This window comes from Photobacterium sp. DNB23_23_1 (assembly GCF_052873815.1).
Genome location: NZ_JBNNXT010000012.1, coordinates 57,672 through 115,342, shown reverse-complemented (window position 1 = coordinate 115,342; position 57,671 = coordinate 57,672). Strand labels below are relative to the sequence as shown.

The 57,671-nt window shown below is 45.4% G+C and carries 45 protein-coding genes and 1 pseudogene (2 of these 46 cut by a window edge); 25 read left to right on the top strand and 21 right to left on the bottom strand.

Going from position 1 to position 57,671, the window contains the following annotated elements; genetic code table 11:
• The 3 genes in view from ACVA53_RS10205 to ACVA53_RS10195 are tightly spaced (at most 13 nt apart) and all read left to right on the top strand, a layout consistent with a single transcriptional unit that may run on beyond the window.
• On the top strand, positions 1-1,020 hold the 3' portion of the coding sequence (locus tag ACVA53_RS10205; RefSeq protein ID WP_446505025.1) for a TRAP transporter large permease. 249 nt of this gene lie to the left of the window's left edge; only the last 1,020 of its 1,269 coding nucleotides appear in the window; the start codon falls outside the window, past its left edge; it ends in the stop codon at positions 1,018-1,020.
• Positions 1,021-1,033: 13 nt separating this feature from the next.
• On the top strand, positions 1,034-1,858 hold the full coding sequence (locus ACVA53_RS10200; protein WP_446505024.1) for an SDR family oxidoreductase: 825 nt from the start codon (positions 1,034-1,036) through the stop codon (positions 1,856-1,858).
• A gap of 9 nt (positions 1,859-1,867) precedes the next feature.
• Positions 1,868-2,749, top strand: coding sequence for an N-acetylneuraminate lyase (locus ACVA53_RS10195; protein WP_446505023.1), 882 nt, complete (start codon positions 1,868-1,870; stop codon positions 2,747-2,749).
• A 76-nt stretch (positions 2,750-2,825) separates the two neighbouring features.
• On the opposite strand, the gene ACVA53_RS10190 is transcribed toward ACVA53_RS10195, so the two are convergent.
• Positions 2,826-3,755 carry a LysR family transcriptional regulator gene (locus tag ACVA53_RS10190; RefSeq protein WP_446505022.1) on the bottom strand — a complete coding sequence of 310 codons (930 nt, stop codon included), beginning with the start codon at positions 3,753-3,755 and terminating at the stop codon, positions 2,826-2,828.
• Between the two features lie 118 nt (positions 3,756-3,873).
• Between ACVA53_RS10190 and ACVA53_RS10185 the strand changes: the two genes are divergently transcribed.
• Positions 3,874-4,809 (top strand): universal stress protein, encoded by a 936-nt coding sequence (locus ACVA53_RS10185; RefSeq protein ID WP_446505021.1) that lies wholly within the window; start codon positions 3,874-3,876, stop codon positions 4,807-4,809.
• A 24-nt stretch (positions 4,810-4,833) separates the two neighbouring features.
• Positions 4,834-5,277 (top strand): phosphate-starvation-inducible PsiE family protein, encoded by a 444-nt coding sequence (locus ACVA53_RS10180; RefSeq protein WP_446505020.1) that lies wholly within the window; start codon positions 4,834-4,836, stop codon positions 5,275-5,277.
• A 79-nt stretch (positions 5,278-5,356) separates the two neighbouring features.
• Here the strand turns inward: ACVA53_RS10180 and dcuC are convergent, their stop codons facing one another.
• On the bottom strand, positions 5,357-6,724 hold the full coding sequence (gene dcuC / locus ACVA53_RS10175) for an anaerobic C4-dicarboxylate transporter DcuC (RefSeq protein WP_446505019.1): 1,368 nt from the start codon (positions 6,722-6,724) through the stop codon (positions 5,357-5,359).
• A 318-nt stretch (positions 6,725-7,042) separates the two neighbouring features.
• Positions 7,043-7,918, bottom strand: a complete 876-nt coding sequence (locus ACVA53_RS10170; protein ID WP_446505018.1) for a LysR family transcriptional regulator — start codon at positions 7,916-7,918, stop codon at positions 7,043-7,045.
• 100 nt (positions 7,919-8,018) lie between these two features.
• Here ACVA53_RS10170 and ACVA53_RS10165 point away from each other — a divergent pair, with 100 nt between their 5' ends.
• Positions 8,019-9,230, top strand: coding sequence for an MFS transporter (locus ACVA53_RS10165; RefSeq protein WP_446505017.1), 1,212 nt, complete (start codon positions 8,019-8,021; stop codon positions 9,228-9,230).
• A gap of 195 nt (positions 9,231-9,425) precedes the next feature.
• Here ACVA53_RS10165 and glpC read toward each other — a convergent pair whose 3' ends face one another.
• From glpC to ACVA53_RS10145, 4 genes are all read right to left on the bottom strand, one after another.
• On the bottom strand, positions 9,426-10,637 hold the full coding sequence (gene glpC / locus ACVA53_RS10160; protein WP_446505016.1) for an anaerobic glycerol-3-phosphate dehydrogenase subunit GlpC: 1,212 nt from the start codon (positions 10,635-10,637) through the stop codon (positions 9,426-9,428).
• Positions 10,634-11,977 carry a glycerol-3-phosphate dehydrogenase subunit GlpB gene (glpB, locus tag ACVA53_RS10155; RefSeq protein WP_446505015.1) on the bottom strand — a complete coding sequence of 448 codons (1,344 nt, stop codon included), beginning with the start codon at positions 11,975-11,977 and terminating at the stop codon, positions 10,634-10,636. Before glpB ends, glpC begins: the two co-directional genes overlap by 4 nt.
• A complete protein-coding gene (gene glpA / locus ACVA53_RS10150; RefSeq protein ID WP_446505014.1) occupies positions 11,974-13,677 on the bottom strand; it encodes an anaerobic glycerol-3-phosphate dehydrogenase subunit A in 1,704 nt (567 codons plus the stop codon). Before glpA ends, glpB begins: the two co-directional genes overlap by 4 nt.
• Before the next feature lie 276 nt (positions 13,678-13,953).
• Positions 13,954-14,088 carry a hypothetical protein gene (locus ACVA53_RS10145; protein WP_446505013.1) on the bottom strand — a complete coding sequence of 45 codons (135 nt, stop codon included), beginning with the start codon at positions 14,086-14,088 and terminating at the stop codon, positions 13,954-13,956.
• A 35-nt stretch (positions 14,089-14,123) separates the two neighbouring features.
• Here ACVA53_RS10145 and ACVA53_RS10140 point away from each other — a divergent pair, with 35 nt between their 5' ends.
• Complete coding sequence (locus ACVA53_RS10140; protein WP_446505012.1) at positions 14,124-14,792, top strand: hypothetical protein; 669 nt, start codon at positions 14,124-14,126, stop codon at positions 14,790-14,792.
• Between the two features lie 119 nt (positions 14,793-14,911).
• Positions 14,912-15,100, top strand: coding sequence for a DUF4250 domain-containing protein (locus ACVA53_RS10135; RefSeq protein WP_446505011.1), 189 nt, complete (start codon positions 14,912-14,914; stop codon positions 15,098-15,100).
• A 52-nt stretch (positions 15,101-15,152) separates the two neighbouring features.
• On the opposite strand, the gene metR is transcribed toward ACVA53_RS10135, so the two are convergent.
• A complete protein-coding gene (gene metR, locus ACVA53_RS10130; protein ID WP_446505010.1) occupies positions 15,153-16,064 on the bottom strand; it encodes an HTH-type transcriptional regulator MetR in 912 nt (303 codons plus the stop codon).
• Positions 16,065-16,289: 225 nt separating this feature from the next.
• Here metR and metE point away from each other — a divergent pair, with 225 nt between their 5' ends.
• Positions 16,290-18,584: a 5-methyltetrahydropteroyltriglutamate--homocysteine S-methyltransferase gene (metE, locus tag ACVA53_RS10125; protein ID WP_446505009.1), complete on the top strand. Its 2,295-nt coding sequence runs from the start codon at positions 16,290-16,292 to the stop codon at positions 18,582-18,584.
• Positions 18,585-18,643: 59 nt separating this feature from the next.
• Here the strand turns inward: metE and ACVA53_RS10120 are convergent, their stop codons facing one another.
• The 8 genes from ACVA53_RS10120 to ACVA53_RS10085 form a co-directional block, all read right to left on the bottom strand.
• Positions 18,644-18,892, bottom strand: a complete 249-nt coding sequence (locus tag ACVA53_RS10120; protein ID WP_446505008.1) for a hypothetical protein — start codon at positions 18,890-18,892, stop codon at positions 18,644-18,646.
• 375 nt (positions 18,893-19,267) lie between these two features.
• Complete coding sequence (locus ACVA53_RS10115) at positions 19,268-19,714, bottom strand: META domain-containing protein (protein ID WP_446505007.1); 447 nt, start codon at positions 19,712-19,714, stop codon at positions 19,268-19,270.
• Between the two features lie 239 nt (positions 19,715-19,953).
• Positions 19,954-21,594, bottom strand: coding sequence for a mechanosensitive ion channel family protein (locus tag ACVA53_RS10110; RefSeq protein WP_446505006.1), 1,641 nt, complete (start codon positions 21,592-21,594; stop codon positions 19,954-19,956).
• Positions 21,595-21,754: 160 nt separating this feature from the next.
• On the bottom strand, positions 21,755-22,186 hold the full coding sequence (locus tag ACVA53_RS10105; RefSeq protein ID WP_446505005.1) for a hypothetical protein: 432 nt from the start codon (positions 22,184-22,186) through the stop codon (positions 21,755-21,757).
• 244 nt (positions 22,187-22,430) lie between these two features.
• Positions 22,431-23,180 carry a phosphate ABC transporter ATP-binding protein PstB gene (pstB, locus tag ACVA53_RS10100; RefSeq protein WP_446505004.1) on the bottom strand — a complete coding sequence of 250 codons (750 nt, stop codon included), beginning with the start codon at positions 23,178-23,180 and terminating at the stop codon, positions 22,431-22,433.
• A 17-nt stretch (positions 23,181-23,197) separates the two neighbouring features.
• A complete protein-coding gene (pstA, locus tag ACVA53_RS10095) occupies positions 23,198-24,064 on the bottom strand; it encodes a phosphate ABC transporter permease PstA (RefSeq protein ID WP_446505003.1) in 867 nt (288 codons plus the stop codon).
• A 5-nt stretch (positions 24,065-24,069) separates the two neighbouring features.
• Positions 24,070-24,981, bottom strand: coding sequence for a phosphate ABC transporter permease subunit PstC (gene pstC, locus ACVA53_RS10090; RefSeq protein ID WP_446505002.1), 912 nt, complete (start codon positions 24,979-24,981; stop codon positions 24,070-24,072).
• A 106-nt stretch (positions 24,982-25,087) separates the two neighbouring features.
• Positions 25,088-25,906 carry a phosphate ABC transporter substrate-binding protein gene (locus ACVA53_RS10085; protein WP_446505001.1) on the bottom strand — a complete coding sequence of 273 codons (819 nt, stop codon included), beginning with the start codon at positions 25,904-25,906 and terminating at the stop codon, positions 25,088-25,090.
• Between the two features lie 515 nt (positions 25,907-26,421).
• Between ACVA53_RS10085 and ACVA53_RS10080 the strand changes: the two genes are divergently transcribed.
• Entirely contained in the window at positions 26,422-26,580 is a 159-nt protein-coding gene (locus tag ACVA53_RS10080; RefSeq protein ID WP_446505000.1) for a hypothetical protein, read from the top strand.
• Between the two features lie 283 nt (positions 26,581-26,863).
• On the top strand, positions 26,864-27,139 hold the full coding sequence (locus ACVA53_RS10075) for a hypothetical protein (protein ID WP_446504999.1): 276 nt from the start codon (positions 26,864-26,866) through the stop codon (positions 27,137-27,139).
• A gap of 35 nt (positions 27,140-27,174) precedes the next feature.
• Here the strand turns inward: ACVA53_RS10075 and ACVA53_RS10070 are convergent, their stop codons facing one another.
• On the bottom strand, positions 27,175-27,969 hold the full coding sequence (locus ACVA53_RS10070) for a family 16 glycosylhydrolase (RefSeq protein WP_446504998.1): 795 nt from the start codon (positions 27,967-27,969) through the stop codon (positions 27,175-27,177).
• 174 nt (positions 27,970-28,143) lie between these two features.
• Entirely contained in the window at positions 28,144-29,493 is a 1,350-nt protein-coding gene (locus ACVA53_RS10065) for a DUF3131 domain-containing protein (RefSeq protein WP_446505037.1), read from the bottom strand.
• Between the two features lie 276 nt (positions 29,494-29,769).
• On the opposite strand from ACVA53_RS10065, the gene ACVA53_RS10060 reads away from it, so the two are divergent.
• From ACVA53_RS10060 to ACVA53_RS10045, 4 genes are all read left to right on the top strand, one after another.
• Positions 29,770-31,497: a type I secretion system permease/ATPase gene (locus tag ACVA53_RS10060; protein WP_446504997.1), complete on the top strand. Its 1,728-nt coding sequence runs from the start codon at positions 29,770-29,772 to the stop codon at positions 31,495-31,497.
• Positions 31,490-32,788: an HlyD family type I secretion periplasmic adaptor subunit gene (locus tag ACVA53_RS10055; RefSeq protein WP_446504996.1), complete on the top strand. Its 1,299-nt coding sequence runs from the start codon at positions 31,490-31,492 to the stop codon at positions 32,786-32,788. The genes ACVA53_RS10060 and ACVA53_RS10055 overlap by 8 nt, the downstream gene beginning before the upstream one ends.
• Before the next feature lie 285 nt (positions 32,789-33,073).
• Positions 33,074-33,994 (top strand): hypothetical protein, encoded by a 921-nt coding sequence (locus ACVA53_RS10050; RefSeq protein WP_446504995.1) that lies wholly within the window; start codon positions 33,074-33,076, stop codon positions 33,992-33,994.
• A 291-nt stretch (positions 33,995-34,285) separates the two neighbouring features.
• Positions 34,286-37,333: a response regulator gene (locus ACVA53_RS10045; RefSeq protein WP_446504994.1), complete on the top strand. Its 3,048-nt coding sequence runs from the start codon at positions 34,286-34,288 to the stop codon at positions 37,331-37,333.
• A gap of 95 nt (positions 37,334-37,428) precedes the next feature.
• Here ACVA53_RS10045 and ACVA53_RS10040 read toward each other — a convergent pair.
• The 3 genes and pseudogenes from ACVA53_RS10040 to ACVA53_RS10030 form a co-directional block, all read right to left on the bottom strand.
• A pseudogene (locus tag ACVA53_RS10040) lies at positions 37,429-37,974 on the bottom strand (multidrug transporter); the annotation flags it as partial.
• A gap of 79 nt (positions 37,975-38,053) precedes the next feature.
• A complete protein-coding gene (locus tag ACVA53_RS10035) occupies positions 38,054-43,180 on the bottom strand; it encodes a beta strand repeat-containing protein (RefSeq protein ID WP_255041442.1) in 5,127 nt (1,708 codons plus the stop codon).
• 258 nt (positions 43,181-43,438) lie between these two features.
• On the bottom strand, positions 43,439-44,368 hold the full coding sequence (locus tag ACVA53_RS10030; RefSeq protein WP_255041443.1) for a hypothetical protein: 930 nt from the start codon (positions 44,366-44,368) through the stop codon (positions 43,439-43,441).
• Between the two features lie 311 nt (positions 44,369-44,679).
• Here ACVA53_RS10030 and ACVA53_RS10025 point away from each other — a divergent pair, with 311 nt between their 5' ends.
• The 10 genes in view from ACVA53_RS10025 to ACVA53_RS09980 are tightly spaced (at most 26 nt apart) and all read left to right on the top strand, a layout consistent with a single transcriptional unit that may run on beyond the window.
• Entirely contained in the window at positions 44,680-45,939 is a 1,260-nt protein-coding gene (locus ACVA53_RS10025) for a PP2C family protein-serine/threonine phosphatase (protein WP_255041444.1), read from the top strand.
• Entirely contained in the window at positions 45,891-46,223 is a 333-nt protein-coding gene (locus tag ACVA53_RS10020) for an STAS domain-containing protein (protein ID WP_255041446.1), read from the top strand. Before ACVA53_RS10025 ends, ACVA53_RS10020 begins: the two co-directional genes overlap by 49 nt.
• 11 nt (positions 46,224-46,234) lie before the next feature.
• A complete protein-coding gene (locus ACVA53_RS10015; protein WP_446504993.1) occupies positions 46,235-47,416 on the top strand; it encodes a sugar phosphate nucleotidyltransferase in 1,182 nt (393 codons plus the stop codon).
• Between the two features lie 18 nt (positions 47,417-47,434).
• The gene (locus ACVA53_RS10010) at positions 47,435-47,884 is read left to right on the top strand and encodes an ATP-binding protein (RefSeq protein WP_255041449.1); all 450 of its coding nucleotides are present in this window, start codon (positions 47,435-47,437) and stop codon (positions 47,882-47,884) included.
• A 19-nt stretch (positions 47,885-47,903) separates the two neighbouring features.
• Positions 47,904-50,054 (top strand): glycoside hydrolase family 2 protein, encoded by a 2,151-nt coding sequence (locus ACVA53_RS10005; RefSeq protein WP_446504992.1) that lies wholly within the window; start codon positions 47,904-47,906, stop codon positions 50,052-50,054.
• Positions 50,055-50,057: 3 nt separating this feature from the next.
• Complete coding sequence (locus ACVA53_RS10000; RefSeq protein ID WP_446504991.1) at positions 50,058-51,725, top strand: glycoside hydrolase family 9 protein; 1,668 nt, start codon at positions 50,058-50,060, stop codon at positions 51,723-51,725.
• Positions 51,726-51,740: 15 nt separating this feature from the next.
• The gene (locus ACVA53_RS09995) at positions 51,741-53,606 is read left to right on the top strand and encodes a glycosyltransferase family 2 protein (RefSeq protein ID WP_446504990.1); all 1,866 of its coding nucleotides are present in this window, start codon (positions 51,741-51,743) and stop codon (positions 53,604-53,606) included.
• Positions 53,596-54,918, top strand: coding sequence for a DUF3131 domain-containing protein (locus ACVA53_RS09990; RefSeq protein ID WP_255041454.1), 1,323 nt, complete (start codon positions 53,596-53,598; stop codon positions 54,916-54,918). The genes ACVA53_RS09995 and ACVA53_RS09990 overlap by 11 nt, the downstream gene beginning before the upstream one ends.
• A 26-nt stretch (positions 54,919-54,944) precedes the next feature.
• On the top strand, positions 54,945-56,348 hold the full coding sequence (locus ACVA53_RS09985) for a DUF3131 domain-containing protein (protein ID WP_255041455.1): 1,404 nt from the start codon (positions 54,945-54,947) through the stop codon (positions 56,346-56,348).
• A gap of 20 nt (positions 56,349-56,368) precedes the next feature.
• Positions 56,369-57,671, top strand: partial view of a DUF3131 domain-containing protein gene (locus ACVA53_RS09980; protein ID WP_446504989.1) — the 5' portion only. Its footprint extends 80 nt past the window's final position; the window shows 1,303 of its 1,383 coding nt (coding positions 1-1,303); its start codon is at positions 56,369-56,371; its stop codon lies beyond the right edge, outside the window.

The following is a 57,671-nucleotide window of genomic DNA, read 5'->3' as shown; positions in this document are numbered from 1 at the left end:
GGTTGGATACATGGGGGGATGGCGCATTCAAATGTAGTGGCGAGTGTTATTTTTGCGGGTATGTCTGGATCTGCGATTGCTGATGCCGGTGGGTTAGGTACGGTAGAAATGAAAGCAATGCGTGAGGCTGGTTATGATGATGACTTTTCAGCAGCAGTGACCGCAGCGAGTTCGACTATTGGACCGATTTTCCCTCCGAGCATTCCTTTTGTCATCTACGGCGGTATTGCGAGCGTATCTGTTGGAAAGTTGTTTTTGGGAGGCATTGTACCTGGATTGATTATGATGGTAGCTTTAATGATTTTAATATTCATTAAATCTATCAAGAACAACTACCCACGCTCACAATTCTCACTGTCTGTATTAATAACTGTAGGTATCAGTGCCTTTTTGCCTCTGATGACACCTGTTATTATTCTTAGTGGTTTTGTAACTGGCTTCTTTACACCGACAGAAGCGTCCGCTATCGCTGTTTTTTATGCGTTACTGGTTGGTGGATTACTGTATAAGGAAATTACGTTAGATAAATTGTTTATAGCGGTAAAAAACACGGTACTGACTTCAGCAAATGTTGTTTTCATTATTGGTACTGCAACGTTGTTTTCATTCTTACTGACTAGCGAAGGGTTTACGGGAATAATTTCAGATTTTCTCTTTGGTATATCTGATAACCCACTAGTTATTTTATTGATGATCAATATCGTCTTGTTGTTACTAGGTATGATCATGGAGCCTGGTGCGATTTTGATCATGCTACTGCCTATTCTATTGCCCATCGTGGAGACGCTAGGCTTAGATTATGTCCACTTTGGGGTCATGATGATTTTGAACTTAATGATAGGGCAAGCGACTCCGCCATTTGGTATGAGCCTGTTCACTATTAGCCAGGTGGGCGGTGTGCCTATCGAGCGTATGTCAAGGTCCGTTATTCCCTTTATTCTCCCACTTGTTATTGTGTTGTTTTTGACAATGTTATTCCCGCCAATTGTTACTTGGCTACCGAATTTACTTATGAAATAAGGAAATGTGAATCATGAGAGATAATTTATTTTGTGTTGAAAACGAAGTTGCTGTAGTAACCGGCGGGACGGGGCAAATTGGATTTGCTTTTTGCTGTGAGTTGCTAGATAGGGGAGCTAAGGTTGCCATTTATACTCGCTCGGTGACACCAGAAGTTAAAGCTAAGTTTCCACAAGAATATTTTGATCGTGAGCAACTGATGTTCTTTTCAGTCGACATAACCCAAAAGGCTCAGCTTGAGGCGGCAACAGAAAAGGTTATGGAACGGTGGGGAGCCCCTTCCGTTTTGATCAACAACGCCGGTATAGATACTCAGCCGAGTGCACCTCCATCAGTTTCGGGCCCTTTCGAGGAGTTTCCGGAAGACGTATTTCGTGAAGTCGTCGAGACAAATTTGACTGGTACTTTTTTATGCAGTCAGGTGGTGGGGAGCAAAATGGCAGCCGCAGGTCGTGGTTCTATCATAAATGTTGGTTCAATTTATGGCATGGTGTCACCTGTCCAGGATATCTATCGCTATAAGGAAGAGCAAACAGGAATCCCATTTATTAAGCCTGTTGCTTACTCAGCTTCGAAATCTGGTGTCTATAACCTCACAAGGTATATGGCGACATACTGGGCGCGAAGTGGTGTACGGGTAAACGTATTGACACCATCTGGTGTCCGCCGCGATAACCAAGATGCTCAGTTCCAAGAAAATTACTGTAATCGTATGCCGATTGGACGCATGGCGGAAGCTGATGAATTCAATGGAGCAATGATTTTCTTAGCATCGAATGCGTCGAAATATATGACAGGGTCCAACCTCGTTATTGATGGTGGATGGACAGCATGGTAGGAGGAGTCAATGATGGAAGAGCTTAAAGGAATATTTTCGGCATTGATTACGCCAATGGATCAATTTGAAGAACTAAACCTGCAGTCATTGAGGGAAGTTGTTCGTTGGCAGTTAGAGCGCGGCGTGGAAGGGTTCTATGTTTGTGGTTCATCTGGAGAAGGGTTATTACTGTCAAAGGATGAACGCAAGCAAGTGCTTGAAACTGTGATTGACGAAGTTGACGGTCGAGTCCCTGTGCTTTGTCATACAGGGACTTTAGCAACTAGAGATGTTATTGAACTTACACGGCATGCGAAAGCTTGTGGAGCTGTGGCTGCTTCAATGATTCCTCCTTACTACTATAAGTTCACTACCGAGGAGATCGCCTCTTATTACCTAGAGGTAACTCGTAATGTCGATTTGCCGATTATTATTTATAATATCCCAGCCTTTACTGGTGTTAATTTATCGTTTAAAGATATTGCAAAGTTGCTTGAAAACGAGAGTGTAATAGGTGTTAAGCATACATCTATGAATATGTATGATCTTGAACGGTGTCATAGCATAAGTAATGACAGTATCTTTTTTAACGGTTATGATGAAGTATTTCTTTCAGGGCTTAGTGCGGGAGCTAATGCTGCTATAGGGACGACCATAAATTTATTTCCAGATATATTCATCGATATCAAGCGTAATTTTTATAATGGTAAAATTGATGAGGCTAAAATTTTACAGAATAAAATAAATATAGTCATTGAAGCATTTGTTGATGTCGGAATATTTAATGCAATTAAATATTCGTATACCTTGCTGGGAATTGATTGTGGTAGTTGTAGAAAACCATTTAATCCTTTAACGGATGAGCAGAAGAAAAAAGTTGAGAGTATTCTGTATAAAATGGAGTTGCTGTAGCTAAGTAATTAAGTGTTGATTCCACCTAACTAATATTTCAGTTAGGTGGGTCGATTTTTCACCTAATTTTTAGCCATTATTCTTTCAATTGGCTTTCACCGAGTGTCGCTTTTTCTGTTGCATGGTGGATGAAGGCTTCACTAAGTGGTGTCTGGTGTTTTAAGGGGGCTTTTACTATGTGCCAATTGGTGACAATAGGGAAGTCAGCAATCGCTAGCCTGACTAGCTGTGAACTGGGTTCGTCCTCCAAAGCATATTCAGACAATATAGCTACCCCCATGCCCGCTATTACACAGTGTTTAATTGCTTCATTGCTCTCAATGACCAATTTTGGTTTGAATGGCAGGTTTCGTTTTGCGAAATGGGCATCGATGGCATAGCGTGTACCTGAGCCTGGCTCTCTTGACAGTAGAGAGTATTGGAGTAGTTCTTCTGGTGTAATGAAGGGTTGATTTGTTAAAGGATGTTCCTTAGGTGCGACGGGATAGAGGCGGTTTGGGAGAAACTTAATGGCATAGGGCTTCATTTGTGGTTCTAAGTGACTGAAGAGGTATATGTCATCCAGCCCCTGATGGTAACGTGACAGGATATTTTCTCGATTGCCAACCTTCAATACGATGTCAACCAGTGGGTATGTACGGCAAAAGCTACCGAGCAAGTGTGGAATGAAATATTTCGCTGAGGTCACGACAGCGACTTTTAATGTCCCGGCTTTTATTTCACTGATATCAGCCAAATCGATTTCCAATCTTTCTATAGTATCAAACAGTTCATTACAATATTTCGCTGTTATATCAGCCGCCTGGGTGAAAACTATCTTTTTACCAATGACATGATAAAGAGGCATTCCAATTAGTTCGGTAAGTTGACGCAGTTGAATAGACACCGTCGGCTGGGTCAAATTCAATGACTGAGCAGCGATGGTGATCGAGCCTAGTTCGTACACGGCTAAAAAAACACGTAAGTTTCTAATACTGTTAATTCGAGACCGTAAGTGTTGTGTCATGTATAGATAAAAACCTATGATAGCCATGTTTATTATTAATTATACTTTATATATTTAATCCTGCATATTTGTCTCCAAGCAAGAGTACAGTCTTTGTTCCTGTTGTTTTGGAGGCAATATGATTTTAAATCAGCTACTTATCCCTATCGCACCTGAACAAGAAATTGATGCGTCATTTCACCAAGCATTTAAGTTTGCTAATAACATATCGGCACAAGTGACTCTTCTTACTGTGATAGAAGACTTAGCTGAATTAAAGGAGATTTCTCGATACTCATGTACAACCTTGGATGTTCTTGATAAAGCAACAAAAATATACCATGGGTTGCTTAAAGAGTGGGTTCAATCGCTGAAGCAAGAGTATTCAAATATTAAGTTCAAAACGAAAATCCGAATTGGAATTCCATTTATTGAGATCATTAAAGAAGCTAAAGATAGTCATGCAACCATGGTGATCCTCGATACACATAGAGAGGAGAAACAAAAGGTTTGTCAGCGAGGTAGTACAACCTTACATATTATGCGTAAGTCTGAGATACCAATTTGGTCGATGAGTACTGATGTTCGACCAATTAGAAATATTGTTGCCGCATTAGACATCTCAAACCAAGATTATCATGACTTTAATGAGCAGATCCTTGCCTTGGCAGTGGAGGTTTGTTCTGTCACAGGCGCATCGCTAACGGTTTGCCATGCATGGCGCCTTGACTCTGAAGGGTTTTTAAGAAAATGGAGCGCTTATGATGATCTGGATATTGCGCTACTGTCTAAAAAGATGCGAGAGGAGAGAGTAGATAGATTGAGATCGTTGCTCATGCCCTATGAAAACACGCCAATTGGGACTTCAATTAAAGTACTCGAAGGGGAGACCCGACAAATACTGCCTAAATTTGTAAATAAAGAAGGCATTGATTTGGTTGTGTTGGGGTCATTATCTCGTACGGGGGTTGCTGGTTTTTTTATGGGTAACACCGCAGAGTCACTACTTAACGACATAAATTGTTCAGTTATTACACTCAAACCTGATGATTTTAAATCGCCAGTGTTGGAGTGATAAATGATGAACTAGGAGATAGTGATGAAAATTGATAGCAATGACACTCTATCGGCAAAGTTACAAGTCGTCATTCATTGGTCTGTTAGAACTCTTTCCCTGATTATGGTTTTCGTCATTGTCATGGGAGTATTAGATGTTGCCTGGATATTGTACCAGCGGCTTGTTAGCCCACCTAAGTATATTCTAACTATCTCTGACATGTTGGCTACATTTGGCGCTTTTATGGCCGTATTAATTGCAATAGAAATATTCATTAATATCACTATTTATCTCCGAGAGAATGTCATCCATGTAAAAATTGTCATGGCAACAGCTTTAATGGCAATTGCAAGGAAGGTGATTATTATTGATGTTGAAGAAATGGAAGTCGCTTACCTATATGGCATTGCTGCTGTTGTACTGAGTATGAGTGTCGGATATTGGTTAATTCATCAATTACCGAGAAAGAGTCATTTGGAGGAGTAGTTGGAGAGTCATTCCATGAAAATCCCGGCATGACGTTCGCCATACCGGGGCTTTATTTGATTATATTCAGTGTTCTACATTAGCTGTACATTGGCACCAACACAACGGTACCAATAATAACAGTCAGCAGGCCAAATAGGACAGGCACTGAAGTGCGTTTAACGACCTCGAAAGGACTCACGTTACCCATACCTGATGTTGCAACGATTACGCCTGAAACCGGAGAAATCGTACGGCCTAGGTTAGACGCTTGTAGCATCGGGATGATAAGGAACGCAGGGCTTAGGCCCATTTTACCTGCTAGCGTTGGTGCGAGTTCAACAAACGCGTAGAACGGTGCGTTACCAGAACCTGTTGCAATAGCAGCTGCAACGGTTAAGCCTGTCAGTAGCAACATCAGCGCGAAGCCTCCGGCACCTGCCGATTCTGCGAGGCCAATAAGGTTGTCGATAGCGCCAATAGACATCAGGCCTTGTGCGAACACACCCGCCGCAACCAATAGCATGACAACGCCTTTGAAGGCGTCAGCCATACCTTGATAACACGCTTCTAGATCTTCCAGTGTTTCCTTACCTTTGAAGCGTTTAGTGACGAAATCAACGATAGCACCGATAAAGATAGACATGACTACGATGGTGTAGATATCCAGTGTTAAGCCTGGAATGGTTTCACCGTTGAAAGCAAATACGCCGATGATTGGTAGGAATGGCAAGATAGCGTAGTAGGCTGGTGCTTTGACTTCGATTTCAGAAATATCGACTTTTTCCATGACGATATTTTCTTTTTTGTCCAAGTACTTGTTCCAGAAGAACGCCGCTGCTGCCATGACGATAATGGCGCAGATAGATACTGGAAGTACTGTTTCAACCGCGAATACGTGCAGTGGTAGGCCTGATTTTTCTGCTGCAACAATTACGTCACCCGATGTTGGCGACAGAATGATCGCCGCTGGCGATGCACAGATAGCAACCGCTGCAGGGCGGGAAATACCCATGGCGGTCATCATTGGGAATAGGGTGGCCATCAAAAGTACACCCAAACCTGTTGCTGAACTTACAGCCAGTGACATCAGACATGCAACGATGTATGCCGCTACCAGTAAAACATAAGGTGATTTGATGACTGAAAGTGGTTTAGAGAATTGTTTTACCACCACGTTGTTGGCACCAATGTGCGTCATGTAGGACGCAAAACCACAAAGTAGCATGATCTGCATACCTAGACCGCCACCACGATACTGAAGCATGTATTTTACATACTCTAATGAATCGGTGACGAAGTTACCGGTAGCCTGAATACTCTCAGGCAGTACGTTATAACCCAGAACGCCGGTAATGAGCAGTAACAATAGACCTGCTGTTAATAGAACGCCCGCAGGTTTGTATCCTTTAATAATGAAATAGCCAACAGCAACTGTGACTGCCAAGCCAATCAATAGCTCCAACATGGAAAAAATCCTCTTAAACCACAAAATTAAGAAATAGTGTGTCAACCGATAAAGTTTCTTACACATTATTTGCGATGAATTTACCTAAAAAGTGGTGGGAGGACGACAATAATCGGACTGGTTTATGATCTGCAACAGAATTTTGAGTAATGTGTTAAAATTGCGCTACAGGCATGAAAAAGCACGCGGCATCAATTGTTTGGTTGTCGTTAATGATTATGTTCTGTTGGATTTTTGAGCGTTGTTGGTTAAGAACAGTAAATACATTGCTTACCCTCGTTGATGACTGATTTACAGTGTTACTAAATGTAAATTCAGTTACATTTGGCGATTGTTTTTTACATACTCCATGAAGGCTTTATCAGCGACAGATAAGTAACCATCTTTTCGCCATGCAATGGCAATATTTAGTATTACTGGTTGTTGGAAAGGGATAGGGATTAAACCCTGTTCGTTTTCGGTCACCATGTCCAGCAGTGCTGTGACCGCAAAATCATTGCGAACAATTTTCAAGATCATTGGCAGTAAGTTCGTTTCAAAGGCGATGTTGGGCTGGAAATTATTTTCCTGGCAAATCCTGTCGATGTATTCGCGGTGAAAATAGCCCGGTTTGAACATCACCAAGTCTTGCTTGAAGAATGTCTTGAAGTCGATTTCATCGAGAGTGGCTAAGTCATTTTCTGGGTGTACGGCAGCAACCATCTGAGTGGTGAGTAGGTGCTCTGTAGCGAGCCTGTCGGGTATGTGATCGCAGTGAATAATGCCCAAGTCGAGTTCTTTTTCCAGCAGCATCTGGCGGATAGTCTCAGTACCGGCTTCGACAATGGTCAATTTGAGTTCAGGGTATTGGCTTTTAAAGCCCATTAAAATATCAGGTAAATAGTACGATCCCAGCGAGCTTGGCACCCCGAGTTTAACTTCCCCTTTGGTGAGCCCTTTCAGTTCTTCCATTGCAACCGTGGCGTCGTGGACACTTTGTAAGATCAAACGGGCATGGCGAAGTAATACTTCGCCTTCTGGCGTGAGGGAGACACGGCGTTCGTTGCGATCGAACAGGACGATACCGAGTTGCTCTTCAAACTTTTTAATGGCAATACTCAATGCTGGTTGGGCGATATGAAGCTTGGCCGCTGCTCGGGTAAAATTGGCCGTTTCGGCCAACGTAACAAAGTAATTGAGTTGGCGAATATCCATTTGCTATATATATCCTTTATTGTTTCTATAGTTTTAATATATTTTCACTATTCCTATCGAATTGCTACGGTTGGATCAGACTTCTTTGCTGATAACCGACATGATAGACATTCATACAACCGAGTATCGAAGAGCCAGTTTTGCCTTGTGCTTAGGTTCCTTTTTGATTTTCTGCAATTTGTACTTATTCCAGCCAATGTTGCCCTTGATGGCGGAGAACTTCGCTGTTACAGCAACAAAAATTAATTGGCTGGTGGCAGCGGCAACTTTGGCTCTGGCTGTCACGCTTGTCCCTTGGGCTGTGTGGTCTGAACGTATTGGTCGACGATCGGTGATGTTAATCAGCCTGACTTTATTGCCAATCATTGGTTTTCTGATGCTGACTGCAGAGAGCTTGCTGATGCTCAGCGTGATCCGGGCGTTGATGGGGGCGGCGTTGGCTGGGTTTGCTGCCGTTGCCGTGGCTTATATGGCCGAAGAATTTACATCGAGGGCATTAATGCTGGCAGTGGGCGGCTATATTAGTGCCAATTCGCTGGGCGGTATTGCTGGGAGGATATCAGGCGGCTTTCTATCCGAACGTTATGGCTGGCAAGGGGCTGTTATTTGCATGGCGATTTTTAGCCTCGTTGTTGCCATCGCTATCTACTTTCTTTTACCTGAACAACGTAATTTCAAGCCAGTAAAAGGGCAGTTACGGCAGCAAACCTATAGCGTATTGGTTCACCTGCGTACACCTGAGTTGTGGCAAGCGATGATGATTGGTGGTGTTAACTTTGCGCTGTTCGTTAATTTGTATTCTGTCATGGGCTTCCGTTTAGTTGCTGAACCGTATTCTGTGCCGGTCAGTTGGGCGTCAATGATATTCCTGTGCTATCTCAGCGGTACGGTATCGGCAAAATTGAGTGGGCGCTGGACCCAGTATTTTTCGGCTGTCCCCGGTATGGTTCTAGGCACATGTATCAGTGCGATGGGGATGTGGGTCGCATGGTATGAGTCTGTTTATGCCATGGTACTAGGGCTGCTATTGATCAGTTCTGGTTCTTTCTTTACGCATTCCTTGGCCTATGGCTGGGTCAGCCAAAGGGCAAAAACGGCGAAGGCGACAGCAACGGCTTTGTATTTGGTGCACTACTATGCTGGCGGTAGCTTAGGTGGTTTCTATCTGATTGGTTGCTGGCAGTATTTTGGCTGGACCGGGGTTATAGCGGGGGGCTCAGTGCTATATGTATTGATGGGGGCGCTATGCTATCGTCTATACGCCAGAACGTTAGGGCGCTCAGACAGCGCTTTACCATCTGAACCCCACTAACTGAGGCAGCACTATATAGGATGCAAACACAACACTTATATTTGAATTGACCGGCCACAATGCCTAGTCGGTCAGCCGTATTGGCAACGTCTTGGTTGCTGGTAGTTCACGGTCAGAAATGAAAGAATCCCGAAATTTACGTTAACTGTGGGGGAACAGGCAAATTTCGGGACCAAGGGGGATGTTGACGATTTTTTATGCTAAAGCCATGGCCAGTAGTGATACCGGGTGAATGGTTTCTAGGTTGGTATTTTCTTCAATCTGCCATTTACAGGTTTCACAGTCCGTAATCGCAAAGTCGGCTTTCGAACGTTTGATTTGATTGAACAAATTACTGCCTATGGCCATAGATGTGTCATAGTTTTCGGTCTTAAAACCATAGGTTCCAGCGAGACCACAGCACTGACTGTCAAGCACCTCAACTTCGAGGCCGGGGATCATTTTCAGCAACTCGATGGTGTACAAACTGCCCCCGGTTTTTTCTAGGTGGCATGGGGTGTGGTATACCACCTTCTTATTGATCGGTTTCATCTTCGGAGCATGTCCGTTCATAAACTCTTTTAGCAAGAAGCGGGTAACGTACTCAATCTTGCTCGCCACCTTGCTATTGTCGACCTTCAATACGTTTGGATACTCTTCTTTCAGCGTGAAAGAGCAAGTTGATGACGTGGAAAGGATCGGAGCATTATGCTTTTCGACCGCCGCTGAAAAGTTTTGGATATTCAGCTTGGCATTCTTCTTCGCTTTGTCGAAAAATCCATTGGCGATCAGAGGCACACCGCAGCACTTTTCCTTGTCCATCAGCTGTACGCCGATGCTCATTGCATTCATTACGCTAACAAAGTCTTTACCCAGTTGCGGGTGGTTGTAATTGACAAAGCAACCGTGGAAATAATGTATTTGTTTAGGGTATAGAGCCTGGCTGGTGCAATTTTGTTTATACCAGCGGCGGAACGTGCCGTGAGAATATTTTGGCAAGCTCTTGTGATCGTGCACCCCAATCGTTTTGTGCATGATCTTCTTAACTGGTTTTAGCCCAGTAATGGTATTAACTATCGGTGCAAATGGCGTGGCGGCCGAGCCCATTAAGTCGGTATGGCTGAGTACAAAGTCACGGATGGTTTTGATATTCATCGGCAACTTGGCGTGCTCATCACGGGCAACGGCAATCATATCGCCGATTTTAACGCCTGAAGGGCAGGCTGTTTCGCAACGCTTACAGTTGGTACATAGCTTTAGTGTTTCATCATAGAAGTCAGGACTTTTGAGCCGTAGGCGCTCACCATCAGGGCCGCATTGCTTAGGGCCAGGATATTCTGGGTTGGCTTTGGCTACCGGGCAGTAAACAGTACACACGGTGCATTTGATGCATTGGTCGAAGCTGGTGTCTTTTTGAAGAAGGCTCATGCGGTAGTCCTTTCTTGTTTTGGCTGTGTATCTGTTGAGTGTTGTTCCTGGTGCTGATGCGCGTTAATCATCTGCTGGGCAACATAGTAGCCAGTTGAAATGGCCACGCCTGATCCCGAGCCTTCTTGTACCGGATCATAATGGGCTAAAATGGCGCCGGCGCAGTACAGGTTGTTGATCACTTGATTGTTGATTGACGGATTCAGTTGTTTATTACAGACAACGCCCATTTTCATGAACGGATGGCTCTGCGGGGTAAAAAATTGTGGCTGATACCAATGGTCACGATGGGTACTATCGGCCATGTCTAAGCCAAAAATCGGCTCGCTGACTTTATGGCGCTGCGCAGATAAGCCTTTGCTGAAAAAACTGCCGCTTGCAAGCAGGTAATGATCTGCAATCAATGGGATATCTTCATGGTTGCGGGTAAATATCTTCATCAAGCGTTGATTGTCGACTTCTCCGCTGAGTACTTCATCGCCTGCTAATATCAATCCACCCAAATGTTTGTAGTGGGACTTCATTGCCTCTTCAAGGCGGATCCCCAGCAGTGACGGCGGCATGGTTGGCAGTTCACAAATGTTGAAACCAGTGAGGCCTTCAAGCAGTTTTATGGTTGCCGCACCGTCGCCATTGCCAAAGACCGCCGGCAGTACGACGAGGTCGGCTTTGCCTACCTGCTGTATCATGGATTTGGCAAAAGCGTGCAGTTTGGTTTCGTCACGCAGAACCCGTGAAATATCGATTGAGCGGAACTCACATGGGTTGCGCTGCATGTTGTCGAAATCAGGCAGCTCGACGGCCGCTGTTTTGATCTTTACCCCTTCAAAAGCACTTAGCTTAGACAAGTTATCCGCAGCCAGTTGAGGCTGGAAATCACGGAAGCCATCAACGGTGACCAAGGCGACCTCCGTGAACCCTTCAGCTAACCTGCCTTGCGGGAATTGGTGCACGGTTTGCTGCGACAACCATGTTGAGCGGAAGGTCCCCATAGGGGTGACACGGTAATGGTTTTTTTCATCGGCTTGTGCCGTTAAATAGACACCGCAGCGTGCCATGACATCCTGATACCAATTAATGGCTTCACGGCATTGCAGTTCACCCAGCTTGCTGTATGGGTGGGAAGGGGATTGGGTTTTCAGTTCGCCGAACGATGCGAAGGGTGCACTGACCTGCTTACCATTGGGTAAGCGGCTTAGAACATCCACCGAGCCTGACGAGAAGTGCAGGGCACTTTGCCCAGCAGCAATCACTGCCGTTTTCATTCCTGCTTCGGCGCAGCGAATCGCGCAGCTCAGGCCTGCGACACCGCCGCCGATGATAATGCTATCAAATTTCATTGTGTTACCTCGTCAGCAGGCTTGTGTTGAGTCGTTGCTGGAATTGCTTGTTCGCTTGTTTGCGGTGAGAGTTCGATGCTATTTGCGTGTTGCTCAGGGAGATCGCTAACGCCGAATAGTCCTTCGTAGATCCAATAGGTGAATTCGCCTTCACGTAACGCATCGCCCCAGAAAACGGGCTTGATCCCTTTCCAGCGCTCTTCAAGAAACTCTTCCAGTAAATGGCTCGCTTCCGTGCCTGAGGTTTTACCGAACTCAGAGAAAAGGCCTGCAGCACGGTAGGAGCAGAGTTCACCTTGACAAGGGCCCATACCAATACGGGTACGGCGACGAAGATCAACGAGGTTATGAACGTCCAAATCTTTAATGGCATATTCCACTTCGCCACAGGTCACCATTTCACACTCACAGATCACCGCTTGGCTTTTCTTATCGTTACCAAGGAATTTCTCTGCGCGTTCGCCATGGCGATAGAAGGCCGATTGGTAAACGGGCTTGGCGAGACTGGCCGTCGCCTGTTTTTTCGGTTTAGTCTGCTCGGAACCCGGTAATGGTTTTTCGTGGGTTATACACGGTGCGGTATTGCCGAGTTTTTTCGCGACTAGGTCAGTCGTCCACTCGGCCATCATGCGGTAGGTCATCAGCTTGCCGCCGGTAATAGTGACAAAGCCGTCTAGGCCGTCACGCTCAGCGTGATCAAGTAATACGATACCGCGGCTGATATTTCGACCGCTGGTATCACCATCGACCGCCACCAAGGGTCTGACACCGGCGTAGGCTCGTAATACTCGTGTATTGGCCATGATAGGCGCCAGCTTGGTACCTTCTTCCAGCAAGATGTCGATTTCCTTGCTGCTAACATGAAGATCATCAATTTTGTCGTAATCGATCCGCTCGGATGTGGTGCCGATCAGTGAAATGGTATCGCCGGGTACAAGAATATCGGCATCGGAAGGCTTCCTGCAGCGGTTGATCACCAAGTTGTTGATGCGGTAATCGAGGATCAGCAGCGATCCTTTAGCTGGGAACATCTTGATGGATAGATCGCCATATTCACAAATTTGCTGGCCCCAAATCCCTGCGGCATTGATCACTTGCTTAGCGTGGATTTCGAATGACTGTCCGGTCTTCATATCCAAGCAGTAAACCCCACGAACTGTCGCTCCGTCTCTGATCAATCCGGTCACATGGGTGTGATTAAATAAACGGGCACCATGCTCGACAGCGTCCAAGACATTTGAAGCCGATAAGCGAAATGGATCCAAGGTGCCATCTGGGACTTTCACCGCCCCAATTAATGAAGGGTTACAGTTTGGCTCAAGCCGAAGCGCATCTTTTGGAGAGAGTTGTTCAACATCGATATCGGCCGTCTGACAAGATGAAATAAAGGTTTTTTGAAAGTCGAGATCATCATCTGGCAGGGAAATAAACAGCCCTTGGGTGTCTTCAACACAGTGGCGAGCGATGTTTTTCAGGATACGGTTTTCCTGGATACACTCTTTGGCCGATTCCTGATCGGTCACGGCATACCTTGCTCCGGAGTGGAGGAGGCCATGGTTTCTTCCTGTTGTCCCTGATGCAAGATCATCTTTTTCAACGAGGATGCATGGGATTCCGCGCAAGGCACAGTCACGCATAATACCGGTACCGGTTGCGCCGCCGCCAATGATCACAACATCTGTTTCAAACCAACTATTCATGTTCGTTTTCGCTTATTGTTTTGGTCCGTGGATCAGGAAATAGGAAATTCCTTCTACTTTATACCCTGTAATATGCCACCTTTTGTGAGGGGAATATTTGATCAGTCACACATTTGTGAGCGTTCGCGCATTCGAATTCGCTCAAATGTATTTCTTTTGATTGAAAAAGGAACAATTTCAGCCAAAAGAAATCACTTTAAATCGTGGATAGGCCGTAAATATGTGGTGATGTAGAAAAACGAAAGCAGCAATATACCCGTTATTTAGCGATATCAGCTAACTAGGCAATGGCTTTTCGCCTTTTGCTGAGGTTGGAAGGTCGTCGATAGGATGGAAGCGAAAGCTGTCATGGCCAGCTTCAACTGAGTAAGGTTTTTCATTGTTGGTATCGAACCGGGTAATTGCTATCATCTCCGCACTTTGTTTTGCCTTATCAAGATGATCCTATGAACACAGCTTTAATTTTTCTGATCCCAGCTTTGCTCGGCGCCCAGCTGGTGTTAACACTGGTACTCACCAAGGGAGATATTTGTCCGGGTCAGCGAGGAAGGGTACATAAAACCCTACCGGTATTGCTTGTAGGATGGCTGGTGGTTGCACTGTTCCAGCCATATGCGTTTTTACCGCTAGCGGCCTTGGGGTATTTCACCCTTAAGGTCAAGACGGGCAAAACACGTGATGCAGGGCCCCTAAACGTTTTCTATGTGGCTAATGTAGTGGCCTTCTTCGTATGGTTTTCAATGCTACTTACATTAACATTGCCCGTGGCAGTGATGAGCTTGGTAAGTGTCGCGCTGTTTGGTTCATTGCTCGCCCACCTTCTCTTGACCCAAGCAAGGACGCGTCTTCAGGCTTTCCACCGTTTGTTGCCTTTTGCTGGTTTTGTTAGCGCGATGATGAGCGTACTTTGTTTGTTATGGCTTGCTTACCAGTTCGATGAAAGCCAGTTGGCCTTGCTAACAACGAACATTGTGTCATCACTGGTGTTGCTTGTCGCAGGCCTACTGGTGTGGTCAATGCACTTATTGACAGGGAAAACCGTCAATCGTTGGCAGTTGGTGATTGCGGCGGGGATTTTAGTGTTGTCGGCTAACATGCAGGTGGCATTGATATAACACCAAATTCAGTAGTACTGCAGCGATACGATCATCGAAATGTGAGGCGGCGCTTTTTCTTTCCGCCTCATTCTGTCTATGCTTACTCATGAGTGAATACTTACCGAGGGGTAGACAGTATGGAGATTAATAATCTTTTGAACATGGATGGCAACATCGTTCTCGGTATCGTGAATGAGCGATTACGCCTTGAGTGTTCAACGGTTGAAGAGTTGGTCAGCCGTTATGAGCTCGACTTCAATGAGCTGAACCAAAAAATGGAATCGTTAGGTTATCACTACGATCCTATCAATAATCAATTTAAGTAATAATAATCCCTTCTGAATATCACACCGGCTGCATTTTTGGCTGAAATGCCTTTTATGCAGCCTTTATACCTTCTAAGTGCGTTTGGCATTGTTGTTTCGCTGTGGCAAAAAATGCTGATAAATAATGCCTTTCACGCTCTTGAGCCCTTATTGCGGCAAATAAACGTCGCCACAGGCCATCACCTAATGGTTTGCTGACAATAAGCCCTTGTCGAGCAAAGTCAAATACCGCCCAGTTAGGCAGTGCTGCAACACCTAAGCCCGCTGACACCATCTGGATCAGCATGAGAGTATTGTCTGCTTGCTTCCAGTTGGCAGGCTCTATACCAGCAGGTTGCATGAAATGCTTCACGACATCCAGCCTGTTTCGTTGAACGGGGTAGCTGAGCATGGTTTCATGGGCCAAATCTTCTGGAGAGATGATGTCTTTTGATGCCAGTGGAGATTGCGGGGCAACAATCAAGCGCATTTCAAAATCAAACAGTGGCTCGAAATGAACGTCACTGCGGGCTTGGATGTCCGAAGTAATGACGAGATCCAGTTCACCGGCACCGAGCGCAGGTATAGGCTCGAAGCCAAAGCCGGATGAAAAGTCTAATGTCACATTCGGCCAGTGATGTTGGTATTCCTTCAATGCTGGCATTAGCCATTGGAAGCATGAGTGACACTCGATAGCCATATGGAGTCGGCCATTGGTATCCTCTTTGAGGCTGGCAAGTTCATGCTCAGCCTGGGCTAGGCGAGGGAAGAGGTCATCAGCTAGCCGTAGTAATATATCACCCTCTGCAGTGAATTTTACCGGGCGGGTTTTACGCAGGAAAAGCTGGCTGCCCAACCGTTGCTCCAAATCTTTCAGTTGGTGAGACAGGGCTGATTGCGTTAGGCACAACGTATTGGCTGTGGCTGTCAGTGAACCGGTATCTCGTAATACCGTTAGCGTTTTTAAGTGCTTAATCTCAATCAAATCTTTTCCTCTACCTATCGTGGCGATGCATTCCTTAACTCGCGGAGTTAACTGTATCTGTAAAACACGGCAGTGTAAACATCTAGACGTCTAAATAAGGGCTTAAGCATAACTTGTCATATGAATTTTATTCAAGATAAGCATTAGTGATAAGAAATTGCTCATGCTCAGCGGCTAGGTCATTGTGATGACAACAATGACAAAGAATGCAGGGACGGAACAACAATGACAGTAAAAACAACAACACATATTTTGGGCTACCCGCGTATTGGCAGCCAGCGTGAGCTGAAGTTTGCCCAAGAAAAATACTGGCGAGGTGAAATTTCGCAATCTGAACTGAAGGAAGTGGGAAGCTTGCTGCGCCACCGCCATTGGGGGGAGCAATCTGGAGCGGGATTGGATGTCGTCACTGTTGGTGATTTTGCTTGGTACGATCATGTCTTGGGCACCAGTATGCTGCTGGGTCATTTACCCAAGCGTCACCGCAGCGGTTTTCCAGAGCTCGATACTTTGTTTCGTGTGGCCAGGGGGAAAGCACCAACAGGTTGTGCGTGTGCAGCATCCGATATGACCAAGTGGTTCAACACCAACTATCACTATATTGTGCCGGAATTTAGCGCCGATGATGAATTTACGGTGAGCTGGCCGCAGTTGTTTGAAGAAATTTCCGAAGCAAAAAAAGCGGGTCACAAAGTGAAACCGGTGTTATTGGGGCCCATTACTTACCTATGGCTTGGTAAGGAAAAAGAAGCCGATTTCGACAGGCTCTCCTTATTACCAAGACTGTTGGCAGCTTACCAGCAGATCCTCAATAAGTTAGCGAATTTAGGCGTAGAGTGGGTACAAATTGATGAACCGTCATTGGCATTAGAGTTACCTAAAGAGTGGGCTGAGGCATTCAAGATCGCTTATCAAGTGCTGCATGGTGCACCAAAGCTGTTATTAACGACGTACTTTGACAATGTTACTCATCAACTGGATGTTATTACTAAGCTTAAAATCGATGGCTTACATGTGGATGTTTCAGCGGCGCCTGAACAGTTGGATGAAGTGGTAGAGCGCTTGCCTGAGCATTGGGTATTATCAGCAGGTGTTGTCAACGGTCGCAATGTATGGCGTGCTGATCTAAGCGCTCTGTTGGAACGTCTTAACCCGGTCAAAAAGAAATTAGGGGGGCGTTTATGGTTGGCCTCCTCTTGTTCGCTTCTTCACAGCCCTATGGATTTGGACTCAGAAACAGATTTGGCTCCAGAAGTGCGGCAATGGTTGGCTTTCGCCAAGCAAAAGTGCCGTGAACTGACGTTGTTGGCGCAAGCCATTGATGGTAACGAAATCGCGATTGAAGAGTGTGCTCACTACAGTGCACCGATCAAAGCCCGCGCAACGAGCTCGTTAGTGAACAACGAACGGGTGCGTCAACGCAGTGCAGCAATCACTGATGCATTGGCCGAGCGAAAGCAGCCTTATGAAGAGCGAGCCCGTCAGCAACGCCAATCTTTGGGGTTACCTTTGCTGCCGACAACAACCATAGGTTCATTCCCGCAAACCAATGAAATCCGTACCCAGCGACGAGATTTCAAAGCAGGCCGCCTCAATGAACGAGACTATAATGCAGCAATGAAGGGCCACATTCGTGATGCGATTGGGCGTCAAAACAAGTTAGATCTTGACGTATTGGTGCATGGCGAAGCTGAGCGTAATGACATGGTGGAGTATTTTGCAGAATTGCTTGAAGGCTTTGCCGCGACCCGTTTTGGTTGGGTACAAAGTTATGGCTCACGCTGTGTGAAACCTGCCGTTATTGTCTCAGATATTTATCGCTCGGTACCAATGACGGTTTCGTGGGCGCAATATGCCCAGTCGTTAACGGACAAGCCAGTAAAGGGGATGCTTACTGGACCTGTGACTATTTTGGGGTGGACGTTCCCGCGTGAGGATCTTAGCCGCGAAGCGATAGCCAATCAAATAGCATTGGCATTGCGGGATGAAGTGGCGGATCTGCAAGATATAGGGGTTAAGATCATTCAGATCGATGAACCTGCTATTAGAGAAGGGATGCCGATCAAAGCCAGCCAATGGCAAGCGTATTTGGCTTGGGCAGTGAAAGCGTTCAAGATATCCGCGGCCAGTGCTGAGCCACAAACGCAGATCCACACCCATATGTGTTATAGCGAGTTCAACGATATGATTGAATCTGTGGCCGCATTGGATGCTGATGTGATCACCATTGAGACATCTCGTTCTGATATGGAGTTGCTCAAAGCGTTTGAAGAATTTGACTATCCGAATGAGATCGGCCCAGGTGTATATGATATCCACTCACCGAACATTCCAACGATTGAGCAAGTCATTGAATTGATCGAAAAGGCGGAAGCACAAATTCCTGCAGAGAGGTTATGGATCAATCCTGATTGTGGGTTAAAAACGCGAAGCTGGGAAGAAACTGAAGCAGCACTATCGAACATGGTCGACGCTGCAAAAGTGTTGCGAGAGCAGTACCGGTCAAAAGCGGTGTCGTGAGCAATCGCTGTTACTAGCCAAAGCCCTCGGAGTTACTGAACCCGGGGGCTTTGATTTATTTAAGAGCGCCCTTTGATATCGTCGAAGCTAGGCTTGTATTCTGACGTAGTATATTTGGTTTTTAGCTTAGGGAAATGCGTTCTATCGTTTTGCCCCTGTAGTTCATTACTCGTTGGGACAAAATTGGATGGTTGATATATTACTTTCTGTGGCGAGACTTCACTGTTGTCATTGCGGCCTTGGAGCTCGTAAGCGACAGCCGAATTGGCAACAAATAGCCCAACAATAATTAATGCGATATTTTTCATGGCAGCCTACCTTAGCAAAAGTGAAATGTTTACCGAGTTGTATGTGCCCAAGTGACTTGGACATAGTAAGCTTAGATGATAAAAAAACGCGAATGGTATGATTTTCAAAACTTTAAATTAAAAACCTATCAATAAGTGCTGATAGTTAACATATTATCGTTTTTCAAGGCTTAGTATAAAACAGAACTAACCGATTGAAAAAAAACTGAAAAGTGTCGGATTGATCACAACCATGAAGGGGGAAATATGGGTTAGATACAACATATCTGACAGAATATGAAAGTTTTGTGAATTAATGATATTGATATATCCAAGCTTCCGGGGGGATCAAAATACTCCCGCAAAAAGCAGGAGTATTTTGTTAAATAAGCGTGCTTATTCAGCTTTTGTACGAGTGAAAGTCAGAGTATGCTCAGTACCAGCTAGAGTAAGCTGATTGCCTGCTACAGTGGCAGAACTCCAATCCATTAGGGTCGCACTCATTACGCGCTCAAGTTCCATCGCTGGCTCTGGACATGCCATCATGGTCATCCCCATTTTTTCAATACGTAGTTTACCTTCGTTAAGCTCAGCTTGACCGAAGTAACGGTTACAACCAGCATGGCCATTGGCGGCTAAATCCGCGGAAAGCTGGAGGTTCGGTGCTTGGAATGGTTCCACGATCTTAAGGTCGTTACCATCCACTTTGTTCAGTACCCAGTTGTAAGAAGCAAGGTCAGTATTTGTGAGCATAGCGATTGTTGGCTCGCTTTCGGTGTTAGATGCACAAGCGGCTAGAATGAAAGGCACGGCCAATGCAGCAAGAATACGTTTCTTCATCATTATAAATTCCCAGAAGTCGTGATAATCACTCAACCAAGTACTATTCCCCTTAATACTTACGGATGAGTAATTAATTGTACGTTGTTTTTTTATGTTGTTTGCAATATATATCAGATTTTGGTGTGAGGGAATATCTAAAACACACTTAACACTGCAATATTCAGGAACAGTTTGGTTTTACCCAAAACAAAGAGTAGTTTAAACGAGACGAAAAGAAAAAATGTTAAGCTTACGTCATTTTATTTCTCTTCTTTTTTTATCATATGGAGGTGGACATCCTGTTGTGGGAATGGGATAGAAATACCTTCTCGATCGAAGCGTATTTTTACTTCGCGGGTGACATCCCAATACACATCCCAATAATCCTCGGTTTTGACCCAGGGACGAACAATAAAATCAACGGAGGATGAATTGAGGACATGAAGCTTGATGGTTGGTTCTGGTGAGCGGAGCACCATAGGATGATCGGCTAGGATGGCCTCCAGTACTGTTTCGGTTTTTTCAATGTCATCGCCATAGCCAATGCCGAACACCATATCGACCCGGCGCACCTTCTCATGGGTGATGTTCTTGATGGTATCACCCCAAATTTTGCTATTAGGTACAATTAATATTTGGTTATCAAAGGTCTTGATGGTGGTGCTAACTAAGCTCATGTGACTGACTTTACCTGAGGTGCCACCGGCTTCGACATAGTCATCGACATCAAATGGGCGGTAGATCAGCAGCATCATACCGGAGGCAAAGTTAGACAGCGTATCCTGCAAGGCAAAGCCGATGATCACACCCGCGACACCGAAACCGGTCAGTACCGGTGCTAAGTTCAGCCCTATTTGCGATAGAGCAATCAAGATACCAATACACAGTACGGTGTTACCCGTGATTGATATAAAGAAGTCCTTCATCAACTGTGACATACGCAACGTGGGTGATGAAACCGCTCGGGTTACTATCGTACGGGTGATACTTTTAAAAATTTTGAAGATAAATATGATGACGAGGAAGATGGATAATTTAAATAAGGCCGCTGGAGTATTCTGGGCGAGCCAGTCTCTGAAATCTTTCAGGCCATCGGAGAGCAATGACCAGAGTACTTTGATATTGAGGATCTCATTGGTCAGGTCGCCCGATACAACGAACAGTTGCTTGGTATAATCAGTGGTGTCGATCCCCATTTTGCTGGCAAGGTCGACGATAAACTGCAGCCCTTCGATATCACTGACAACTTGTCGTTGGGCAAGGATATATTGTAGCTGCAAGGAGGCTTTTTCCTCCTCGGTAGCTGACTTGATTTGGCCTGCCAGCATGCTTTCTTGCTGATTATCGAATGACAGCTTAGCAGAAAGGAAGTCCAGCCTTTGATCGACATCTCTGATCAAACTGTCCTTTTTCTCATCATCTGGTTTGCCGAGCAACTCCAACCAGCCCATATTGACCCATTGTTCTTTGAGAATCGTGTGATAGAAAGCGGTCGTTTCATGGAGCGTTTTTTGGATGATCAGTTTTTGTTCTGCATCGGCTTTGTCCAAATCACTTTGTAGTTTGGTTACCTGATCGGCCAAAAAATCAATGGCTAGGGTGAGATATTTAATTTGATCGTGCACAAACCCAATGACTCTTGGGGTGTTCTCCTCGGTACGCTTGCTGATCAGTTTCTGTAGCTCGGCACGGATATCTTCGTTTTTCTTCAGCATTTGCATATCGATGATATTTTTGGCCGTACCGGTTTTTCCTTGTGATTCTTTATAGAGCTCCGCCATTTCCACTTCCATTCGCTCTATTTGGGCAAATTCGTCTGGCGTGGGTTCAGGCGTTTGTTCGGTTTCCTCGGCAAAGGACAATAGTGAGAAGAAAAGAGAAATGATGACTAGCCAACGCATAGAGGACAAACTCCGAGATATACCTGCCTAGCAATAAACATAGAGATCATTTGGGAGGAAGGTGGCTTAAATATTGGAAGAAAAGGGACATACCCAATACTTCGATAGGGTTCGACGTTGAATGGTCAGGTACAAGTATTAGCAAGGCGCAGGAGCCAAATCAATCCTTTGCTCCTTCGCCATTAATGATCACTTCCAACCGGTATTGAGCGACTTCGTTGCGGCGGGCAGCTGAGCGCATCATATAGACTCGAATTTTGTAGTCACCGCTTGAGGGGAGGGTGCCTTCAAATTGATTTTCATTGATAGAGCCGTTGAACATGGCTGTTTCATTTTCGCCGGGCGCGAGAATATTAAAGTAGGTGGCAGTATGTTTCGTGGCGAGGCTGACATTCATTGTTTGGCCACTCTGAGCCCCTAACAGGTAATCGACTGTCTCGTAGCCTGTGATAGAAGATTCTATCGTCGCATTATTGGTGCCTGATTGGAACTGTACCCGTTCGGAACGGATATCGTCTCTGGCGATCCCCCCCATGGCTGCAAATAGCAAAATCAGGTAAGTGTGTACTCTAATTGCTACCGTGCTCTTCATGTTGAGGCTCCTGTTAAGGACAATCAATCGAGATATGGACGAATTTAAATACCCAGAGTACCGAATGGGCGGGTGAGACCACTAGTACACCAAAATATTATTGAACAGTTTAGTTTAACTCGGCAATATTTGTTATGTGAAAGCCAGGCAAAAAAAGGCCCCCTAAAGAGGGGGCAATATTTACCATCGCTATTATTATTCGTCAAAATTTTTCATGCGATTTGAGGAAGCGATTAAGAAAGAATTAACCAAAGTCACCGTTTACGTAACCGCGGGTACGGTCATCAGCTGGCTGGCTGAATAGCACGTCAGTTGAATCGTGCTCAACCAGTTCACCCATCAAGAAGAAGGCAGTACGGTCAGAGATACGACGTGCCTGCTGCATTGAGTGGGTAACGATAACGATGGTGAAGTTTTTCTTCAGAGACTCCATCAAATCTTCAATTTTCTTGGTGGCAATTGGGTCAAGAGCTGATGTTGGTTCGTCCATCAGGATCACTTCTGGCTCCATTGCGATAGTACGGGCGATACATAGGCGCTGTTGCTGACCACCCGATAGACCGAAGGCGTGTGATTTCAAACGGTCTTTCACTTCATCCCAAAGTGCTGCACCACGCAGTGACTTTTCAACCACTTCATCTAAAATTTTCTTATCTTTAACACCTTGAGCACGAAGACCGTAAGCAATGTTCTCGTAGATGCTCATTGGGAACGGGTTTGGCTTTTGGAATACCATGCCAACTTTGATGCGAAGCTGAGCAACGTCGATGTTGCCGTAAACATCTTCACCGTCCATCGAAAGGTGGCCTTCGATTTTTACGCCTTCAATCAGGTCATTCATACGGTTCAAGCAGCGCAGTAGTGTTGATTTACCACAGCCTGACGGACCGATAAGTGCGGTGACCTGACGATTTGGAATTGGTAGGTTGATTTGCTTAAGTGCCTGGTTTTGACCGTAGTATAGGTCAAGGTTTTCAATGTTAAATTTATTCATGGTTCTCTTCCTCAAGATTAGTAAGTCGCAGTATTGAATCGGCTAGCGATAAGTTTCGTTAGCAAGTTAATAACAAGAACAATAATGATCAAAATGGTGGCTGTTGCGTATGCCTGGTTCCATTCGTGAATCGTGTATAGCTCCTGCGTTAGTTTGTACAGGTGAACGGTTAACGTACGGCCAGAGTCGAACATGCTCTCTGGGATACGGGCAACCATACCTGCAGTCATGAAGACCGGTGCTGATTCACCGATAACACGACCTACACTGAGGATGATGGAGGTAACAATACCTGGCATTGCGCTCGGTAGAATCAGTCTCCAGATGGTGTAAATCTTAGATGCACCCAGACCATATGAACCTTCACGGTAAGTCTGAGGAACAGCCATTAATGCTTCTTCAGTTGTACGGATAATAACCGGTAGGATGAGGATACTCAGGGTCAGTGCACCTGACAGAATAGAGTAGCCAAAGCCCATTACAACAACGAAGAAAGTCATACCAAATAGACCGTAGATAATCGACGGAATACCGGCCAGTGATTCTGTACAGAAGCGAATCACTTTTACTAGCTTACTACCAACCTTTGCGTATTCAGTTAGGTAGATAGCGGTCATGATACCCAGTGGTGCTGCCACACCGATAGAAGCGGCAACCATATACAGGGTGGAAACAATCATTGGCCAGATACCTGATTCTTGGCCGATGGTGGTGTAGTTGCTGGAAATGAACGTCCAATCAACATGTGAAAGGCCGTTGCTCAGAATGTACCAAACAACCCAGAGTAGAAAGCCGACAGTGATAGAAGCGGCTGACCAGATAAGCACCAGTGAAATTTTATCTTTCATCTGCTGCTTTTGTGTATTTGTACCTTGTAAAGCCATCGTAATTACCTCGCACGCTCACGGTTCAAGTAAAGAAGCGCGCCGTTTAGTACCATAATGAACACCAAAAGAACGATACCCGTTGCGTATAGTGCACTTGCGTGGAGGCCAGTTGCATATGACATCTCAATCGCAATGTTTGCCGTTAGCGTACGGGCTGAGTCCAAGATACCTCGTGGCATGGCCGGTGAGTTACCCATGACCATAATAATCGCCATGGTTTCACCAAGCGCACGGGCAACACCCAAGATAACGCCGGTCATGATGCCTGAGCGTGCTGCAGGTACAAGCAGCTTAAAGATTGTGAACATTTGCGATGCACCCAGTGCGTAAGAACCTTCTTTGTAAGTACGCGGTACAGCACGAATGGATGTTTCTGATACCGTAATAACGGTTGGCAGAATCATTACTGAAAGTACGATGATACCTGCCAAGATGGTGTTACCTGCTGGTACAGAGAATACATCTTGAATTAGAGGTACGATGATAACCAAGCCGAAGAAACCGTAAACAACAGACGGAATACCAGCGAGTAGTTCGATCATCGGACGAATGATATCTGCAAGGCGTTTCGGTGCAACTTCAGAAATGAAAATTGCAGTTAGTACGCCGATTGGTACACCGATAACAACGGCGCCAGCGGTAGATACCACGGATGCCACAATCATTGGGGCAATACCGTATAGCGCGGGTGGTAGCCAGTTTGTGCCTAGTACAATACCGCCAACACCAGCTTCGGCAAAGGCTGCATAACCTTCACGGAAGATAAAGTAGCCAATCAAAATTAGCGAAAGAATGCCAAGTACGGCACTTGATAAAAATAAATACTTAAAAAATAGTTCACGCCAGTCGACTTTATCTTTCGCTTTTAGCGATGAGCCTTTTGCGGAACTTTGAATGTTATTTGCGATGGTCATATTCTTACTCCAGATATTGGTTAAACAAGGTTTACCCGAATACCAAGGAATCAACAAAAACCCGGTCATCATCAAATGATGATGACCGGTAAATTAAATTTATAACTTACTTAACAGCGATGAAGCCGTTGTCAGCAACAATCTTTTGGCCTTCAGGACCTTTTACCCACTTAATGAAGTCTAGAGCGGCAGTTGAAGGGCGGCCATCTTTGTATACAACAATGAATGGACGCTGTACGCCGTAATCACCAGCCTGGATAGCTTCAACAGATGGCTGATGGTTGTCGATAGATAGAGGCTTAACAGACTCGTCTACAGAACCTAGAGAGATGTAACCGATAGCGAATGGGTTGTTAGCTACGATAGTTTTTAGCTGACCGTTACCGCTTGCAACTTGTGCACGCTGAGAGATAGCAGAAACAGACTGGCCGTTTACTTCCATTTTAAGGTCCATGATGTCTTCGAAAGCACCACGAGTACCTGAAGCTGTATCACGAGTCGCAACTACGATTGGCTTGTCTTCGCCACCAACTTGGTTCCAGTTAGTGATTTCGCCTTTATAGATTTTAGAAACTTCTTCGATAGATAGGTCATCAACTGTATTGTCGTTGTGAACAACTACTGCGATACCGTCACGAGCGATAACGATTTCTTGGATGTTGTCAGCTTTCTCTGAATCTTTAAGATCACGAGAGCTCATACCAAGGTCAGAAGAACCATCGTGTGCGGCACGAACACCCGCAGAAGAGCCAGGGCCCTGAACTTCGACTGTCACACTATTTGACTGTGCGTAGGTCTCACCGAGAACTTCCATGATTGGTGATACGGAGCTAGAACCTACAACTGAAATAGTTTCATTTGCTACTGCAGTGTTGAATACCATTGAACCTGCTAGGGCTAGAGCACCAATAACCTTTGTTTTCATTTTCCTAATCCTTAAAAAGTTGGCCTGATTGCCAATAGGTTTTGAATGAACGAGGCAAAGATTAGGGAAGAAGTATGACAGTAATGTTTCAGTAGTTTGAACACTCTATGACGCTAGTCATAAATGTTTAATAAGTGTCCAATTTGATCTTGATTCCACTTCTTGATTTTGTGCGTATAGCTATAGCCTGACAATCCCCAAAGGAATCACATATATAGCGAATGGGTATATAGTGTGTTTCTCACTTAATGCATCGATGTGCGTACATCTCTTGCTATTGGTAGTGAAAAGGTCGCTTGAAGGTGTGAATGAAGAGGTTTTGTAGTGCTTGGTGCTTAATGTATATTTAATTTTGGTGTAATTATCTGTTGTTGTGTTTCTGTTTGATTTGGTATGCGGAAATGCTGGTGCATGACGGTAATGTTACAAGGTTGCAATCCTTGATAAACGTTGCAGTTTTTAATCATCAAAAAACTTATCGCTGTTTTTTTCTTAATTATTTTCAAGAGCAGTGCTTGATTGCTTTATTTGCTGCTTTTGTCACCATGGTGTTCAATGCGCTGACCCATCAGCGCAGTTTTACCAAAGCAACACAGCGGTTTGATATTTCACGTACCCAAGTCAGTAAGCTGGTTCAGCAGTTACATCAACGGCGGCCTAGCGCATGTCGGTGATTGGACCGGTATTGATGACCTAAGCCTGGAGTTTATCTTCGGTTACCTTTTTGCCCCTGTGGCATAGCTGATTGGTGGTTTGGCTGGGGTCTTCTTGTCTTTTTAATGGTTAAAAGATAAATGACGAGCAAAAACAGAGTGCAATGCACTCTGTTTTTGCATGTAGTAATCGTGTATTCACACTAGGATCACTTGTACTGCGATATAAGACCTAAGGACCGTTTGAGTATATGTGGCCAATCCGGTAGTGTCTGTCTCACAAGTGATATATATAGGCGATGAGATGAAATCTGACGTTGATAAGTTGCTCAATCAACATAACAAGCTTGTTCATTCTGAAGATAAGAAGGTTACATCACATACCCAACGTGAGGCAGGAGATTGGATTATGCACTCCATAATGCTCGAAGGCTACGATGTCCCATTTAAATTCAAGCGCAAGAAAAAGTATCAATCGCTGGCAGGAGCGAAGGTTAATCTCACTTATTATCCAGCCACGGAGGTTGTGGCTGGATTGAGTTTTGAAGTGATGAAAGTTGTTCGTATTAAACGCGCTTAGCGAAGAAAATACGTTGAATGGCGGACAAGATAAAGCTAGTTTGTTAATGAGCATTTCCGGCCAGGAATATAGCGGAAATTTTTGTATTCGGCGGTGGCAGAGGTCGTTGGGTCGTTGCTAAATTCGCCAGCCCAATTGGAGATCTTCTCGTCCGTTGCCCATACATTGGCCATGATCCGAAGGCGACTGTCAGCGACTGACGGGATTGGATCAATGCGGCTGTTTTTCACTTTATAAACAAGCTTGCCATCGATATACCATTTGATTGCGCCTTTGGTCCATTTGATGCCATAACGGTGAAAATCTTGTGATGCATCGAAATTTAAATAAATAAGCTGTTCATGACTGCGGGCATAGCGATCATCATTGGTCCAAAAATTAACCTGCATGACATTGGTGTTGTGACCCAGAAATTCGACATCAATTTCGTTGTGCATGCCATTGCCATCTTCTGGCTTGTCATAAGGGCCAGCAAATAAGAAGAATGAACTGATGACGCCGGGTTCGGCAGCAGGCTTCATGTCCACTTCATAACAACCATAGCCGTAGTATTGATGGCTTCTCAATTCGCCAGATTGAAATTCAAAATCGTCCGTGCCATTGGGCGCATGGCTTAAGGTTATCGTCATGCCGTCAGTAGAATGGGTAATCGCTTCGCCTTCCCAGCGGTTGAAGAAAGGAAAGCCGTTACTCCAGCCGTCGGATTTCCACCAAAGTTCAGAATTGAGTTCGGTAAAGGGGTCTTCTATTGAGGTATCGGCAAGCACGAGAGGGGTAAACGATAGCATGGTGATAAAGCCTGCCGTTTGGGTGAGTGATCGTAACAACATAAATACAGATCCTTAGGAAAATAGAGCCAGCACAATGCCCATATAACATGAAGTCATTTGGGTATTATTAAATTAGCAGGATTTTTTTGTCCTAGAGCTGTAAAGCTGTATTGGTTCTGAGACGTATAATTAAATTATGCGACGCAGTTTGAAATGTTGTGTCTAGAATGAGAATCAACCAGGGCTAATAAGTGGGATAAAGTTCCGTTTCTTGTACCATAGTGCACTTAAAATGAGTGAGTTTGTGTTGATGTTGTAAGCACTGTTCGGGCCTCCGTTTAAATAAATACCGGTAGGGATAGAGCGGTGTGTGAGGCTGTTATTTATTACTTTGTCAGCAAGCTGATGGCTGAAATCATCATCGTTAAATAAAACACTCAAGCCAAAAGCGACTTTATTGCTAAAAATTTGAGGATTCTCCACCGGCTTGCCGCCAGGCGCGATACTTAGCCAAGCGCTTCCATAAATGAAAATATTGTTGTAGGAAAACCACGGGGAGCGGCTCATGGCATCTTCAGCAAAAATCCATGGGATTTTTTGCTGCGAGGATTTGTTCTTTTGTAACTGGTATAGGGCGTCCAGTTGGTTCCACCATTGACCTTCAGCTCCAATTTCAATACCAGCAAGAACATAGGGATCCGTCGTAAAATACGGTAAGTTGCGCTGATCGACTAACAGTGGGATCCCATCCACTAAGACTTTTTCTATATCTTGTTGTTCATAGGCAGTAGAAACATTAAATCCGGCAAGACTGAAGCCGTAGGCAGCATATTGTAAATATCCTAACCGGCCTTCTTGGCGATAATGTTTCTTATTGGATGTTTTGAGCTCGCCGTACAATGTGCCTTGGTACACGGATTTATCCAATTTCCAATGCTCTAAGATACGTATAACAGAAGCTTCGAATTTTGGTTTGTTCCGTTGGGTGATTTCTAGCCAAATTAATAGTCGGCCAATATCTAAAGCAGACCAGCCATTACCATTCGAACTACTAGAACTGTACTGGCCTGAGGGTTTAGCGGTATGGGTATTGTACTCGCGGTTTGGCAGGGCGTCACGATAGAGAGGTAAACCCAGTAGGGTATCGAGTGTTTTTTGCAGTTTGCTGTCGGCTTCTTCGGATGAAATCAGTTCAAGGCCCTCAGCGGCGAGAATCGCTGCTATTCCACTGGCAACATCCCACATCGTACTGTGATGATAGCCTTGCACTGAGTTAATGAGGCCAGTTTCATGGTTCCAATTTTGCTCAAAATAGTAATAAGCTTTTTTGGCTAACAACTTTTCGTTGCGGCTGAGTTCAACAGGAGACGCCGCCATGATTGACGAGTCAGCTTTAATCTTAGAGAGAGCCTCTTCGAGTTCAGTTTCTTTTATTATGATAGGGGGAGCAATTGTACGGCGCTGAAACTGTATGTCACTCGCTGCTACATCCGTATTGTTATGAGTCACACTGCGACCACCATAAAAGCTGGGCTCTGCTTCTTCGGTGTTGGTGTTGAAAGCAGCAAACACAAACACTGGCATCAGTAATGCGGTCAATACTGGTGATATTTTTAGCATAATTTTGTGTTGTAGCGTGGCTTTCAACATTACCCCTGCTTTCCTTTTTGTGACAACTTACTAAGTTATATCGGTTTAATCCATGAGTTGGGATAGTTTGCTATAGATGCGGAGTAAAACTGTGACGCTGCTCTCTTTGGTAACTGTCTGATGTTTAATTAATTAACTGCAAATTCTTTATTGTAATTTTTTTGCTTGCTCTATAATTAATATACTACCAGTGGCGTATGGGGAAGGACTTTGCTCAAGGAAACGTTAGCAACTGCGTTGACAGCGTGTAAGAAGGATTTGTTTTTTGTCGCTTTGTTTAGTCTGGCGATTAACTTTCTGGTATTGACGCTGCCTGTATATAGCTTGCAATTATTCGACCGGGTGCTTAGCAGTGCAAGTTTAGATACTCTTATGGCCTTGATGGTGGTCGCCGTTGGTTTGCTGACTGCTCAGGCGGTGATTGAGCATGTCAGAACACTGCTGTTACAGCGTTCCGGTTTAAAACTGGATGTCTCCCTTAGTTCATCACTGCTGGCTGATAGTATTCGTCGTTCTTCCAAAATGAACCGGATTGACAAGCAAGGACTGCAAGATTTGACAGAAATTCGCCAGTTTCTGGTGACCCCTTCAACGTCTGCGATTTTCGATATCCCTTGGGTTCCCTTGTTTTTGCTCATCTTGTTCGTATTGCACCCGTTACTTGGCATTATTGCGCTGGTTGGTTGTTTTGTTTTTTGCGTATTGGCTGTGGTCATGATGCTCTCGGCGAAGAAACCCAGTGAGGAAGCCCAAGCATTGAGCATCAAAACCAGCATGGAGCTGAATGATTTCCTACGCAATGCTCCAACGCTGAGGGCGATGGGCATGGCTGACAGTGTTGGTACATTGTGGAATCGTCGTAACTTCAAGCTATTGGATTTGCAGTGGCGTCTCAATGCCCGTACTGGTCAGTTACTGTCAATTAGCCGCTATTTCAGAACCTTGCTTCAGGCCATCGTGTTAACTGCTGGGGTTGTTTTGGTATTACAAAACCAGATAGGGGCAGGAGCGATTATTGCCAGCTCGATCATTATGGCGCGAGTACTGTCTCCGTTTGAGCAGGCTGTAAGTGGATGGAAGAGTTGGTTCAGTGCGTTGCAGGCGTATAAACGACTAAGCCAATACGAAGACGGTCAACAGTCGGAACCTCAGACAGAGCTGCCAGACCCGAAAGGGGAATTATTGCTCCATAATGTCGGGCTTAAATTCCAGCACCAAGACCAGCCCGTTCTGCAGAATATCAGTTTTAAACTCGGGGCAGGTAATGCCTTGGCCATTATGGGGAACAGTGGATCCGGCAAATCAACCTTAGCGGCATTGATTATGGGGATCCACAAACCCAGTATGGGCAGCATAAAGATCGATGGCGCTGCTATCGATCTTTGGCCGGAAGAGCAATTCGGAAAGCATATCGGTTATTTACCACAAGAAGTGGGGTTATTGGCCGGTACGGTGGCCGAGAACATTTGCCGTTTTTCGGGTGCGTCCGCCAAAGACATTATTCATGCCGCTCGCTTAGCGTGTATCCATGAACTCATTATTTCGCTGCCACAAGGTTATGACACCTATTTGGGAGAGGGAGGGGTACAACTCTCCGGCGGACAGAAACAACGAATAGGCTTGGCCAGAGCGATTTTCTCCAACCCCAGCGTGCTGGTGCTTGATGAGCCTAACTCTAACCTCGATCCGGAGGGGGAGGTGGCTTTAGCTATTGTACTGCAGTATTGCAAGGAGAATCAGATCACTGTGGTGATGATCAGTCATCGTCCCGGCTTCCTGAGGCAGATGGACTGGGTCATCGTGTTAAAGGATGGGAAAATAGAAAAAGCAGGGACATGCGACAAGTTTTTGGGAACGATGTCTGGTGTCGATAACAGTGTTGATACAGCAGTGAAAACGGCCGTAAAGGATTCAGGGCAAGGAGTAAAGCATGGATAAGCAGCGCTTTGATACCCGAAGTATCATACTTTTCGGCTGTGGCTTTTTATTTTTAACTGTCGGTGGCTTCTTGGCTTGGGCGTTAACTGCCCCGCTTGATTCAGCATCTATTGCTCAGGGAACGCTGGTGGTTGAGTCTCAACGAAAAAAAGTCCAGCACTTGCAAGGGGGCTGGGTGAAAGCGATTCATGTACAAGAGGGCCAACATGTAAAAGCCGGAGATGTGTTGCTTGAATTATCCAACATCAAAGCAGAGTCAGACTACCGGCGGTTGGTACTTCGCTCGGCAACCCTCAATGCTCGTCATGATCGTTTGAACGCAGAGTTAGCCCAAGAGCGTCAGATCACTTGGACCTATCAAGGCCAGCATGATGTCGATGACACTGAGTTGGCCAATATCATCAATACCCAACAGTTACAGTTTCAGCAATCGATACTGCGCCGTGATCTGTCTGAAGGGCAATATCAACAGAAAACCATGGTGCTGAAAGAGCAAATGCGGGGGGCTAGCTTTCAACTTAAAGCTATAAACCGTCAGTTATCACTGGTCACCCAAGAAATAACAATGACAGCTGGTTTGTTGGAAAAAGGCTATGTGTCGAAAACCCGAATGTTGGAACTGCAGCGGCATCAAGCCGGTATTGAAGCCCAAGTGGCTGAGCTTACGGCTCAAATTGATGTGCTTGAGGGCCAGCTGCGGTCTCTTGAGCAAGAGTACCAGTCAGAAACGGTGGAATGGGAGCAACAACGTGCGGCTGATTTGGCAACGGTCGAGCGGGAATGGCGGGATGTGACCCAGTCTTTGAGTGCCGCGACGGATATTCGTTCAAGGGTGACTATCCGCAGTGAGCATACCGGTACAGTGGTGGGGTTGAATGTCCATAGTATCGGCGGTGTGATTAACCCGGGTGACGTTATTTTGGAAATCGTGCCGGACAGCGATGAGCTGATCGTCGAAGCCTTGGTTAAACCGGAAGATATCGATGTCGTTCACAATGGCCTAGAAGCAAGAGTCAGGCTCAGTGCCTACAATGTGCGGCGTACACCGCCGGTACAAGGTGAAGTGATTTATGTTGCTGCTGACCGATTGCAACCGAAGACACAGCAACAACCTACAGGGTATTTGGTTCGGGTAAAACTCAATAAAGAAGAGGTGTCTTCTTTGGGTCACATTGAACTGTACCCAGGTATGCCAACAGAAGTGTTTATTTTATTAGAAGCACAAACGATGTGGGATTACTTCACGGCACCGTTATTCAACTCCTACTACCGAGCATTTAGAGAGTCATAATCAGTGGTGAGCACATGGAATTTGATATCGTATTCTGGTTCTTTTTTTATTTGTCTTTTTTCTGTTTATCCACCTATTTGGGATATAAAAAAGGGAATTTGATCGCAGGCATTTTGTTGGGGTATGTCTTGGGCCCCATTGGTGCATTGCTGATGTATATGAGCAAGGATAGAAGACATGTTACCTGCCCATCATGCCATGCTGAGATAAACAAGCGGTCATATATCTGTCCCAAGTGTCATGTGAAGGTTGGGGTTAACGTAACGGCGGTACAAGAGGGATGATATGAAAAGAAGGAAAAATAGAGCCAGCGCAATGCCATCACCATTGGTTCAAGCCGAGAAACAATCCCTTTTCTCCCAGCGAAGAGTTGTGGCCCTAGCTGGCATTATCGTAACGGTGTTGCTCGCACAGGTGGGATACTTTTATTGGCAATATAGCCAGGGGAGAATGGATTACCTATCGGTACAGCGACAGTTCGATGACTATGAGCAGCAGTTACTGGATAAGCAATTGTTGAATGATGAATTCCAGCGGCAGCTTGTGTCCAAACAAGTGCAACTACAAGAGCAGCAGAAGGTGATCGATAAGCTGGATGAAAGTTTGGTTGTGTTGGATGAAAAATATGTTTATTTAAAACAAGAGATTAGTACTGTCAGTACCATTCTTGTTGATAAAAATAGTGAAATTGCAGATCTTGAGCAGCAGTATGCTGACTCTCAAACAGCGCTGAAGAAGAAAAACTCACAGCTTTATAGTTTACAGCGGCGTTTTGATCGTGACGTGAACAGTGCAATTGCCAAAGAGCGCCGGCAGTTGACAGAATCCCAATTGATGGTGGACCAAGAGCTTGCTCAACTCCAATCTCAAGAGGCTGAAATAAGTGCCAAGATCTCGGATGTCGATGAGTGGGAAAGAAAGCGCGAAGAGTTTGAGAAACTGTATACAAGTTCAGCGCTTGAAAAACAGAATGAAGAGCGGGTGAACAACTTAATGGATCAATTTAATGATCTGCGTGTTGATCTGGATGTCGTCAATGAATGTGATAAAGATTATTTGTATCGTTACAATGAAGCAAAAAGTTTGCTTAATCACATTAGAACGTTTATTCAGAAATATGAAATGCGCGAAGAGTTTTATTATTACGTGATTTCAAATGACAGTACGATTCATTCGCAAAACCGTAAGTTGTGTGTGGTTGATTAGGTAGCGTTAGTCATATCAAATAAATTAATCTCAGGCAGTGTTGACAAGCTTTAACATATTATGTGTATGAAAAATAATAGCTTGGCAATATGTATATGCGTGATGAGGTGATAATTATGATACGTAGTTCACATAAGTGATGTAATTTATCTCAAACGTATAAAATTTAGTTGGATGGGATTTTCTTATCCTAACATTAGTATGCACATATAATAATTTCAGGATGAAACCGTGTTTAGTCAGTGTTGGAATAGGCTGCTTATAAAGCACAAATTGTTTTTGCTGGTGGCAATGCCATTATGCTTATCGTTATTTTTAGTTAATCGACAGCTCACGCACATTAACCTCCAAGTTACCTCGTTAGAAAAAGCTCAGTATGCGGTACATTTTTTAGAGGGACTGTCGCAGTACCATTTCTCGAATAGACTCGCCATTATTGAAAATGAAGAGCAAGAGAATAGTACAGTGGCGAGTGATATTCGAGTTGATATAGCACAGCTATTTGATAGCGGTGAAAGCGCCAAGACGGTTAACCTATTGCTCGATAGTTATATCGCCAATATAACAGAAATAAAGGGTGTCCAAGATGGGGAAGAGTTACTTGACCTCATTGAATGGCAAGTCGATATTTACCGGCAATTACTGTTAGAAGTTGAAAAAATACATTATACCGAACTGCTTGAGTCGGTAGATAACCATTTACGGGCCCTGTATCAGCTCGAGTGGCTGATGTTCTGGTCACAGGAAGAGGGTTGGTTCAGTCAATGGTTGCTCTCGGCTGAAAACCAGAGTAGCTCTCGAAGCACTGCTGATATATTGAATGAAATACGTTTGTTGGCGCAGAACCAGCAACTGTTTCTTAATCGATTCCTCGCGATCAATGCCGATCAAAGCCAAGTTAATCTGCTGCTAGAAACATTTTCCGATCCGGTATTCCAGCAAAGCACTAACTTCCGAGTTCAACTGCTGACTAGTGAAAATATTAACGAATTTTCAGCACAAGAGATGGTGGCAGGGACAGAAGCGCTCAATGCGCGTCTTGTAAAATTACAGTCGGTTGGCCAACAAATTCAAGATCAGGTCCGTCTAGAGATTGTGCAGTCTATCATCACGTTTAAGAAACAGAAAAACCTGTTTATCGCGCTTAGCTTCTCGTTGTTCTTCATTGTGCTGATGATAGGTATTAGTTTGACTATGAGGATCACGGGTAATCTCAAGCTGGTACTTAAGTTCTTGAGCGTTAAGAGCAGCACTGATTCCAATGTGAATGTGACGGTGAACGGTAAAGATGAACTGAGCACTTTTGCCACCGAAGTAAAGCGGTTAACACTTGATAGGCTTGAACAACGTGAAAAATTGATCAGGGCGAAAGAAGAAGCAGATACAGCTAGGAATGTGGCCGTACAAGCTAGCAAAGCGAAAAGTAGTTTCCTTGCCAATATGTCGCATGAGATCAGAACGCCGCTTAATGGGGTTATTGGTATTTCTGAAGTGCTTGCCGACACACAACTGACGGCGACTCAGAAAGACTATGTCAATACTATCGAAACGTCATCTCATCTGTTGTTGAGCCTGATTAACGATATCCTCGATTTTTCGAAAATTGAATCCGGTATGTTACATATCAGCGCCCATTCCACGGCGATACGTGAAACCATTTATGATATTGCAGCTATCGTGGCACCGAAAGTTAAAGAAAAAGGCATTAATTTAGAGGTGAATATTGACCAGCATGTGCCTAGCCGTGTCGTCATCGATGATCACCGTATTCGACAGGTGTTGATGAATTTTATGTCTAATGCCGTGAAATTTACTGATACAGGGACGGTATCTATTGGTATTAAATGTTTGGGTAGAGAAGACGGTGTAACGCAATTAATGTTTGAGGTATCTGATTCTGGTATTGGAATTGATGAAGACAGGCAGGCGAGCATTTTTGAACCCTTTACTCAAGAAGATGAATCGACAACTCGTCAGTTTGGTGGGACTGGATTAGGGCTTGCAATCAGTGTCCAGCTTATTGAAATGATGGGAGGGAAGATTGCTCTGGATTCGACTAAAGGGCTGGGGAGCCGATTTTATTTCACACTGTCTCTTCCCGTTGATGAAAAACAGAATGAACAGGAAGACCGATATCAAGATGCAGAGGTTATTTTACTTGGTTCAGATGCATTGAAAATGTCACGGATAACCAGAGAGCTGGCGTTCTTCGGCATTGATGTCAACACTCGACTTGAGGCGCCATCAAAACTTGCGCTGGCTGCGGAAGATAACAAACAAGTGGTGATAATCAGCGAGAATAACCAAGTGCCGTTGAGTGAACTTATCGAGATGGTTGAAGAGCTTAAAAGTGAGCATCGGACACTGTGCCTGATTAGGAACATGAATAGCGAGGCGGTTGATTTTGGTAACCGTATCGATTCGCTACTCACGTACCCATTACTTGGTCATCGTTTGCTGAAAGCTTTCCAACATTGCTATGAACTGACGGTCGGTAGCCAACGTCAAGCTGACGCATCAAGCCACCAGAAACAAGTACCGCATGTGTTGCTGGTGGAAGATAACCTGGTTAACCAGAAGGTCGCCTCTCTCCACCTCCAGAAGGCTGGATGTACCTATGATATTGCGAATAATGGCCAAGAAGCGGTTGAACTGTTCACTTGCGGTAATTCATACAGTTTCGTGTTGATGGACTGCATGATGCCTGTCATGGATGGGCTTCAGGCAACAGAAGAAATACGCGCTTACGAAAAGGCGAATGAGTTGGGAAGAACTCCGATTCTTGCTTTGACGGCCAGCGTTGTTGATGACGATATACAAGCATGCTTTGATGTGGGAATGGATGATTATATTCCGAAACCTTTTAAGTCTCAGGTTTTACATGACAAAATTGCAGATATTGTTTCTATCAAACCATCTCAGCAGATCCTAGGTTCACAGGGAAAGGGGCAGAAAGAGGTACCTACCGTTAAGCGTGTCTTGCTTGTGGAAGATAACTTGGTAAACCAGAAAGTGGCATCACTTCATCTTAAGAAGGCTGGCTATGAATATGATATTGCGAATAATGGCCAAGAAGCCGTCGATATGTTCTCATCTGACCGTACTTTCGCACTTATTCTAATGGATTGTATGATGCCGATAAAAGATGGCTTTGAAGCAACGAAAGAAATCAGAGAATTTGAAGTACAACGCCAACTGACGAAAATCCCCATCATCGCCCTAACGGCCAGTGTGGTCGATGATGATATCCAGGCGTGTTTCGATGCTGGAATGGATGCTTATGTCCCCAAACCTGTAAGAAGGGACAAGCTGCTCCATGAGATGGAGAGCTTAATTTAACTGCATATCAATATAATGAAGCAGTTCTAACGTTGAAAAAACCGACAGTTGCCCTGAGGTTGTCGGTTTTATTTTGTGTACTTGAGCATAAAGTATTATTGCCACATAACCAGTATGGCTGCTAAAGAAAGCAGTAACAGTGCCAAAACTTCCTTGGGTTTAATACGCTGACCTAGCCAGAAAAACGATATGAAAATCATAAAAATGATTTCAACTTGTCCAAGTGTTTTTACGTACGGAACCGCTTGTAGTGACATGGCACTGAACCATCCCAGAGAACCAATAACACTGGTTAAACTCGTCATGATGACGAGTTTAGGGCGTGTAAACAACGCGACCAATGTGTGACGTTCTTTAACTAACAAGTAAGCTGTTATTAGCAGGGTCTGAAGTAGTATAACTAAGAACAGCACCCAGGCAGCATTGAATGGAAAGGGTAAACCTAAGCTTAAGCTTGCTTCTCGTATCCATAATGAAGTCAGGGCAAAGGCAGAGCTGCAAGCCAGCCCAAGCAAAAGCGTTTTCAGAGAAAGGCTTCGCCAACCTGAAGGGCAGCTCAGTAGCAAAATACCGAGGGTACCTAGCAATACGCCTATCCAACCGGTAAAGGTTAATACCGTACCGAAAAAGAGTACGCCCAGTTCTTTGAGTATAAAAAGAGACCCCGGCAATACCGGGGTCTGAATTAAACATTATTGGAATGGTTAGTAGCTCAATAGTCTAGAGCTCAGAGCCATTGAAGCTGATTTCGTCGCTCTCGTTATCACTCCAGATAGTGACCTCTTTACCCTCGTCATTGGAGAAGGTATAGCCCTGAAGTGATGCTGTATCGATATTGCTGGCTTCGTAGGCCGCACGAAGGTCTGCTGACATCTCAGGTGCCTCGGTGGCCATTTCCCAACCGTACCCTTCAAGATCCAACTTACCCGCACCGGTACAGACAAATTGACTATTACTTGTATCGTCTGCCGTGTTATTGGCAAGGATTTTATCGAGACCGACTTTGAGCTCTGCATCTGATGCATCGACGACAACGGCTTCAAGTTCTTGGTATGCCGTTGCGGTCATATCGATGATTTGACCATCACCAGCGCTACCGACTTGTAGCAAGTCAAAGCCTTCACCACCACTGAAGTGGACGCTGACACCATCGGTATTGTCGATATCTTCTTTGTCGAACACCAGAATATCGTTACCACTACCTGCATACAGCTGGTCGAGGCCCGCACCGCCGTCTAAGATGTCATCGCCTTCTTGACCAAACAGAATGTCATCACCAGTGCCGCCATCAAGCTTATCGTTGCCGATACCACCATCAAGGTTATCGTTGTTGCTTCCACCTAGCAGGGTATCATTACCTTCACCACCTGAGAGGGTATCGTTACCTCCGTCACCGATGAGCTTATCGTCACCTTCGGCACCAAACAAAGTATCGTTACCGCCATCGCCATCGAGGGTATCGTTACCCGTTTCACCAAAGAGGGTGTCATCGTTACCGCCGCCTCGAAGCGTATCGGCACCATCGCCACCGTAGAGGGTATCGTCTCCGCTATCTCCCTTCATGAAGTCATTACCGGCCTCGCCACGTAGCAAATCGTTACCTGCGCCTCCGTACATGGCGTCGTTGCCTTCGCCGCCTTCAAGGACGTCGTTGCCTGACTCGCCATAAAGTTTATCGCTTCCGAGCCCTCCTTTCAGTACGTCATCGCCACTACCGGCCTTGAGGGTATCGTTGCCTTCACCGCCTTCTAGGGTATCGATGCCGCCACCGGTAGTAATGCTGTCATTACCTAGACCACCGATAACCTTATTATCACCATCTCCAGCGTTGATGTTGTCGTTACCATCGCCACCTCCAATGACATCATGACCAGAGCCAGCAACAATCACGTCGTCACCTTCACCACCATCGATCACATTGTTGCCTTCGCCTGCATCAATGGTGTCATTCCCGGTGTTACCCTGGATATTGTCATCGCCTGCGAACGTTTCAATTTTATCGTCATCACTGCCACCATCGACAGTGTCGTTTCCAGTACCACCGTAAATAGTATCTTGGCCAGCACCACCTGAGAGAGTGTTGCTGCCTGCTGTTCCGTGAAGTTCATCATCTCCTTCACCGCCGATTAGGGTGTCGTTACCTTCGCCTGCGAAAAGCTTGTCATTACCAAGGCCGCCGCTGATGTGGTCATTACCCTCACCGCCGACCAAGGTATCAGCCCCTTCACCGCCGGAAAGGGTATCATTACCTTCGCCGCCTTCAAGAAGGTCGTCACCGGCACCACCGGATAAATTATCATTACCCGCCGCGCCATACATAGTGTCGTTGCCGCTGCCAGCTGTTGCTGTGTCATTGCCTGCGCCGCCGAATAGGGTGTTGGTTCCCTCACCAAGTTCAATCGTGTTGTTACCATTTTCACCGTAGACAGTATCATCACCAGCACCGGCATCAATACGGTCATTACCTTCACCTGCGTAAAGGGTATCGGCACCACCGCCACCGGTGATGGTATCATCGTCAGCACCACCATAAAGGGTATCGCTGGCTTCACTACCAATGAGGGTGTCGTCACCTTCGCCACCATAAATTTGATGGCTACCACCAGTTGCAGCGGTAAGCGTATCGTTGCCACCTTCACCAAGAACGGTATCAGTGCCATCATCGGTAATGGTATCGTCACCATCACCACCGGCTAGGTAGTCGGCACCTGCACCCCCAATCAGCGTATCGTTACCTGCGCCACCGAACACGCTATCATCACCGTCGCCGGCATCGATAATATCGTTACCTGCACCGGCATCAATGTGATCAGAACCCGCCCCTGCATTAATGGTGTCAGCACCTGCACCAGCGAAGATCTGATCATCTCCTGTACCTGTTGTAATGCTATCGGCATCAATACCGCCGTATACAGTGTCATTGCCTTCGCCAGTATTGATAGTGTTGGCGCCTGACTCACCGTAAACGGTGTCGTCACCTGCTCCGGCATCAATCGTATCGGCCCCAGCACCTGCATAGATGATGTCATCACCGGCATTAGCCATGATGGTGTCGTCACCTGCACCGCCTCCGAGGATATCACTGTCATCGCCACTGATGAGGGTATCGTTACCGTCTTCGCCGTAAAGCTCAGATACACCTGTTCCGCCGTCTAAGATGTCGTTACCTGTGCCACCGATCAGTACATCTTTACCGGCACCCCCTGAAATAACGTCGTCACCTGCATCACCTAAGATAACGTCATCACCTTCCCCAGCGGTGATAGCATCGTTGCCACTGCCAGCTTCTACATAATCATTGCCGATACCTGTATCAATTTTGTCATCACCATCACCGGCAAGAACGGTATCGTTACCTTCGCCAGTGTTGATGTCATCTTCATCGATGCCGCCGTAGACAGTATCAGCGCCATCACCGGTGGTAATGGTATTCTGACCAGCATCACCGAATACGGTGTCGTCCCCTGTACCGGTATCGATTACATCGTTACCAGCGCCTGCAAATACCGTGTCGTTACCAGCGTTGGAGGTGATGGTGTCATTACCTTCGCCGCCACTAAGAAGGTCGTTGTCGTCAGCGCTAAGTAGGGTGTCGTCTCCGTCATCGCCATATAGCTCAGAGACACCTGTGCCACCGTCGAGTACATCGTCACCCGCACCGCCGACTAAAATATCTTTGCCGTCTTCACCAAGCAGGATGTCATCACCGGTACCACCGACTAATATATCGTCGCCGGTGCCACCAGAGACTTTATCATCACCGGTACCAGCCAGTAGGATGTCATTGCCTTCGCCCCCGGACAGTTCATCGTTGCCCGCAGCGCCTTCGAGGGTATCATTACCTTTATTGCCGATTAGCACATCGCTGTCTGCTCCGCCGTGAAGGTAATCATTTTCATCAGAACCCGTTAGCGTATCTTCGCCCTGGCCGCCATAAAGGGTTGAGGCATTAAGGCCAGCGTTGATGGTATCGTTACCCGCTTCACCAAAGAGTTCGTTATTGCCACTGACACCTTCGATAACATCATCGCCATCGCCGGCGTAGACTTTATCGCTGCCTGTACCGGCGTTGATGGTATCATTACCTGCTCCGGTAAAGACCTCATCATTACCCGCACCAGCTTGAATGTTATCGGCACCCGTCCCCGCGAAAATATCATCGTCACCACTGCCGGCTGCTACCGTGTTGTCGCCATCGCCGGCGTAAACAATGTTGTGGCCTTCACCTGCATCTATTTGGTCATTTCCGTCTTCGGCATAAACAGTATCGTTGTCAGCACCTGTGCTAATAACATTATTACCCGTGCCTGCATACACTGTATCGTGGCCATCACCGGTGTCGATGGTGTCGTTACCGGCATCGGCATAAACGGTATCATCACCGGCACCTGTTGTAATTTGGTTATTCCCAGCTTCACCGAAGATGGTGTCGTTACCTTCGCCACCGTCGATGATGTCATTACCGTCTCCGGCATAAACGAAGTCATCACCGGCGCCGGCGTTGATGATGTCGTCGCCTTCATTCGCGTGTAGATTATCGCTGCCAGTACCGCCATCGAGTACATCGCTGCCTTCACCGCCGAATAAGCTATCGTGGCCTTCACCACCAACTAGAACATCGTTACCAATACCACCATAGATTTCATCATCGCCAGTACCGCCATCAAGATTATCGTCACCGACTTCACCGAAGAGCTTGTCATTACCTTCACCACCAGTCAGGGTATCGTTATCATCACCACCGAGAAGAAGGTCATTATCCGCACCACCATCGATAATATCGTCACCGGTGCCCCCCATGATAAAGTCATCACCAGCCCCCCCAGAGAGCTTATCAATACCGGCATCACCATGGATTTCATCTTTGCCTTCATCGCCAGAGATGACATCTTCACCCTGACCACCGAACAGTTTGTCGTCACCAGTACCACCAGAGAGGACGTCATTACCATCATCACCAACGAGGATATCGGCACCGGCTCCGCCTTCGAGAGTGTCATCGCCTAATTCGCCAAGCAGGGTGTCATCACCGTCACCACCATAGAGGGTGTCGTCGCCATCACTCCCCAGTAAGGTGTCATTGCCTTCATCACCATAAAGGACGTCATCGCCGCTACCCCCGATCAATACATCATCGCCAGTGCCACCGTGAAGTGTATCGTCGTTGATATCGCCATCTAAAAAGTCATTGCCTTCGTCACCGAAAATAGTGTCGGAGCCCTGTTGGCCAAAAATAGTATCGTCGCCGCTGCCACCACTAATGGTGTCGTCATAGATGTTGTTGGCGATCACTTCGACAGTGTCGATATCAGAAACAGGATTACCATCGGGATCAACAAGCTCTAAAGATATCAACTCGTCAGAGCTGAATTTGTCACTGTTATAGGTGTATTCCAACACAATTTCACCGGATTCAGTGACCGTAGCTGGAACCTTGTCGACCACGGTACCACTACTATCAACAAGTTGGATAAATACGGCATCGTACGCCTGGCTGGTTGTGAATTTTGCGTTGATTGAGCCAGAGTTATCAACTAAATAGTTACCCAAACGGACACTGTGTGTGATGGTCTCTTCTGGCTCATCAGATGCAGTATACTGGTAAACAGTTTGCGCATTCCCCCAGTTATCATCAGTAGCAGGCTCCGCAGGAGGTTCTTCTCCATACTGCACGTCACCAAATATGGTGTCAGCTCCTTCGTTACCAGAAAGCTTATCGCTGCCTTCACCACCAACAACAAAGTCGTCACCGCCTTTTGCTTCCACTTCATCACTACCGGAAAGTACATCGATGCTGTCATCGCTTTCTGTTCCAGTTACTTTGTCGTCGTACTTAGTCCCTTCCATACTAACCTCACTGTGAATATTGGTAACTCGGTAATAGTTAATCTTTGTACGGCATGATGCATGCCAACTTATTGCTCATACCCATACTAGAAAGTTGATGATATTTAACTGGCTGTTTTTAAATGCAAAAATAGTTTAAGAAAATGAAGTTGTTATGCATTCGAATTTATATTGTGCTGTAACATCAAGAATAGACGGATTTGTAGGCATTGCTGTATTGATTTTTGCAATGTGCAGCTGCAGATTGCGAAATGTGATTTAGAAAGAGAATGAGTAAGCGATAGTGATTGAGCCGTCTTTGAAGCGGCCTGTATCTTCAGCACGATCAGAGGAATTCCAACGGTTACCAGAATAGTTGTTGTATTGAATGGTTATGGTTCCAGGTCGCCAGTCAAAGTAGCCAAAGCCATAGGTGTAATCAGGGTTCCAAGGCTGTTTTTGCGAACTATCAAAGTAATAAAAGGCTGTACCGTTGATATACCAATTGCCAAAAATGGAGTACTTACAACCCAGGCTAAGGGTTTGGTGTCCCGTCATATAAGAGGTGGTGGCGAGGTCGAAATACTCAGGTGTGTAATTAAAGTCAAGTTGACAGCCAATGGCACCTTCATCGGTAAACGTTAGCCAGCTTTTGACCGGATCCACGACCGGAAACTTCCAGCCCAATGACCAGGTTCCCTGATTAAAGTTGGTGATAGGCTGTTCGTCGGTTGCTTTAAAGCGGTTACCCCCGTAATTGGCGTACATTAGGCTGAAGGTATAAGGACGCCAGTCACTGTAACCAAAGACATAGGTGAAGTCGGGATTCCAAGGCTGTTTTTGTTCACTATCCCAATAGTAATAGAGGGTACCGGAGACAAACCAGTTGCCTAAAATGGTGTATTTGAGTGAAAGGGTCGTGGTCATGTTGGTATTGGCAGGCCCATTGGTTGCGTTGGTCGGGATATTAGCCGCTGGTGTTTCCAGTAAGGGATAGCCGAAACCAAGGTTGCCACTCAAACCATGCAAAAATGACTTGTCTTTGTTTGCTTCCCATTCTTCGAAAGGGAGATCGAATGAGCTTGAGACTCCTTTCCAAATTAAATCCGCTTCTGATGGATCTTTGTCTTCTTCAAATGCTGGGATTTTACTTGAAGGTGTCAGCGAAGGAGAGGAGGGGCCGGGGGCATGCTTGCGCGTTTCACTCATATACTCATCACCCTCGCAGGGCACAGCAAGGCATAGAGAAAAAATTATTAAACTAAAACAACGCAAGCCCATCATCCTTGTGTGCCTATGTATGATCAACCACTAGTAGTGGCCCTTTTTATATGTAAAGTAAATATATTACGAGTAAATATTTGAGGTAACGAACAGAAAAAACACATTTTTTTGTTGTGTCTAATAAACCTTACTAGAATGTAGTTGTACATAAAAGTTATTGCATATCAGTTTTGCTTGTAAAAATTATTGTGCAACAATATGTTTATGCTTGGGTGGCATCATTTGCGGGTGACGTAATGAAGAAAATCTTATTGGTTGATGATAACAGAACCATGCTTCTATTCACGGATAAAGTCTTATCCAAGCGCGGGTTTGAAGTTATTACAGCCAGTGATGGTATGCATGCTTTGCAAGTGCTGGAGGAGCGTCCAGATATTCAATTTGTGCTGAGTGATTGGATGATGCCTGAAATGGACGGCATTGAATTGTGTTCAAGGGTGAAATCAGCAGATTACGGACGTTACCTGTTTTTCATGTTGTTGTCTGGTAAGGATGACAAAGAGTCGATAGTGAGTGGTATTAATGCCGGTGCTGATGACTTTGTTGTGAAAGACACCCATGTTGATGAGTTGGTTGCTCGTATTCAAGCTGGGTTCCGAACGCTGGCACTGCACAATGAAATAACAAGTAAAAATGATGCCTTAGACAGTGCTTACGCCACCATGAAAAAAGATTTGGAATCGGCTGGTGAGCTATTGAAGAGGTTATTGCCGACAGAAAAGTCCATGTCAGGTGTTGAGCTGAGTTATGTCTCTATACCCAGTGCGCAAATCGGTGGGGATATGCTGGGCTACATGAACTTAGATGAAGAACATGTAGCCCTTTACCTATTAGACGTCGCAGGGCATGGGGTTTCATCGGCTTTGTTATCATTTTCGGTACAGCAGAGCATTGCTGTGAGTTCTGGGCATAGCTCGATAGTGAAAACGGCAATTAAAGATCCGCCCTATTACCGGATAAACCAGCCCCATGAGGTATTAAAGCGCCTAAATGATCAATATCTCAGTGATGAGCAGAATTTACTGTATTTCACCATGGTCTATGCCGTGTTGAATATAAAAACCGGAAAGATGGCGTTTTCCAGTGCCGGCCATCCGCCTTTGGTTTGGCTGCATTCTCAGCGTGCAGATGCTGAATTTATTGGCCAAGAAAGTTTTGTTGTTGGGGCTTTTGACTTTGTTGAATACGAAACCTCCTATATTCAGCTAGAGCCGGGCGATAAAGTGTGGATGTATTCCGACGGGATCACTGAAGCGGAAAAAGGCAGTGAAATGTTTTCGGAAGAAGGTTTTCGAAAGGCGGTGGTTCAATTGAATGAACAGCCAACCACGTTACAAACAGAGTTGTTAGTGAACAGTGTTAGAGATTGGCAGCAGGCTGAGCAGTTTGATGATGATGTCAGCGTGCTTGTTGTTGAATGGAAAGGTAATCCAGAAAGGGAGCAGCTATGCAATATGAAACTATCAACCAAGGTCAATGCACAATTCTTCAAGTAAAAGAAGAGCGCTTTGATGCGAAATTAGCACCAAGTTTCAGGGATGTGGTCGAGAAACTGTCGGAGGATATTGGTAGCCATCTCGTACTGGATTTATCCGAAGTCCGTTTTATGGATAGCAGCGGCTTGGGTGCTGTAATGGCTGTTTATAAAATGCTGCGTGGTAAAAAAATCAGCGTAGTCAATCCACAGCGTGCCGTTAAAGAACTACTGAAGTTAACACGTATGGACAAGCTGATCACCAGTTACGATACCGTTGAAGATGCCGTCGCGACTATGGCGTAAAGGAGTATGGTATGAAAGGAATGATCCTCGCCGCAGGGAAAGGAACACGGGTTAGACCGATTACCCAGATAATCCCTAAACCGATGATCCCTATACTGGGCAAGCCGGTTATGGAATCTATGATTCAGCTTTTTGCCGCCCATGGCATTGATAAAATTGTTGTTAATACTAGCCACTTGGCTGAAGTGATTGAGAATTACTTTGGTGATGGGCATCATTTTAATGTCCAGCTTTCATTTTCTTATGAAGGTGAAATTGTAGATGGCAATTTTGTCAGTAAGGCTCTGGGCTCTGCGGGGGGCATGAGGAAGATTCAGGATTTTTCTGGCTTTTTTAATGAAACCTTCGTTGTTGTGTGTGGGGATGCATGGATTGATCTGGATTTGACCGAAGCAGTAAGGCGCCATAAGCAAAATGGCGGTATTTCGACTATCGTGACACGTGATGTCGATTTGGAAGAGGTATCTAAATACGGTGTGGTTGTTACCGATAATTACGGAAAGGTAACGAGTTTCCAAGAAAAACCGTCAGTAGAAGAAGCGCTATCGACGCAAATTAACACGGGTATTTATATCTTTGAACCAGCCATTTTCGATTTTATTCCTGCTGAACAGGAGTACGATATTGGAAGTGAACTCTTCCCTAAATTGGTCGAAAAAAATGTAGATTTCTTTGCAACCAGTATGGAATTTCAGTGGCTAGATGTTGGTAATATCAGTGATATATGGACGGTAACCAGTGACATCATGAAAGGCAAGGTACCGGGTTACCCCATACCGGGTACACAAGTCAAGCCGGGAGTATGGGTCGGAATTAATACTGTATTTGATTTCGATAGTTGCAATATTACGCCTCCAATTATTATTAGTAGCGGGTGTGAAATTCAACCCGGGTCAACGATTGAAGGCCCTGTTGTGATTGGTGCAAATAGTAAAGTGGAATCGGGCGCAATTATCAAACAGAGTTTGGTGAGTGAATACATCCATGTCGCGTCAGCAGCCTTTGTTGAAGATAAAACAGTGTTTGGTGACTACTTCATTAGCCATGATGGGTACACACAATCGTTAAGTGAGTTGAACGCTGTAAATATACTCAATGACAGGCGTCAAGTGCAGCCAATGATGGGCGCGATAGGCAGTATTTCTACGTATGTACCCTCTGCACCCGATGAAGAGGAACAGATTCTTAACTAGTTAAGTGGGGCTTACCTGATGGATTTAGTCACTGAGCGGTTTAGTAAGCAATACAGTAGTTCTCCAGATGTATCCCGTGATATTGCTGATGATATGCAGCAATATCTGCGGAGTAATCAAGTTTCACAAGAGGTTATAGATCAAGTTGAGCTATGTCTTGTCGAAGTGGTTAATAATGCGTATGAGCATGCTTATCAGTATTCGGATAAATTACCGATAGAATGTTCATGCTTTTTTAACTCGGATAATGAATTGGTCTTTGAAGTGTCAGATTATGGAAAGTCGATGACCAAAGATGAGTTTAACCGAGTTGTTAATGGTGAGTTTATTGAACCGGACCCAGAAGATCCTGAAACTTGGACGACATCGGGGCGAGGGTTCATTATTGTTGTGCAGCTAACTGATGATCTTGAATATATTCAAAGTGGTAATAAAAATACCTTTAAAATTTTAAAACGCGCGAAATAATAACGTCTATAAGGAAAATATGAGAATAATATTACTATTGACGTTATTCTCATTATCTTCTTGCGCCTCTGTTTCAGACAATAATGATTGGATTGTTAATAAGCAATCATTAAACGGAAACTGGCGCCTCGAGATAATTGATGAAAATGACAATTGGGCAGGGCAATATAATGTCACTGTCCCAGGGCATTGGAAAACGTCTGGAGTCAATTATGCTGGAGTTGCGTATTATCATCGGCAATTCAATGTTGACCGCCTTTTCGATTCGGGCCGGGTTTGGCTTGAGTTAGATGGTGTTGACTATGAATCTGCCGTGACGGTTAATAGTAAATATATTTCTCGTAATGTTGGGTATTTTATCCCTCATCAGGTGGAGCTTACTGGTCATCTTCAGGCTGGCACAAATGCATTAAATGTATGGGTGAATAGCCCTGATGAGCAACAAACAGCCGATTGGTCATTGCATAAAACACTCATAAAAGGCGTCTTGAGTCATCATGACACCCGACCTGGTGGTGCTTGGTCTGATAAAGGCCAAGATTGGAACTCAGGAGGGATATGGGGCGATGTAACAATCAGGCAAACCGGCCCGATTGCGTTGCAGGCAGTAAAAGTGCGCCCCCAAGTGAATAATATTGAAAAGAAAGTCACATCAGCAGACATCCGGCTCGTTGTGGATTCAATTCGTGAGGCGTCGGCGACCATAGAGATGGTACTGCAGCACCAAGGTGGTAATGACTCTGAGCACTACGTTATTGAAGAGCAAATTAAGTCAGGACAAACGACAGTTGAACTTGCTTTACCTCAAGTACCCCGAGCGTTGTGGTGGCCTTGGGATTGGGGTAAACCCAACCTCTACGATCTTTCAATTTCCGTTTTCATTGATGGCCAACTGACTGATCAGAAAACAGTGCCTGTCGGATTCAGGGAAATAAGACTTGATAGCGAGAATAAACAGTTTCTGGTAAACGGACAGCCCTATTTTATCAGGGGAACCAATTATATTGCTAGTCAATGGCTTGGTGAAGTAACGGCTGGGCAATATCAGCAAGATCTTACCTTGATGAAAGATGCCAATATCAATAGTGTTCGGGTACATGCCCATGTTGCTGGCAAAGCGTTTTATGATTTAGCTGATAAATCGGGTTTGGTGATCTGGCAAGACTTCCCTTTGCAGTGGGGCTATAGTGACACACCGAGTTTTGCTTTTGAAGCTGCTCGTCAAGCCAAAGCGATGACCGACTTATTGTATAACCATCCTTCAATTGCATTCTGGTCGGGGCATAATGAGCCGCCTTGGGATGCACCATGGATGCAGTATAAATACCCTTCATACCAGCCGAATCAAAACAAACAGTTAACTGAGAACGTTCATCAAGCACTTACCAGAGCAGGAGACGGAAGGGTGGTGCGTAAAGCCTCATACACCCACGAGCACCCATGGTTAGGCTGGTATTCAGGCTCATACAAAGATTACCGTACTTACCAGCCCTCAATGATTGTCAGTGAGTTCGGTGCGCAGGCCATGCCTAGCTGGGCCCTGATGGAAGAGATCCTACAAGGCCAGATGGAGTGGCCACTGAGGGAGGGTGTTTTAAACACACTCAAATATCACAATTACCAGCATCATGAAACCCTGAATGTTGCCCATGTGCAACAAGGTGAATCTCTATCACATTTTTGGAATAATTCTCAGGAATATCAAAGGTTAGTAACCAAATTTGCAGCTGAGCATCTAAGGTTGAATAAAGGTGAAGGGGTCGCTGCAATTTATCAATTTATGTTTGTTGATAGTTGGCCATCGGTTACTTGGTCTGTATTGGATGTTGAACGTACTCCTAAGCCGGGTTACCAGGCGTTGAAGATGTCATATCAGCCTTTGTTGGCGGTAGCCGACGCAGAGTTATTATCAGGACGTTCATCAGTGACCCTGACGATTATTAATGACTCTCTAAACCGATTTGAAGATGCCACCTTGGTTGTAACTAACCGCTATAACCAAGCGCGCTGGGAGTTTAATGGCTTGTTGATTGAAGCAAACTCGAAATTGGTTGTGGCAACTGATCAACCTCTAAATGGGCTGGCATCATACCTAACACTTGAAGTTAAGGACAACAACGGCAAGACGGTCAGTATCAATCGCTATCTTGCAGAGGATTTGGAAGGCTAGATTATGACAAAAATACTTAGCTATCTACTGGGAGCTACAATGGTATTTTCTGCACATAGTGCCGATATCATGGTTAATCAAATGGGGTATTTGCCGAGTGGAGATAAATATGCCTATCTCTTGGCGGAAGAGCCTTCCGACATCCAACTGTTATCTGTGCTAGATGGCCGCTTAGTTGCCAAGCTAGAAAGCGCAGATGCCGTTTCATTGCCTGATGAACGCAGGGTTCGCGCGATTGATTTTAGTCAAGTGAAGACTCCTGGTTGGTATAAGCTGGTGAGTGATAACGGTCAATCAGTTCCGTTTCCCATCGAAGCTGGTGCTTATGAGCCGCTCAATGAACGCTTGGTTCATGCCCTTTACCTGCAGCGCTCTGGCATGGTGGTGAATGACCGTGCGACGGGGATGAACCGTCCGCAAAGCCATATGCAAGATGGTCAAATTTTCCGAACTGATGCTTTCCATAAAGCCGGTACCTATTTGGATGTGGTTGGTGGTTGGTATGATGCTGGAGACTTTGGTAAATATGTCGCGACGACAACGATAACGGTGGCGAGGTTGTTGGAAGCTTACCGACAAACCCCTCAGTTGTATTCTGATACCAAGCAACCGGGTAGTGACAAGCCAGCCATCATCGATGAATCTATTTATGCCCTGGATTGGCTGCTTAAAATGCAGCGTGAAGATGGGGCAGTGTACCGTAAAGTCTCTGGTGCGAGTTGGCCTGCAAAAATTGGCCCATGGCAAGACAACCAGACCCGCTTTATATATGGCGTTAGTACACCAGAGACGGCGAAGTTTGCTGCGACCATGGCGTTTGCGGCAAGAACGATAAAGCCGTTCGATGCCGATCTTTCCCGACAATATCTTAGTGCAGCTATCCATGCGGCTAACTACCTTGCAAGCCAGGATGGACAGTACTTTGATTGGCAGGAGGGTGATGATTCGGGCTCTGGCCCTTATATGGCGAATAAATTCGACAAGGAAGCGTCATTGGAAACTGATGTTGATGATCGGCTTTGGGCTTATGCCGAACTTTATATCACGACAGGGCAAGATAAATTTAAACGCGCCTTCCAAGACAACTATGACCCGCAGTGGATAGATATTTTTGAATGGAAGAACCCAGCATTAATGGGGGTCTGGCACCTTATTCTTGCCGAGGAAAAAGGGGCGTTTAGAGATCAACTAGCCAATGACCTGGATCAGGTGGCTTCGCGTTATCTCCAACAGTCTCAGCAGTCTCCATTTAGGGTTGCTAACCAGCGCTTTATTTGGGGCTCTAACAAGATGACTGCCGAAGCGGGAATATTGATTGCTTGGGCTGATTTTGCCAAAGGACAGTTGGACAATCGTACGTCTGTTCAATCTCAAATAGATTACCTACTTGGGGCAAATGCGTTTGATATGAGTTTTGTCACTAACAGTGGTACTTACTCGGTACGAAACCTTCATCATTTGTACCGCATTGCGACTGGAGTTAGCTTGCCTGGTTACCTAGTCGGCGGGCCTAATGAAATGGCGCAAGCCGGAGTTGCACCGAAAAATATGGGGATGCTGAGCTACATAGATAGTGAGAAGTCGTATGCAGTAAATGAATTCGCTATTGACTATAACGCCAGTCTGATTGGTTTGATTGCCGTGCATCACGCTTACTTTAATCATTATTAACCGGAGTGAGAGCTCATGGATTTTTATTTCAAGGAATTCGAACATCGTAAGCCACCGGGTCCGGTGCCTTATAGTATGTCGAGAGAATTACTTTATCAGTACCTTGCCACGTGTAATCTCACTTTGGGTATTTGGTACTTGTGGTGGCGTTGGTCATATGCGTTGAACTATGACGCAATGTGGTTTTCATTTCCGCTGGTCTTTGCTGAATCCTGTGCTTTTATTGGCTCGGTCTTATTTACCTTCAACTTATGGAAGACCAAGGACGAGCCGAAGAAGACGCCCCCGCATACGATAAATGAATGTGTGGCTAAAGACAGTCCAGAGGGTTCTGAAACAAGACCTATCAGCATTGACGTCTTCTTCCCGAGCTATGACGAAGAACCAGAATTGGTTAGGCTGAGCATTGAAGATGCGCAGAAGATCCGCTACCCCCATGACATCGAAATTAAGATATTCATTCTCGATGATGGCAAGCGTCCGGCAATGAAAGCCCTGGCGGAAGAGATGGGCGTCGAGTACATAACTAGGGAAAATAACATCGGCTTTAAGGCCGGTAACCTACGTAATGCTCTAGAGCAAACCTATGGCGACTTTATTGTTATCTGTGATGCCGATACCCGCCCGTTCCCAACTATCCTTGAACATACCATGGGATACTTCCGCGATCCTGATGTTGCCTGGGTTCAGACTCCACAATGGTTTTTTGACTTACCGGAGGGCGAGCGTCTACCTAATTGGCTGCAGCGTAAACTGGGTAAATGGGCTGCGCCTATTGGCCGTGGGTTTGAGAAATTTTATGGGCCGGTGAAAATTGGTGAGGATCCTTATGTTAATGATCCGCAAATGTTCTATGACGTTATTCAGCGTCGTCGTAACTGGGTGAACGCTTCATTTTGTTGTGGTGCAGGCTCGATCCACCGTCGTGAAGCTGTTATGGAAGCGGCGCTTCGTAGTTACAGTGAGCAAATCAGCAAAGAGCATAAGGAAATCGAGAAACAGATCCGTAAGATCACTAAAGAGAAAGCGGTTGATCAAGACGTCTCTGATAACCTTCGCCAAGAAATTATCTTCGATACCGAATTTACCCCGTATAAATTCCATGTATCGGAAGATATTTATACCTCTATTGTTCTGCACTCAGATACCGAAAGGAACTGGCGTTCGGTTCAACACCCTGAGGTAGAAAGCAAGATGTTATCACCACAGGATCTTCAAACCTGGACCGTGCAGCGCTTCAAGTATTCCGGTGGCTCAATTGATATTTTCATGAATGATAATCCTCTGTTTAGAAAAGGGATGAACCTGAAACAGAAGATGATGTACGGTGCCAGCTTCTGGTCAAATTTGTCAGCTATTTGGAATATTATTTTCCTTACTTGCCCTATTATTTATTTCTTGACCAGTATCGCACCAGTCAGCGCTTATGATGTGACTTTTTACCTGCATTTTATTCCGTTCGTATTAACGGCGGAGTTGGCCATGATGGTTGGGACTTGGGGGGTAGCTGGCTATAAGGGCAAGACCAATTTCCTCTCCTTCTTCCCGGTTAATATGCGTGCCCTGTGGACGGTATTACGTGGTCGTAAGATCAGTTTCCCTGCGACACCAAAAGAAAGGCAGGATGGCTTTTTTGGTCACTTGGTTATACCGCAGATACTCGTCTTTGGCTTGAGCTTCTTTAGCATGTGCTTTGCTTGGTTTAGTTATTTCACCGGCATGTTTGGCAGTTATTCTATCGGCGGGCTGGTATTTAATAGTTTTTGGACCATTAACAACATGATGGCGATGTGGGGGATGATTGCTGCCGCTTATTGGACGCCACCACCAGCAGATAAGAAGCAGGAACAGGAATCTGAGGAATTAGAATATGGAATTTAAGCAAGCAGTCGTAAATGCACGGCATCATATCGTCTTTTTATTCGGACTTTTAACGGCACTGGTCATTGCGTTCAATATTGAAACTCGTGACTACGGGCATATTTTGGGCAACATTACTTTCGAAGCAACGGAAGAGATCCCGGTGCGTGAAAGCCGCGTGCTTTCTGAAGAAGAATTTGTTTGGGCTAATACGGCGTGGACCTACTTTGAAAATAACTATCAGGAAAATACCGGTTTAGTGAACTCGGTTGATGGCTACCCCTCGACGACCATGTGGGATACCGCTTCTTATCTAATGGGCCTACTGGCGGCGGAAAAGCTGAATATAATCAGCCAGAGCACATTTGAATTACGCATGGAAAAAGTGTTGCACACCCTTGCGCGCCTTCCGTTAATTGATGGCAAACTGCCTAATAAAGCGTATAACACCCAAACGGTTCAAATGGTGGATTACCAGAACCAACCTGTTGAAAACGGGATTGGTTGGTCAGCCATTGATATTGGCCGAATTCTGGTACCTCTGAATATTATGGTTTGGCAATATCCGAAATTTAACACCCATGTGAATGCGGTGCTAAATCACTGGGATGTTGGCGTGATGATTAAAGACGGTTACCTGTATGGGTCGCGCCCTCAACAAGATGGCGGGACTGAGATGGAATTGGTTCAGGAAGGGCGTATTGGTTACGAAGAATATGCTTCGAAAGCGATGTCGTTGATGGGACGAGATGTCTTCAATGCAATGAAATATATCGACTACCTTGAGATGCGAAATATCGATGGTGTCGAGATCCCAACTGACTTGCGTGATCCTGCGAAATTCCATGCTCACAATTATGTGGTGAGTGAGTCTTATATTCTGGATAGCTTGGAGTTTGGTGCCGACAGTGTGTCGAAGATTTTTGCCCACCGTGTTTATAAAGCGCAGGAAAACCGTTATGAACGTACTGGTATTCTGACGGCGGTCAGTGAGGATAACGTCGATGAGGCCCCTTACTTTGTCTACAACACCGTATTTTCTGATGGTAAAGAGTGGAATGCGATCACCGACCAGGGTGATGATGCCTCACACCTTAAAACGCTTTCAACAAAAGCAGCGTTTGGTTGGTATGCCTTATATGAAACGGCTTATACCGATTTGCTGATTGAAGATGCTAAAGACTTATTCTCAGAAGAGAAAGGTTGGTATTCAGGTCGTTATGAAGATGACGGCCGAGTGAACAAAGCCATTACAGCCAATACTAACGGGATTGTTCTGGAATCACTTGCTTATATTGAAAATGGAGCCTTGCTGAGCGTAGGCGTGAAGTAAACCGCAACTTTGATAGGGAGTATCGAATGCGTTATATCATTGTTGGCCTTTTAGGGGTTTTGGCTACCGGTTGCGGTAACAAATACAATAGCTTTTCTGAAGATGTCGTCGATAGGAAAAGTCACTGGAGTGTTCCGAAGGCGCGTCAGGGCGCGCTGACGGAACAAGAAATGGATATGGCTCGAATCGCCTGGAAGTATTTTGAAAATAACTACCAGGAACCAACCGGGCTTGTTAATGCGGTAAACAATTACCCCTCAGTAACATGGTGGGATTCAGCGTCTTATATGGCGGGTATGGTAAGTGCGTATGAGTTAGGGATCATTGAAAAAGAAGAATTTAACCGGCGCCTTATTCGTATATTGACAACCTTGAACACGCTAGACCTGTTCATGAATGAGTTACCAAATAAGGCTTACAACACCCAAACTGCGGCTAAGGTGGATTACGGTAACCAACCTGGTGAGATTGGCTATTCAGCCCTCGACTTAGGTCGTTTATTGATTTGGCTACACATTATCAAGCACCGTTACCCTGAGTATGCGACCAGTATTGATTCTGCCATTTTGCGTTGGAACTTCTGTAACGTTGTTGATGAAAACGGCACTATGTTTGGCGCTTTGTTGGAGAAAGACAAGCCTGTGCAGTACCTGCAAGAAGGCCGGTTGGGTTATGAAGAATATGCAGCTAAAGGCTTCCAGTTATGGGGGTTTGATACCACCCAAGCTTCGATGGCTGAACCGTATAGTACGATTAACCTCTATGGCTATGATGTCCCTTACGATACCCGTGATCCGCGTAAGCTAAAAGCCCACAGCTATGTGGTAACGGAAAGCTATGTATTGGATGGTATCGAGTTAGGTTGGGATTTGGTCGAAGACCGTTCTGGCCATGACTATAACTATTCTAATGACTGGATTGCGGAATTCGCCTTACAGATTTATCGCGTTCAAGAAGAGCGTTATAAGCAAACGGGTATTATCACTGCACGTACTGAACATCAGTTGGCTGGACCTCCGTATTTTGTCTATGACACCATTTATACCGATGGATTTGCGTGGAATACCATTTCGGAGGCCGGTGAATATCTGCCTCAATATTCCGCTGTCGCTATTAAAGGTGCGATAGGGATGTGGGTGTTGTGGGATACCGAGTACACCGATTTGCTGTTTGATCATATTGCACATCTATATGATCGGGAAAAGGGCTTTTATGAAGGGATCTTTGAGAATGGTACTGGCTTGATTAATACCTTCACCTCGAATAATAACGGTATCACCCTCGAGATCCTTCTCTACAAACAAGAAGGAAAGCTGCTGAAGTATAAAGACAATGTTGCACCAAGCCTGTGGGAAAAAGCGCTTGAATCACCGTTTGGCTATGAAGGGCAGTGCTTGCCTCGTAAAGGGGCTTTTAATAGCAAGCTCTAACTGCCTTTGAAAGGAAATAGATGTTGAGAAATATGGTGATTGCGGTCTCTTTGTTCTGCCTTACTTCTTGTGGGGTGGTGTACCAAGGAGTTCAAAGTGGGATGACTTCGGTTAATGAGTCGCAGATGCTGCGTCAGGGCCGTTACGGCTCGTTAACCGAGCAAGAACTTGAATGGGCGCAAATTGCTTGGACTTATGTTGAAAACAACACCAACCTCACTACCGGGTTGGTGAATGCGCTCGATAACTACCCAACGACTAACCTTTCGAATTTGGCCGACTACCTTATCGCCTTGATAGCTGCACGGGAATTTGGGTTTATCACCAGCAAGGAGCAAGATGAGCGATTAACATTAGTGCTCTCGTTTCTTAATGAAATGCCTTTGGGGCTGACTGGTGTGCCGAATAAGGTCTATAGCACCAGTACCAGAATGATGGTTGATTATGCTAATCAGCCGGGTGAACTCGGCTGGTCCTCGATTGATATTGGTCGGTTACTTATCGCTCTGGCGATGGTCAAGCAGCGTAACCCTGAATTTTCTGAGTATGTAGATAAAGCGGTGCTGCGCTGGAACTTCTGTGAATTAGTGACCGAAGAGGGTGAACTGTATGGGGCGGCGATCAATGACGGTAATGTCCACCGCTATAAAGAAGGGCGGCTGGGTGTCGAAGAGTATACCGCCTATGGTTATCTTGATTGGCAAATCGTACCTGAAAAGGCAATGATGCTAGATCCGTACGAAGTGGTGACGATAAACGGTATCGACTTGTTGTTCGATGGCCGTGATCCTCGTGATTACGATGTGCTACGTCCGGTCTATAGTACACCGTACCTATTACTTGGTCTGGAATTTAACTGGGATGGTATTGACGATCGACGCTCATCCGACTCTGATCACACCAATGAGGTATTGGCGGCCATGGCAGATTCTGTCTACCGTATTCAGGAGTCTCGCTGGGACGTTGATCGTATCTATACTGCTCGGGGAGAGCATGTCGTCAGCGGCGAACCTTATTTTCTCTACGACGCTATCTATGCGTTGGGTACGCCGTGGATCTCGGTGGCGGAAGACGGCAGTGATCATGATGAAAAAGCGCTGGTGTCCACCCGAGTCGCTTTTCAAATGTGGGCTCTCTGGAAAACTGATTATACCGATCGCTTATTGACTCTCGTGCGTGAGCTATATGATCCCGATCGTGGTTGGTATGAAGGACGCTATGAGCTGACAAGTAGTTATGAAAAGAGCATTTCATTGCAAACCAATGCAGGTGTACTCGAAGCATTGCTCTACAAAGCCAATGGCAAGTTGTATCAACCAAGAA

Excerpts from the sequence above, each read along its gene's own strand:
- ACVA53_RS10200 (WP_446505024.1), top strand. The coding sequence starts at position 1,034 with ATGAGAGATAATTTATTTTGTGTTGAAAACGAAGTTGCTGTAGTAACC.
- ACVA53_RS10195 (WP_446505023.1), top strand. The coding sequence starts at position 1,868 with ATGATGGAAGAGCTTAAAGGAATATTTTCGGCATTGATTACGCCAATG.
- ACVA53_RS10190 (WP_446505022.1), bottom strand. The coding sequence starts at position 3,755 with ATGACACAACACTTACGGTCTCGAATTAACAGTATTAGAAACTTACGT.
- ACVA53_RS10185 (WP_446505021.1), top strand. The coding sequence starts at position 3,874 with ATGATTTTAAATCAGCTACTTATCCCTATCGCACCTGAACAAGAAATT.
- ACVA53_RS10180 (WP_446505020.1), top strand. The coding sequence starts at position 4,834 with ATGAAAATTGATAGCAATGACACTCTATCGGCAAAGTTACAAGTCGTC.
- dcuC (WP_446505019.1), bottom strand. The coding sequence starts at position 6,724 with ATGTTGGAGCTATTGATTGGCTTGGCAGTCACAGTTGCTGTTGGCTAT.
- ACVA53_RS10170 (WP_446505018.1), bottom strand. The coding sequence starts at position 7,918 with ATGGATATTCGCCAACTCAATTACTTTGTTACGTTGGCCGAAACGGCC.
- ACVA53_RS10165 (WP_446505017.1), top strand. The coding sequence starts at position 8,019 with ATGATAGACATTCATACAACCGAGTATCGAAGAGCCAGTTTTGCCTTG.
- glpC (WP_446505016.1), bottom strand. The coding sequence starts at position 10,637 with ATGAGCCTTCTTCAAAAAGACACCAGCTTCGACCAATGCATCAAATGC.
- glpB (WP_446505015.1), bottom strand. The coding sequence starts at position 11,977 with ATGAAATTTGATAGCATTATCATCGGCGGCGGTGTCGCAGGCCTGAGC.
- glpA (WP_446505014.1), bottom strand. The coding sequence starts at position 13,677 with ATGAATAGTTGGTTTGAAACAGATGTTGTGATCATTGGCGGCGGCGCA.
- ACVA53_RS10145 (WP_446505013.1), bottom strand. The coding sequence starts at position 14,088 with ATGATAGCAATTACCCGGTTCGATACCAACAATGAAAAACCTTACTCA.
- ACVA53_RS10140 (WP_446505012.1), top strand. The coding sequence starts at position 14,124 with ATGAACACAGCTTTAATTTTTCTGATCCCAGCTTTGCTCGGCGCCCAG.
- ACVA53_RS10135 (WP_446505011.1), top strand. The coding sequence starts at position 14,912 with ATGGAGATTAATAATCTTTTGAACATGGATGGCAACATCGTTCTCGGT.
- metE (WP_446505009.1), top strand. The coding sequence starts at position 16,290 with ATGACAGTAAAAACAACAACACATATTTTGGGCTACCCGCGTATTGGC.
- ACVA53_RS10120 (WP_446505008.1), bottom strand. The coding sequence starts at position 18,892 with ATGAAAAATATCGCATTAATTATTGTTGGGCTATTTGTTGCCAATTCG.
- ACVA53_RS10115 (WP_446505007.1), bottom strand. The coding sequence starts at position 19,714 with ATGATGAAGAAACGTATTCTTGCTGCATTGGCCGTGCCTTTCATTCTA.
- ACVA53_RS10110 (WP_446505006.1), bottom strand. The coding sequence starts at position 21,594 with ATGCGTTGGCTAGTCATCATTTCTCTTTTCTTCTCACTATTGTCCTTT.
- ACVA53_RS10105 (WP_446505005.1), bottom strand. The coding sequence starts at position 22,186 with ATGAAGAGCACGGTAGCAATTAGAGTACACACTTACCTGATTTTGCTA.
- pstB (WP_446505004.1), bottom strand. The coding sequence starts at position 23,180 with ATGAATAAATTTAACATTGAAAACCTTGACCTATACTACGGTCAAAAC.
- pstA (WP_446505003.1), bottom strand. The coding sequence starts at position 24,064 with ATGGCTTTACAAGGTACAAATACACAAAAGCAGCAGATGAAAGATAAA.
- pstC (WP_446505002.1), bottom strand. The coding sequence starts at position 24,981 with ATGACCATCGCAAATAACATTCAAAGTTCCGCAAAAGGCTCATCGCTA.
- ACVA53_RS10085 (WP_446505001.1), bottom strand. The coding sequence starts at position 25,906 with ATGAAAACAAAGGTTATTGGTGCTCTAGCCCTAGCAGGTTCAATGGTA.
- ACVA53_RS10075 (WP_446504999.1), top strand. The coding sequence starts at position 26,864 with ATGAAATCTGACGTTGATAAGTTGCTCAATCAACATAACAAGCTTGTT.
- ACVA53_RS10070 (WP_446504998.1), bottom strand. The coding sequence starts at position 27,969 with ATGTTGTTACGATCACTCACCCAAACGGCAGGCTTTATCACCATGCTA.
- ACVA53_RS10065 (WP_446505037.1), bottom strand. The coding sequence starts at position 29,493 with ATGCCAGTGTTTGTGTTTGCTGCTTTCAACACCAACACCGAAGAAGCA.
- ACVA53_RS10055 (WP_446504996.1), top strand. The coding sequence starts at position 31,490 with ATGGATAAGCAGCGCTTTGATACCCGAAGTATCATACTTTTCGGCTGT.
- ACVA53_RS10050 (WP_446504995.1), top strand. The coding sequence starts at position 33,074 with ATGAAAAGAAGGAAAAATAGAGCCAGCGCAATGCCATCACCATTGGTT.
- ACVA53_RS10045 (WP_446504994.1), top strand. The coding sequence starts at position 34,286 with ATGCCATTATGCTTATCGTTATTTTTAGTTAATCGACAGCTCACGCAC.
- ACVA53_RS10035 (WP_255041442.1), bottom strand. The coding sequence starts at position 43,180 with ATGGAAGGGACTAAGTACGACGACAAAGTAACTGGAACAGAAAGCGAT.
- ACVA53_RS10030 (WP_255041443.1), bottom strand. The coding sequence starts at position 44,368 with ATGAGTGAAACGCGCAAGCATGCCCCCGGCCCCTCCTCTCCTTCGCTG.
- ACVA53_RS10025 (WP_255041444.1), top strand. The coding sequence starts at position 44,680 with ATGAAGAAAATCTTATTGGTTGATGATAACAGAACCATGCTTCTATTC.
- ACVA53_RS10020 (WP_255041446.1), top strand. The coding sequence starts at position 45,891 with ATGCAATATGAAACTATCAACCAAGGTCAATGCACAATTCTTCAAGTA.
- ACVA53_RS10015 (WP_446504993.1), top strand. The coding sequence starts at position 46,235 with ATGAAAGGAATGATCCTCGCCGCAGGGAAAGGAACACGGGTTAGACCG.
- ACVA53_RS10010 (WP_255041449.1), top strand. The coding sequence starts at position 47,435 with ATGGATTTAGTCACTGAGCGGTTTAGTAAGCAATACAGTAGTTCTCCA.
- ACVA53_RS10005 (WP_446504992.1), top strand. The coding sequence starts at position 47,904 with ATGAGAATAATATTACTATTGACGTTATTCTCATTATCTTCTTGCGCC.
- ACVA53_RS10000 (WP_446504991.1), top strand. The coding sequence starts at position 50,058 with ATGACAAAAATACTTAGCTATCTACTGGGAGCTACAATGGTATTTTCT.
- ACVA53_RS09995 (WP_446504990.1), top strand. The coding sequence starts at position 51,741 with ATGGATTTTTATTTCAAGGAATTCGAACATCGTAAGCCACCGGGTCCG.
- ACVA53_RS09990 (WP_255041454.1), top strand. The coding sequence starts at position 53,596 with ATGGAATTTAAGCAAGCAGTCGTAAATGCACGGCATCATATCGTCTTT.
- ACVA53_RS09985 (WP_255041455.1), top strand. The coding sequence starts at position 54,945 with ATGCGTTATATCATTGTTGGCCTTTTAGGGGTTTTGGCTACCGGTTGC.